Source organism: Paenibacillus sp. FSL H7-0690, from assembly GCF_037980415.1.
Classification (GTDB): Bacteria; Bacillota; Bacilli; order Paenibacillales; family Paenibacillaceae; genus Paenibacillus_AQ; species Paenibacillus_AQ odorifer.
Window position 1 is genome coordinate 2,191,516 of the sequence record NZ_CP150281.1, and the last position, 57,671, is coordinate 2,249,186.

The 57,671-nt window shown below is 36.4% G+C and carries 46 protein-coding genes, 1 tRNA gene and 1 pseudogene (2 of these 48 only partly in view); 42 read left to right on the top strand and 6 right to left on the bottom strand.

Annotation, left to right across the window (positions count from 1 at the left end; all coding sequences use genetic code 11):
- The 14 genes and pseudogenes from MHI32_RS09490 to MHI32_RS09555 form a co-directional block, all read left to right on the top strand.
- Positions 1 to 22: the 3' end of a site-specific integrase gene (locus MHI32_RS09490; protein WP_340012214.1), read on the top strand. Its footprint begins 1,151 nt before the window's first position; only the last 22 of its 1,173 coding nucleotides appear in the window; the start codon falls outside the window, past its left edge; the stop codon is at positions 20 to 22.
- A 323-nt stretch (positions 23 to 345) separates the two neighbouring features.
- A complete protein-coding gene (locus MHI32_RS09495) occupies positions 346 to 636 on the top strand; it encodes a hypothetical protein (protein WP_340012215.1) in 291 nt (96 codons plus the stop codon).
- 469 nt (positions 637 to 1,105) lie between these two features.
- Complete coding sequence (locus MHI32_RS09500) at positions 1,106 to 1,534, top strand: restriction endonuclease (RefSeq protein ID WP_340012216.1); 429 nt, start codon at positions 1,106 to 1,108, stop codon at positions 1,532 to 1,534.
- Positions 1,535 to 2,564: 1,030 nt separating this feature from the next.
- Positions 2,565 to 3,089, top strand: coding sequence for a hypothetical protein (locus MHI32_RS09505; protein WP_340012217.1), 525 nt, complete (start codon positions 2,565 to 2,567; stop codon positions 3,087 to 3,089).
- 28 nt (positions 3,090 to 3,117) lie between these two features.
- Positions 3,118 to 4,917, top strand: coding sequence for an ABC transporter ATP-binding protein (locus tag MHI32_RS09510; RefSeq protein WP_340012218.1), 1,800 nt, complete (start codon positions 3,118 to 3,120; stop codon positions 4,915 to 4,917).
- 497 nt (positions 4,918 to 5,414) lie between these two features.
- Entirely contained in the window at positions 5,415 to 5,933 is a 519-nt protein-coding gene (locus MHI32_RS09515; protein WP_340012219.1) for a hypothetical protein, read from the top strand.
- Positions 5,934 to 6,448: 515 nt separating this feature from the next.
- Entirely contained in the window at positions 6,449 to 6,823 is a 375-nt protein-coding gene (locus tag MHI32_RS09520; protein WP_340012220.1) for a hypothetical protein, read from the top strand.
- A gap of 41 nt (positions 6,824 to 6,864) precedes the next feature.
- Positions 6,865 to 7,296 (top strand): hypothetical protein, encoded by a 432-nt coding sequence (locus MHI32_RS09525; RefSeq protein ID WP_340012221.1) that lies wholly within the window; start codon positions 6,865 to 6,867, stop codon positions 7,294 to 7,296.
- Between the two features lie 19 nt (positions 7,297 to 7,315).
- On the top strand, positions 7,316 to 8,485 hold the full coding sequence (locus tag MHI32_RS09530; protein ID WP_340012222.1) for a cysteine desulfurase family protein: 1,170 nt from the start codon (positions 7,316 to 7,318) through the stop codon (positions 8,483 to 8,485).
- Between the two features lie 210 nt (positions 8,486 to 8,695).
- Positions 8,696 to 9,400 carry an ABC transporter ATP-binding protein gene (locus MHI32_RS09535; protein WP_340012223.1) on the top strand — a complete coding sequence of 235 codons (705 nt, stop codon included), beginning with the start codon at positions 8,696 to 8,698 and terminating at the stop codon, positions 9,398 to 9,400.
- Positions 9,394 to 13,464 (top strand): FtsX-like permease family protein, encoded by a 4,071-nt coding sequence (locus MHI32_RS09540; protein WP_340012224.1) that lies wholly within the window; start codon positions 9,394 to 9,396, stop codon positions 13,462 to 13,464. Before MHI32_RS09535 ends, MHI32_RS09540 begins: the two co-directional genes overlap by 7 nt.
- A gap of 557 nt (positions 13,465 to 14,021) precedes the next feature.
- Positions 14,022 to 14,126 (top strand): annotated as a pseudogene (locus MHI32_RS09545) (IS200/IS605 family transposase); the annotation flags it as partial.
- Positions 14,127 to 15,199: 1,073 nt separating this feature from the next.
- The gene (sigK, locus tag MHI32_RS09550) at positions 15,200 to 15,841 is read left to right on the top strand and encodes an RNA polymerase sporulation sigma factor SigK (protein WP_340012708.1); all 642 of its coding nucleotides are present in this window, start codon (positions 15,200 to 15,202) and stop codon (positions 15,839 to 15,841) included.
- 1,221 nt (positions 15,842 to 17,062) lie between these two features.
- Complete coding sequence (locus tag MHI32_RS09555) at positions 17,063 to 17,422, top strand: hypothetical protein (RefSeq protein WP_340012225.1); 360 nt, start codon at positions 17,063 to 17,065, stop codon at positions 17,420 to 17,422.
- Positions 17,423 to 19,065: 1,643 nt separating this feature from the next.
- Here the strand turns inward: MHI32_RS09555 and MHI32_RS09560 are convergent.
- From MHI32_RS09560 to MHI32_RS09570, 3 genes are read right to left on the bottom strand one after another with little or no spacing between them, the layout of a single operon-like run.
- The gene (locus MHI32_RS09560) at positions 19,066 to 20,079 is read right to left on the bottom strand and encodes a site-specific integrase (RefSeq protein ID WP_340012226.1); all 1,014 of its coding nucleotides are present in this window, start codon (positions 20,077 to 20,079) and stop codon (positions 19,066 to 19,068) included.
- On the bottom strand, positions 20,063 to 21,178 hold the full coding sequence (locus tag MHI32_RS09565; RefSeq protein WP_340012228.1) for a tyrosine-type recombinase/integrase: 1,116 nt from the start codon (positions 21,176 to 21,178) through the stop codon (positions 20,063 to 20,065). The genes MHI32_RS09560 and MHI32_RS09565 overlap by 17 nt, the downstream gene beginning before the upstream one ends.
- A 5-nt stretch (positions 21,179 to 21,183) precedes the next feature.
- Complete coding sequence (locus tag MHI32_RS09570; RefSeq protein ID WP_340012229.1) at positions 21,184 to 22,470, bottom strand: site-specific integrase; 1,287 nt, start codon at positions 22,468 to 22,470, stop codon at positions 21,184 to 21,186.
- 650 nt (positions 22,471 to 23,120) lie between these two features.
- Between MHI32_RS09570 and MHI32_RS09575 the strand changes: the two genes are divergently transcribed.
- The 13 genes from MHI32_RS09575 (at position 23,121) to MHI32_RS09635 (ending at position 37,274) form a co-directional block, all read left to right on the top strand.
- Positions 23,121 to 23,981, top strand: a complete 861-nt coding sequence (locus MHI32_RS09575; protein WP_340012231.1) for a hypothetical protein — start codon at positions 23,121 to 23,123, stop codon at positions 23,979 to 23,981.
- A 109-nt stretch (positions 23,982 to 24,090) separates the two neighbouring features.
- Entirely contained in the window at positions 24,091 to 24,375 is a 285-nt protein-coding gene (locus MHI32_RS09580; protein WP_340012233.1) for a helix-turn-helix domain-containing protein, read from the top strand.
- A gap of 105 nt (positions 24,376 to 24,480) precedes the next feature.
- The gene (locus MHI32_RS09585; RefSeq protein WP_340012234.1) at positions 24,481 to 25,008 is read left to right on the top strand and encodes a hypothetical protein; all 528 of its coding nucleotides are present in this window, start codon (positions 24,481 to 24,483) and stop codon (positions 25,006 to 25,008) included.
- A 288-nt stretch (positions 25,009 to 25,296) separates the two neighbouring features.
- On the top strand, positions 25,297 to 25,548 hold the full coding sequence (locus MHI32_RS09590) for a hypothetical protein (protein WP_340012235.1): 252 nt from the start codon (positions 25,297 to 25,299) through the stop codon (positions 25,546 to 25,548).
- A gap of 904 nt (positions 25,549 to 26,452) precedes the next feature.
- Positions 26,453 to 26,917 carry a hypothetical protein gene (locus MHI32_RS09595; RefSeq protein WP_340012236.1) on the top strand — a complete coding sequence of 155 codons (465 nt, stop codon included), beginning with the start codon at positions 26,453 to 26,455 and terminating at the stop codon, positions 26,915 to 26,917.
- Between the two features lie 306 nt (positions 26,918 to 27,223).
- Positions 27,224 to 28,360, top strand: coding sequence for a hypothetical protein (locus MHI32_RS09600; protein WP_340012237.1), 1,137 nt, complete (start codon positions 27,224 to 27,226; stop codon positions 28,358 to 28,360).
- Between the two features lie 234 nt (positions 28,361 to 28,594).
- On the top strand, positions 28,595 to 29,413 hold the full coding sequence (locus tag MHI32_RS09605; RefSeq protein WP_340012238.1) for a hypothetical protein: 819 nt from the start codon (positions 28,595 to 28,597) through the stop codon (positions 29,411 to 29,413).
- Positions 29,414 to 29,681: 268 nt separating this feature from the next.
- Complete coding sequence (locus MHI32_RS09610; RefSeq protein ID WP_340012239.1) at positions 29,682 to 29,966, top strand: BsuBI/PstI family type II restriction endonuclease; 285 nt, start codon at positions 29,682 to 29,684, stop codon at positions 29,964 to 29,966.
- A gap of 660 nt (positions 29,967 to 30,626) precedes the next feature.
- On the top strand, positions 30,627 to 32,141 hold the full coding sequence (locus MHI32_RS09615) for a DUF3800 domain-containing protein (protein ID WP_340012240.1): 1,515 nt from the start codon (positions 30,627 to 30,629) through the stop codon (positions 32,139 to 32,141).
- Between the two features lie 353 nt (positions 32,142 to 32,494).
- Complete coding sequence (locus tag MHI32_RS09620) at positions 32,495 to 33,784, top strand: ABC-three component system protein (RefSeq protein ID WP_340012241.1); 1,290 nt, start codon at positions 32,495 to 32,497, stop codon at positions 33,782 to 33,784.
- Positions 33,778 to 34,254 (top strand): hypothetical protein, encoded by a 477-nt coding sequence (locus MHI32_RS09625; protein ID WP_340012242.1) that lies wholly within the window; start codon positions 33,778 to 33,780, stop codon positions 34,252 to 34,254. Before MHI32_RS09620 ends, MHI32_RS09625 begins: the two co-directional genes overlap by 7 nt.
- A complete protein-coding gene (locus tag MHI32_RS09630; RefSeq protein WP_340012243.1) occupies positions 34,251 to 36,185 on the top strand; it encodes an AAA family ATPase in 1,935 nt (644 codons plus the stop codon). The genes MHI32_RS09625 and MHI32_RS09630 overlap by 4 nt, the downstream gene beginning before the upstream one ends.
- Before the next feature lie 1,016 nt (positions 36,186 to 37,201).
- Positions 37,202 to 37,274: transfer RNA gene (locus MHI32_RS09635), tRNA-Lys, on the top strand.
- Positions 37,275 to 37,628: 354 nt separating this feature from the next.
- Here the strand turns inward: MHI32_RS09635 and MHI32_RS09640 are convergent.
- A complete protein-coding gene (locus tag MHI32_RS09640) occupies positions 37,629 to 38,087 on the bottom strand; it encodes a MarR family transcriptional regulator (protein ID WP_076184289.1) in 459 nt (152 codons plus the stop codon).
- 168 nt (positions 38,088 to 38,255) lie between these two features.
- Between MHI32_RS09640 and MHI32_RS09645 the strand changes: the two genes are divergently transcribed.
- Positions 38,256 to 39,131: an SDR family NAD(P)-dependent oxidoreductase gene (locus tag MHI32_RS09645; RefSeq protein ID WP_340012244.1), complete on the top strand. Its 876-nt coding sequence runs from the start codon at positions 38,256 to 38,258 to the stop codon at positions 39,129 to 39,131.
- A 333-nt stretch (positions 39,132 to 39,464) separates the two neighbouring features.
- On the opposite strand, the gene MHI32_RS09650 is transcribed toward MHI32_RS09645, so the two are convergent.
- Positions 39,465 to 40,037 (bottom strand): TetR/AcrR family transcriptional regulator, encoded by a 573-nt coding sequence (locus MHI32_RS09650; protein WP_339190370.1) that lies wholly within the window; start codon positions 40,035 to 40,037, stop codon positions 39,465 to 39,467.
- A gap of 191 nt (positions 40,038 to 40,228) precedes the next feature.
- Here MHI32_RS09650 and MHI32_RS09655 point away from each other — a divergent pair, with 191 nt between their 5' ends.
- Positions 40,229 to 41,434 (top strand): MFS transporter, encoded by a 1,206-nt coding sequence (locus MHI32_RS09655; RefSeq protein ID WP_076184292.1) that lies wholly within the window; start codon positions 40,229 to 40,231, stop codon positions 41,432 to 41,434.
- Positions 41,435 to 41,535: 101 nt separating this feature from the next.
- Here MHI32_RS09655 and MHI32_RS09660 read toward each other — a convergent pair whose 3' ends face one another.
- The gene (locus MHI32_RS09660) at positions 41,536 to 41,901 is read right to left on the bottom strand and encodes a VOC family protein (RefSeq protein ID WP_051491055.1); all 366 of its coding nucleotides are present in this window, start codon (positions 41,899 to 41,901) and stop codon (positions 41,536 to 41,538) included.
- Between the two features lie 209 nt (positions 41,902 to 42,110).
- Between MHI32_RS09660 and MHI32_RS09665 the strand changes: the two genes are divergently transcribed.
- The 13 genes from MHI32_RS09665 to MHI32_RS09725 all read left to right on the top strand — a co-directional run.
- Positions 42,111 to 42,893: a helix-turn-helix transcriptional regulator gene (locus MHI32_RS09665; RefSeq protein WP_339190373.1), complete on the top strand. Its 783-nt coding sequence runs from the start codon at positions 42,111 to 42,113 to the stop codon at positions 42,891 to 42,893.
- A gap of 209 nt (positions 42,894 to 43,102) precedes the next feature.
- The gene (locus MHI32_RS09670; RefSeq protein ID WP_339190374.1) at positions 43,103 to 44,884 is read left to right on the top strand and encodes a histidine kinase; all 1,782 of its coding nucleotides are present in this window, start codon (positions 43,103 to 43,105) and stop codon (positions 44,882 to 44,884) included.
- 5 nt (positions 44,885 to 44,889) lie between these two features.
- On the top strand, positions 44,890 to 46,086 hold the full coding sequence (locus tag MHI32_RS09675) for a helix-turn-helix domain-containing protein (protein ID WP_340012245.1): 1,197 nt from the start codon (positions 44,890 to 44,892) through the stop codon (positions 46,084 to 46,086).
- 29 nt (positions 46,087 to 46,115) lie between these two features.
- Positions 46,116 to 47,393: an ABC transporter substrate-binding protein gene (locus MHI32_RS09680; protein WP_340012246.1), complete on the top strand. Its 1,278-nt coding sequence runs from the start codon at positions 46,116 to 46,118 to the stop codon at positions 47,391 to 47,393.
- Positions 47,394 to 47,531: 138 nt separating this feature from the next.
- Positions 47,532 to 49,016, top strand: coding sequence for a glycoside hydrolase family 68 protein (locus MHI32_RS09685; RefSeq protein WP_076191429.1), 1,485 nt, complete (start codon positions 47,532 to 47,534; stop codon positions 49,014 to 49,016).
- A gap of 103 nt (positions 49,017 to 49,119) precedes the next feature.
- Positions 49,120 to 50,661, top strand: a complete 1,542-nt coding sequence (locus MHI32_RS09690; RefSeq protein WP_340012710.1) for a glycoside hydrolase family 32 protein — start codon at positions 49,120 to 49,122, stop codon at positions 50,659 to 50,661.
- Positions 50,662 to 50,868: 207 nt separating this feature from the next.
- Positions 50,869 to 52,950 carry a prolyl oligopeptidase family serine peptidase gene (locus tag MHI32_RS09695; RefSeq protein ID WP_340012247.1) on the top strand — a complete coding sequence of 694 codons (2,082 nt, stop codon included), beginning with the start codon at positions 50,869 to 50,871 and terminating at the stop codon, positions 52,948 to 52,950.
- Positions 52,951 to 53,016: 66 nt separating this feature from the next.
- The gene (locus tag MHI32_RS09700) at positions 53,017 to 53,595 is read left to right on the top strand and encodes a TetR/AcrR family transcriptional regulator (protein ID WP_076124944.1); all 579 of its coding nucleotides are present in this window, start codon (positions 53,017 to 53,019) and stop codon (positions 53,593 to 53,595) included.
- Positions 53,596 to 53,684: 89 nt separating this feature from the next.
- Positions 53,685 to 54,146 carry an FMN-binding protein gene (locus MHI32_RS09705; RefSeq protein WP_076184299.1) on the top strand — a complete coding sequence of 154 codons (462 nt, stop codon included), beginning with the start codon at positions 53,685 to 53,687 and terminating at the stop codon, positions 54,144 to 54,146.
- A 21-nt stretch (positions 54,147 to 54,167) separates the two neighbouring features.
- Entirely contained in the window at positions 54,168 to 54,689 is a 522-nt protein-coding gene (locus MHI32_RS09710; RefSeq protein WP_076184300.1) for a hypothetical protein, read from the top strand.
- 143 nt (positions 54,690 to 54,832) lie between these two features.
- Positions 54,833 to 55,477 (top strand): hypothetical protein, encoded by a 645-nt coding sequence (locus MHI32_RS09715; RefSeq protein ID WP_076107537.1) that lies wholly within the window; start codon positions 54,833 to 54,835, stop codon positions 55,475 to 55,477.
- A gap of 507 nt (positions 55,478 to 55,984) precedes the next feature.
- Positions 55,985 to 56,683, top strand: a complete 699-nt coding sequence (locus tag MHI32_RS09720; RefSeq protein WP_340012248.1) for a hypothetical protein — start codon at positions 55,985 to 55,987, stop codon at positions 56,681 to 56,683.
- 177 nt (positions 56,684 to 56,860) lie between these two features.
- Positions 56,861 to 57,671: the 5' portion of an RICIN domain-containing protein gene (locus tag MHI32_RS09725; RefSeq protein WP_036679228.1), read on the top strand. Its footprint extends 428 nt past the window's final position; 811 of the gene's 1,239 nt are visible here — the first part of the coding sequence; it begins with the start codon at positions 56,861 to 56,863; its stop codon lies beyond the right edge, outside the window.

Consider the following 57,671-nt stretch of genomic DNA (forward strand, 5'->3'; position numbering starts at 1 on the left):
GACAAGAAGAACGGTAGAATAGTAAAGTTAATTCCATAAAAATTGACAAAGGAACTCATTAGTTTTAAAAGAGACAAAGAATATGTGGATACTAATCTGATCCTTTTAAGAAGTAATAACTCGTAAATAAATGTGAGAATCAAGGCAAGATTTAATATATGTTTTGTATGTAGGAATAAGCTTCTAGATAGGTAGTCTAAAATGATCGTTAGCAAAAAAAGGAGGAGTTATTATTGTCGCTAGACTTATATCTACAAGATTCAAAATGTTGTAAAAATAACACGGAAATAATGAAAACATTTTTTTAAGTCACAAGCTAATACATGGGATCTTGGAGGAGGATGTATGAACAATCCAACAAGTAGACATATGATGGATAAATCCTACATTAAAGACGTAATTCGTGAACTTAAACTTCGGGGATATGAGGAGGATGAGGCTACGGAAATTCTAATCAAATACTATAGACCATTAAAGAGGAGTTTGGGTTTTGGGCCCAATGCTTACAATTTTGCTAAAGAAATCGATTTAATTCATAAAGCTGTTATCAAGAAATTCGATCCTTCTGAACCTGGTCAGATCTTTATAGGTCATTTGAAAAATCGAATAAAATCAAATCTGAAAGGTAAGCCTTGAATTGAGGGATAGAATGCAGATAACAATTCCCTTAGGGGCCCCAAGATGATACATAGATTTTGTGAAAGTATCGTGTTAAGTATTGAATACTCTGGTGTGGGGATATTAATAAATTGTATGATTTTACACATTTGCGATCGGTAGAAAGATATAATGCCTATTGTTTTTGGAAATGATAGTATTATTAAAAGAGGATTTACAAGGACTTTTGGTTGAGCGATTTGGAAGTAATTTAAGGAATAGGATCGCTCATGGGTTAATGGGTTATGAAAGCTTCTTCTCAAGCGAATTGATATATTTATGGTGGCTGAATCTACATATATGCCGTGTTTATTAATTGCATTATCTAAGAGCTATAGAATAATAATTTAACTCTGCGACTTTTTGAAAGCAATATACATCTTACGGTATCTTGTTTTTAAAACAATAGAAAATTTCAAAATTCTTTAAAAGGAAAGGATCAGAACATATGAGTTTTAATAATTCTTTTCCACCAGAAAGAATGTATCCTAATGCAGAACTTTCTCCAGAGGAATATGAGTTATTCGTATTAAACTACTTCAGAAAAACATATCCTTTTGCTGAAATTGCTCATAGAAAAGATATTGTAGGGTTCGATGGAGTATATAATATAGATTTGACAATACGATTTGAAGAATTAGGTGTTCACTTCTTAGTACTCGTAGAATGTAAACATCACAAAAGCCCAGTAAAAAGAGATTATGTTCAAGTGCTAAAAGATAGGATTAGATCTAGTGGAGCTCATAAAGGAATATTAGTATCTTCAAGTTCTTTTCAATGTGGGGCAACCACGTATGCAAAGGCACATAATATTGCACTCATAAGGGTAATCAATGATGAATTTAGATATGAAATAAGAAGTAATCGGGTGCCTTAAATATGATTTGGGTTGAGGCAATCAATGATACTAGCCTTACTAGTAACTTCATTGAAGATTTCAATGAAGTTTTAGGTATCTCAGAGAAATGATTAATACTAGTTTTCATTGCATTTAACATTCTTGGCATTCACTGCTTGGTCTGGTCAGACCGGTATACCGCAGCGACGCATTACCATACGTATAGCCGCTGAGGTCGCCGGCTTCGCCTAAAATGCCAGCAACAGATCGCAAGTATTGGCGTAGCCGGTGGGATCCGCTTTATCGTAACTACCACTTCTTTCTCGATCACCTGAAACTGCTCGGTAGCCTGATCGTACTCGGCCAGCAGTTGCTTTAGATAGAGCTTGTAGGCTTTCTCGGCATGCCTCGCGCCGACTGATTTAGCTGCTGGAGCCAGCAACTCGCTAGCCCTACGTTCGCCACTGTGTCGTTTTATGACCGTTTTCCAGCCGACGATTACCTGTCGAACGGTGAGTTTTTGAAGATCGGCAGGCGTTGGAAAGAGACGTAGTGTAGCGAGCGACCCGGAGCCAATAATGCTCTAAAAGATAACTTAGTGGGTACAACTCCTTAATGAATAAAATAATTAAAACGATTACGTAACTACAGAGAGTTAATTCTATATTTTTTCTCGATTGATATCCATTCGCATTTATTTCCACTAGATTTTTCTTACTTATTTTTCTTACTTATTTTTCGGATAGACTCGATCCCAGCAAGGATAAATTGAGGTTCCACCTACTCCCCAGCTTATCTCATGAGAACTCCTACTAATTTCATTTTTATGATTTTCATCTTTATAATTACAGGGCAGCTATTCTAGTTTCCAGCGCAAAACACTCCAACCTTATTTCTCTATTTGTCAGACAGTGATTAATTATTACAATATAAAGCATAATTTATTGTTAATTACAAAAAACGACAAAAAATAGATCGAAAGATGCATATATTTATATGGAAAATCCTGATAATATCTATTTAAACAATAAATTGTGAAAATATGTTTTTTATGGGAGGGGGATTTTCATTGTATGATTATATTCCAAATATAATAATAATTGCATTATTTATATTTGCATTATTTATTGCTATTTTAGTAAGCATAAATTTTGCATTTTTAATGCCAGTATTTAAACATGTGGATACTCTAAGGAAGAAAAACAAATCGAATAAAGTTGGGGAAAATATATATTCGTTATTTAATATCCCAATTATTTCATTTCAGTCTTCATTTATTCTTATCATCTCTCATGCAACTTGTTCTATTTGCTATGAAACTCTAGATAAAATATTAGAAGAAAATATACATAAAAAAATTCCTGTTTTAAGTCTATTGGGAAGTGATGATGAACGAAATTCAATATCTGATTTTCATTTAAAATTTGATAAAAAAATTTTAATAATAGATATTGAACAGGATAAGTTAAGTATGAATGGATTTCCAATAGCTCCATATTACTTACTTGTAGATAGAAATGGTGAAATTATCAAAAACAGTGCCGTCTTTGAAATGATAGAAAATAAGTGGGAAGAAGTCGAGCGAATAGCGTAATTAAATCCGATGACATTAGGGGACTAAAATGAGCTACAAATTGCTAATTTGGAGTACTAAATATGTATGGAAAGAACGAAAAAGTCTTATTATATCATCTTTGTTTTGTAGCATAATATTAGGAATAGCACCTTATTTTTCGTTAATGATCACTAAAAATTTCCTGAACGAAGTATCTAACTTTATCAAAACTAGCTCCAATTCTTCACTTTATTATAATATTATAATCCTTTTGGCTGCTCAATTTATCCTACAAATAACTGTTACTGGCATTAGTTATTGTGAACAGTATTTCGAAAAAAAAAATTTGTTGATACTTGAACACACTCTTGTAATCGAAATGGTCAATAAGCTTAGTAAGATCCCATTGTTACTTTTTGATGATCCAGAATTTCATAATCATTTAAGTAGAATTAATAGTAATATATCTGAGCGGTTTTGGTCTCCTATTAGAAATATGAAAGATTTAATAAGAATTTTGATAAGTGTAGGATCATACGCGTTTATACTCTGGTCAATAAATTGGGAATTGATGATAATTTGTGCTTTAGTCACAGTTCCTTTGTTCTACATATACTCAGTTCTTGGTAAGAATAAATTCAAATTAAGCGTTGAAAATTCTCCTCTTGTCAAAGAGATGAGTTATTTATATTCAATTCTTAATGATAGAAACCATGCGAAAGAAATAAGGGCTTATTCTTTATATTTCTATTTTACAAATAAATGGAGCGAAAAGTATAAAGAGCAAACAAACAAAATAATTTCTTTGGAAAAGAAACAATATTTTATAAAAATCGGAACAGAATCAATTAATTCAATTTTTTATATATTCATTTCTGTTTTTATACTATTTTTAATAAAAAAAGCTGTATCTGTACAGATAGGTGATTTTGTTGTAGTGAATCAAGCCTTGATAAATACACAAGGTGCTCTTAATAGATTATCAATGTGCTACTCAGATATAAAAATTAATTTGTTATATTTGAAAGATCTTCATAATTTTTTAGAGTTGGAAGAAAAATCACAAGAAGAAAATATTAATTTCCCTAGTGGTAATAGCTCATCATTTTTGAATCTTCACAATGTTACGTTTAAGTACCCGAATCAGACTCATCCTGCAATAGTTGACATTAATATTTCAATTGAAAAAGGAGAGAAAATAGCAATTATAGGTAATAACGGATCTGGTAAAACAACGTTAATAAAATGTCTAGTAGGTCTATTTAGTGAGTATCAAGGAGAAATAGAAATCTCGGGTGAAAATATAAAAAATATCAAAGATGAGGAACTTAGAGAAAAGTTTGCTATTATATTTCAAGATTTTCTTAAATACCCTTATAGCATCAAGGATAATATCTCTTTTGGGAATGTTAATAATGACTTGGATAACCTAGACGCTATAGTTTTAGCAAGTGAAAAAACGGGAATCCATGATACTGTCATGGAATTACCTGAGAAATACAATACGTATCTTGGTAATTTTATAAAACCTGGTATCGATTTTTCAGGAGGTCAGTGGCAAAAATTGGCACTATCAAGAGCGATATATAGAAATTCAGATATATTAGTACTTGACGAACCAACTGCTTCTCTAGATTCTCAATCAGAAATACAAATATTCAAAGAATTACTAAGTACCGCACATGAAAAAACTGTTATTTTTATATCCCATAGAATATCATCTGCAAAATATGCTGATAAAATTATTATGATGAATCAGGGGAGAATTACTGAACAAGGATCTCATGACCAGTTAATCGCTGAGGGCGGGGAATACTATAAAATATACTCTACCAAAATAGAAAATAGGACAACTGTGAGTAGTTAAAAAGGGAGTTGACAAATGATTATTATAATATTGTTCAAAAATATTATTAGTTTGTGTTTATTATTATCTACCATAGGAAAAAGAAATACTAATGAATACTCAATCAAAAATTCTAAATTTATTATTATTTCTAGATATTCTAAATTTACTGACATTTGGGCAAAAGTATTTCTTAGTATTGCTTTATTACTTGATTATTATAAAGTAGCGTTACTATGTTTGATTATATTATTATTCATAGAAATATTTAATGTTTTTATTTTGAAAAGAGAGTATCAGGCACTTAATTTATGTGTTTTTTTTAGTACATACAGCATAATAGCTATATTTGGTTATACTAACCAATATGATTTCAGTTTTTACAATGAATATCATTTTATTACATTTTATGTAAGTGTTTGTCTATGTCTCGTCTATTTTATATACAAGAATATTATATTAATAAATAGAGTAATAAATAATGTTTATAAGCCTAATATAAATAAGGAGAGATAATAATGTGGAATTTACTGGGAGTATCTAATATATTACTTTGGATATTGATGCTAATTCAACTTATATTTTTATATCTTTTGACAAAAACATTTGCTTCTTATACCAAGAATTTTCATAAAAATGGAGTTGCACAAATTATTAGTATAGATGATCAACTACCTATATTTAAAGCTAAGGACCAAAGGGGGGGGGTAATTTCTTCTGATAAATTTCTTGGCAATATAACAAAATTGATATTTTTAAGTGATCACTGTGGATCGTGTTTTCAAGTACTAGATAAGTTAGAGGAGCAAACATTAATTAATAACTATCTAGTTATAAAAAGTGATAAGTCTAAAGATTCATCGCTTGATATAGATGATAGAAAGTACAAGTTCTCAATTGTAAGATCAACAAAAATAATGAATATTTTTGGAATAGAGAAAGTACCTACATTGTTATCATTTAATCAAAAAGGAACTGTAGAAGATATAACTGAATTGAAAGATCTTAATAATTTAGTTTCTATGTTAGAAAGTTAAATTGAAAAATTTTATGTAAAAAAAGATTATCTTATTTTTTATGAGAGGAGGTGAGAAAAAATGGAGTTTATTTCGAAAATGTTGGGATTTGAACCTAAAGTAGTGATCTGTTCATGTCAAGTGGATGGTCCGACGGTATGCCGTTCAAAAACTTTTTACCAATGTAGTAATACACCAGGCCTTTATAATTTTAAAGAAAAATTATTGCTTGATTGTACAACTAGAGAAGAATGTGGTTATACATCACTATTCGTATGTTGTTAGTTTTAAATTAATTTAACCATTGACTTGTGAGCTGCGGCTATACATAAGATTATAATTGCAGCAGCTCATAAGTCAAATTTATTCCCCTAGCATAAATATTAAATATCCTTGAAGAGAGTTGATTTATTATATCCAACTTACATTATTTTTTATTTATATTTTGTGGTGCGAGTTTTATTGTTATATTTTTATTTCTTAGGAAAAAGAAAGATTCTAATAATTTTTTTTCGATAGATACTCATGGTCTAGCTGTGGGTGATTTTTTTCCTATTAATGAAAAAAAAATATCTTTTATCGAAAAAGAAGATGGTTCTTTAGCATTGTTCTTGTCTATTACATGTCAATCTTGCATTGAAATTCTTGGACAAATAAAGGACATAAAAGATGATTGGAAACAAGTGAGTCTTATTATATATCTATTTGGGAATGAGAAAGAAATAGAAAGTTTGAAAAAAAAAATGGATGCAGAAATACTTGTGATTTTATATAAAAAAGAGGACATGAGGTTTTTGAATACTGAGTTTTTTCCTTTTGTCTATTATATCTCAAAAGAAAGAGAAATATTATCAAAAGGAACTATTAATTCTAAAGAAGATATACATAAAATCATTAGCAAAGCATCGTAAATAAATATTAGAAAGAACTTTATTGAATGCGAGGTTGGATTATGAATATGGAGAATGGTCCTAATATCGGGGGAAAGATTATTGATAAAAGTTATTTTGATCAGAATGGGAATGAAATTATTATAAAGAATAATACGATATTATTTTTTATATCAATATATTGCGTACGGTGCATACAAATAATGCCTTTTATAAAGAAAATATCCAATTCGAAAAAAGTAGATTTTGTGTTATTTTCTAATGGAAGTCATGAAGATCATAAAGAAATGATAAGTCGATTTAAATGGAAATTTCCGATAATAGCGATTGATGATGAACACTTGGAACGTGATTTTTTTATAAAGACACACCCATTTTTTTTAATAGTAGACAATTTTCAAACTGTATATAAAAAAGGAACTATAAATAACCTTGAAGAATTAAAAAGTATTTTCCATCAAAAAAAGGGCATCGAAATGCAATTGTCCAAATAGCGAAATTATAGGAGGAAAAATGGATAAAATATATTTTGATTATTGTGCGTCGACACCTTTACATCCTGAAGTATGTGAAACATTTTGTCATTTTACTAAAAACGTGTATGCCAATCCATCATCGGTTCATAAAATGGGCTTTGAGGCAAGCGAGTTAGTGGAAGAATCTAAAAAAAAAATAGCCAAAAACCTAAGAGTAAAACCAAATGAAATAGTTTTTACATCTGGAGCCACTGAGAGTAATAATTTAGCGATTTTAGGTGTTGTCCGTGCAAATAAGAAAAATAGTAAAGTAGTTCCGCATATCATTTTATCAGCTATAGAGCATTCATCTGTATTTAACTGTTGTAAAGAACTAGAGAAAGAAAACGTAGAAATAACAGTAATACCCGTTGATATTAATGGTATTGTATCAGTTGAAAAGATAAAAGAATCAATAAAAGATAATACTATTTTAGTGAGTGTTATGCATGTTAATAATGAAACAGGTGCTATTCAGCCTATTGAAGAAATAGGAAAAATAATCAAATCACGAGATCATATATATTTTCATGTCGATGGAGTACAAGCTTTAGGTAAGATAAACATTGAATTGGATAACATAGATTTATTTACCATATCAGGGCATAAAATTGGGGCTCCTAAAGGAATTGGTGCATTAATAATTAAAGATAAAACTGTAATCTCACCTATAATATATGGAGGCAATCAAGAATATGGAATTAGATCAGGTACACTAAATGTACCAGGAATAGTTAGTTTAACACATGCTATTGAGATAGCTACTTCAGAACAACAATTGAGAGTTAAGTATCTAAATGAATTACACAATTATATATATTCTAGACTTTTAGCAATACCGCAACTTACAGTTAATAGCCCCGACAGTTATTGTGCACCTCATATATTAAACTTCTCACATAAAGGCGTTCCTTCTGCTATATTAATAAATATGCTCTCTCAAAAAGGAATTGTAGTATCCTCTCAATCAGCATGCTCTTCTCAATCAAATAAAATAAGCCGTGTACTAATGGCAATGACTAATGATCAAGATATATCTTCAAGCAGTGTTAGATTGAGTTTTCATGAATTAACTAAGATTAATGATCTAAATATATTGATAGAAGCAATTTATGAGATGGTGAATCAGATAAGATTAAAAGGAAAGTTTTCTTTTGCTAGTGTTTAACTTGAACTAAGCTCACGAATGTTTAAATACAAATTGGCTATTCGAATGTGTGTAATAACTATCTAGTAAATACTTTTTTGCGCTGATATATCTTAAACTGTTTGAATTGTTCCTATTTTAAAGAAAATTAGAATAGAAGGATGAATAGAATTCATCTAAGAAACCTGCTTTATATAGAATAAGATCAAAATATAGGAGGAGATATATATTTTGACAAACGCTATTTTAATGACTGACATAAATAAGTCATACATGGGAGGCAATGTAGAGACTCGTGCTCTTCTGGATATTAATTTGGAATTTCAACAGGACGAATTTACTGCAATTGTAGGTTCTTCAGGATCGGGAAAATCGACGTTGTTAAGTTTATTAGGAACACTTGATAAGCCAACTTCAGGCCGAATTGAAATTAGTGGTGTAGATGTCTCAAGATTAAAGGGGAATCGGTTGGCAGATTTTCGTTTTGAAACGATTGGGTTTGTATTTCAGCATTTCCATCTTCTCCCTACGCTAACTTGTATTGAAAATGTAATGTCTCCTTTCTACGGAAGAAGAACGATTGTTAATTATAGAGAGAAAGCTGAAGCGTTGTTATCGCACTTGGGTCTTGTAGACAAAGCAAATTCATTACCCTCACAGTTATCGGGCGGCGAACAACAGAGGGTAGCTATTGCCCGAGCTTTGGTGAACGAACCTAAATGGTTGTTGGCTGATGAGCCCACAGGGAATCTAGATTCTCGTAATGCGGAGGTGTTCTACGAATTACTATATCAATTAAAGAAAGAGCTCGGATGTGGTATTATTGTGGTCACGCATGACCAACAGTTGGCCGAGAAAGCTACGCGTATTATTGAAATCAAAGATGGACGAGTGCTACAGGAGAGGGCGCATTCTGCAAGTGAAGCTCTATGCTAAGTTTACTCGGTTCATTCTGGTGGCGCAATAAGGAACGTTTTATTATACTTCTTATTGGTGTCTTTATTGTTAGTTCAGGGCTTAGTTTACTGTCCGGATTAACAGAATCGAATAAAGGCACAGTCATGGAGACCTTGCAGAACAAGTGGCAGGTCTCATACCATATCCTCGTTCGGCCTCAGGGAACAATCTTGACTGATGAGCAGAATAGCTTGATGGAGCCTAATCTCCCAGGAGGAATATCAGGTGGAATTACAGTGGAACAATTACAGAAAATTAAGGAATTACCTGAGGTCGATGTAGCGGCTCCCTTGGCGGTGGTTGGGTATAGTGGCTTTGGATTTGCATTTAATGAGCAGGCTAAATTAAAAGAATATGGTGTTTACAGATTTAAATTACGTACAACTTCAAATAATGGAGTACAATCGCAAACAACTGACAATTTTAATTTTTACATAACTTATGGACCTTGGCAAACCCAAGAAGCGTATTCTGATTATGGAATTAATTATTCCCAAACAGTAGATACAATAGAACAGGGATTAGAATATAGTGGACTTCTAGTAGGAGTTGATCCTGTAGAAGAACAGAAATTAGTAGGATTAAGCCAGGCTGTGTTGCCTCTCCCGAATGGGGAGAATCGGTACTTCAATACAAAGGATATTACTCGAGTAGAACAAATGGATCATAAATATAAGCTGGTTGATTTGCCGATACTTGTAAGTAGTAACGTCTTGCCTGCTGATAATATCTATTCTTTTCAATATGATCGTCTGGATCTTCCTTTTGCAACTGCAGAACAAGCTATAGCTTCTATGGAAAAGGTTAAAGCCAATGGAGCTGAACAATATCTGGATAAGGTTTCTATCGGTTCTAGCCAAACATACAATTATACATCGGAACAGGTACTTCCGGATTTAATTGAAAGTATTTCCAATAATAGCATGCCAGTTCAAGGAATTCGTGAATTTTTAAGATCTACGCCTCTGACTTTTAAGCCAGTAACTAGTCCTTATACGAATAGATGGCCCAATGCCTATCAATTACAAACATTTGACTCTGCGGATGATTCAAGAGTCGGCTCGTACCCGGAATTTTACCGGGTCATGGAGAAGCTTAGTGATTCGGATAATCCGGATGAGGTGGGTGAATTTTTTCTGCGGCCCAAATATATCGGAATGTACGATCCTGCCAAGCTTCAGGTAGCCAAAGACGCCGACAATATTTTTCCGATGGATACTTATAGCACTCCTGCAGCCAAATATGTACTAGATAAGGAAGGGCATCCTGTTAATCCTCAGGTTGCTATTTCGTCAATCCATAATCCATTGGGATTTATGACAAGTCCGCCCACCATGCTGACAACTTTGGATGCAGCTATTCATATTATGGGAAATAAAGCAATATCAGTGATTCGTGTCAAAGTGGATGGGGTGAGTGAAGTAACAGAGATGAACCGTCAGAAGCTGGAACGAGTTGCGGAGACAATCCGTGAACAAACGGGGCTTCTGGCCGATGTAACCTTTGCTTCTTCCCCGCAGTCGGTTTTAATTCAGATTCCGCCAAGCGGTACACAGACTGCCTTAGGTTGGATTGAGCAAAAATGGATTAAGCTTGGTGCCACCTTTACGCTGGTAAACGAGGTTAAGGTTGGATTCTCAGGCATGCTTATACTTGTGATGCTTGTTGCCGTGGTGTATGTCGTTGCTACAAATCTTGTTTCTTTTCTTGTTCGGAAAAAGCAGTTTGCCATACTTCTCTCTACTGGCTGGCGTTATTCACAAATAAACAAGTTAATCTTGACCGAAGCTGGCCTCATAGGGCTATTTGTCGCACTAGTTATCTGGTCCATTGAAACCTACTTTATATTCAGTGGTGAGCAGCAAATATCTCTGAATCAGTTCCTTTTTATGGGTTGCTGCGGATTTTTGATCTACATGCTTGGGGCTATTGCACCTATGATTATGGTGAAAAGAATCTCACCCATGGAGGCGCTACGAGCAGGGGAAACTACAGCCGAAGTTAGGCGCATCACACCGGTCAGCAATCTGTTTCAGCTAGCTCTGGCTCATTTTAATGGGAAAATGAAACGAAATTTATTATCCATACTCTCGATGACAATTCCTGCAACGTTAATGATGTTTTTTTTATTTGTCACCTTTCGCTTACAAGGAACCTTCTATACATCATGGTTAGGTCAGTATGCTGCAGCTGAGATTGGTCCTATGCACTATCTAGCGGTAGGTATATGCCTGATGATATCAATACTTACTGTTTGTGAGATTATGTGGCAGAATGTATCAGAGCGCAGTGAGGAGATTTCCCTATTAAAAGCAATTGGGTGGAGAAAAGGCTCTATCCGTAGACTTATTCTGTGGGAAGGGGCTATAGCAGGCATTCTATCAGGTGTGCTCTCTCTTATTCTGGGTAGTGTGTTTATAACCCTTTTATATCGAGAATACCCAGGCTCGGAACTGTGGGTGGTAGTTCCGGTTTCTTTCATTCCACTATTAGCAGGGCTGGCAGGTTCCATCGTTCCAGCAGAGTTGGCAGTTGCCATGGGACTGAAGAGGGGATTGGCCGGAAAAGCTTCAGTATCAGCGCGTAAAGGTAATCTTCTTAAGATAGTCCTGGCAACAATGTTGATTCTTATGCTGATAGTTTCTGTGGCATCGATTCGGAGGATTATGATTCAGGATAAGGTTTCAAACCATATAACTGCGGTGCCTGCATTAGTAGATTCAAATACTATCATACCCGTTGCTGGTTCAGATAACATTGACGATTTATCAGAATATACTCCAGATTCTATACAGAACGGAAATAAAGCTGCTTATAAGCTAAATTTGCAGATGGATGAACAAGGGCAGTTTACAGTTAAAGCGGAGATTAAGGTCACCAATACTTCATCTGATCAGTGGGACCAACTTATATTTTACATGATCCCGAATGTTTTTACTCAAAAAGACCGGCGTGATCAGTCCGAAGTTTATCGGGAGGATGCCCGGTTTGACTTAAAAAAAGTACTGATCAATGGACAAAGTGCATCCTATACACTGAATTGGGATACGTTAGCTATTCCACTGGTACAAGGCTTAGCCCCATTAGCTCAAACCGAGGTGGTTGTTATGTATACCTTCACATTACCGAAGAATGGAATTCGCCTTTCAAGAACAGCGCAGAGCTATGATCTTGCTCAGTGGTATCCGATGCTAGCGACATATACCATCGGCTGGAATAAAGAACCTTATACTTTAGCGATAGAATCTTTTTATACGGATTTTAGTGACTTTACACTCCAGTTTAAGCTGCCGGAAAGCTACAGGGTAATCAGCTCCGCTGATAATGATCCCAGTGAAGAAGTTTTCAACGGACAGTTAAAGGCTAGTAATATTAAGGAAATGATGGTCAGCTTTACTAAAGAATTAACGCCCATACGGAGAACTGTCGATAATGTAGAGATTAATTTATGGTCGGTAGAAGAAGACAAAAAACAGATGGAAAGTTACTTGGATATTGCTGCGGAAGTGCTCCACTACTTCATTCAGAAGATCGGACCCTACCCACACAAGCAATTAGATGTTATTCTAGGAGATCGTTTATCCATGGAATATCCGGGTATTGTTACGGTCTATTCAAAAGGAGAGGATACCAAGCATTCTTTAGTTCATGAGATTGCCCATCAATGGTTCTATGGAGTTGTAAGCAACGATCCCTATAATGACGGTTGGCTAGATGAAGGCATGACAGAGTTAGCTACCTCGCTGTTTCTTAACGATTTTTCTTTTTCAGAAAAATTATATAACTCAGCTAGACAGTTCTCTAATTTACCTCTTTCAGAGTATCGTGCAGGACAAATCGCATCTTCAATTTATGCTCAGCCTGTTATAAAATTTAGGGGGTTATTTGAGAGTCGTGGGGAGGATGGTTGGGGTTTCCTGCGGGTTTATTTTAAAAAATTTCAGTACAAGCAGGTAGATACGAAGAGCTTTGTGCAATTTGTAAAGAAATATTATAAGATGTCAGATGATTCATTTTTTGACGAGTGGATTTATTTGAAATGATTCACAATTATTATTTCAAGAAAATTATTTGATGTACCCAAGTGATTCCTATGGATACCTGATATTATCGAGAACACTTGTTATAATTGTTTAACCGTACTGGATACAGTGAAGAAAATGCTCTATCCAATTCAAAGTAATTAAGGCATCACACATGTGGACATGTTACAGAGATGTACCTGTTCAATAAGAACACTCTCTCAAGAGAGTCAGAGGGTTGATAAGGTCTATTGGAATTTCTTGTATTTTATTTTTTATTGGGGCAAACTAAATTTCAAAAACAAGAATCGATTTAAAATGAACTGAGAGCCTATTTTTAACCTCCTGAAAAACAGGGGGTTTTTGGCATATTTAATCTCCCAAGAGAGTTTCTTATTGGCATATGCACAATTAATGAAGCGCTTAAGTCTAAGTGAGGATGACGTAATACTTGAGATCAGTTTCATAGATTTAATAGCTAAGGATTTAATTCCCCGCAGCTTGAGCTTGCTGTGTGCTAACTAAGTGCTTGAGTTATGATGAGCATAAAACAGAGGTGTAGAAGGGAAAACTGTGATTTGAGTGAGTTTATCCATAAATTATATAACGTATCGTTGCTGATGTATCATTTTGTATATCCAGCAAAGTACAGGAAATCTCTATTCAATCCAGAAGTGCAGAGGTTTCGGAGTGGGGATCATGTCAAAACATTCAAAAACTGCAACTTGATCTCAGTCACTGTTTTTATCCTGAGTTCTCCAGTGATAGATAGACGGGCCAACAAGTTATTAGTGCCCGTGGTTATCGTCTTCTCACTCATTTCTATGATCATCTTTATTCGTTCAATCATCTTTTCCAGACAAGGCAAGGAACCCAGTTTGAATAACCAACTTTTCTAGCGTGGGTTGGAAGTTCTTTTAACCCCCGTTTATGCCACGGGGCCCAAGGGGAAATCCTTGTCCTGGCTCCCACTAGACTTGGAGGTTTACCCGTTTAACAATAGTCGTACCCAGAAAAAAAAGGCGTATCTCTGACCTATAAGAAAGTGGAGGGCTATGCTCCTTTTTTACCTATCTGGGCCAGAAAAGCCATGGAGTCAATGTCAATCTGCACGAAGGCAGTAGACATGTGCAAAAAGAAGCGGCCGTTTTTCTGTCCCACAGTTTGGTGTATTCTCGCCACATCACCGACTTACCTTTGCTCGAGCGCGCCTTGTAAACAGCTCTGTTTCACTATGCGATCGACCGATCAAGCTCACTTTTTAGCTCTCATCAGCGCATGGAAATTCGAGTTAATCTGTAAGTTTTTTCACGGATTCAGACATTTACAAGTACTTAGCATTTATAGGAAAAACACAAGGTATTCAAGGCCTATCAGAGCCGAAGCAATTATTACAAACAGTAACTATTCAAGTTTGCACAAAATAATGTTCAACGAATTCCCCTAATAAATCAGTTGCTAAAAACCTATGAAAATTAACAAGAATTTTTTGTGAAAAGCTGCGCAGGTCGATATTCTCAAGGGGAATATATGAAGATGTGGAATCGGGAATATAACGGATGAGATACATTTTCGTGTAGGAAAGCTTCTGAAGAAGCAAAAGAAAACCTACCTCAGCCTGGGTGTTAATCCACCATCCTCGTTATGAGTTCCCGGTAATCCAAAGATTGGCGGAATACGTGAGACACAGGAAACGCTTAATTTCTGCGTAGAACACAATATTGCATCTGAGATCGAGGCTATTTCTGCTGACCGGATTGATGAAGCCTGGGAGCGTGTGCTTGCTTCAGATGTCCGTTACTGGTTTGTCATCGACATCAACACGATGGGGGACGAATATAAGACGTTCTCTCTGTTGACATCGTATCGTGTCCATAACCTCAAAAAATTCGATAATACCGGCAAAGACATGGAGGGCTTAATCTCCATCGGAACAATTGGCTTGATTAAAGCGATTGAAAGCTACCGTCTGATCAAAGGCACAAAACTAGCCACTTTTGCTGCTCGTTGTATTGAAAACGAAACCCTGATGCATTTAAGATCATTGAAAAAGACCCGAAAGGATGTTTCATTGCATGATCCGATAGTGACTGATAAAGAGGGGAACGAAATTACACTCATCGATATCCTTGGCTCCGAGGCTGATGATGTCATTAAAGAGGTCGATCTTAAGATTGAGAAAAGCAAGATTGACCGCAACCTTGATATTCTGGATGACCGGGAGAAAGAGGTCGTGGTTGGGCGGTTTGGATTAGACACGGGTAGTGAGGAACGAACGCAGCGGGAGATTGCCAAGGAGCTTGGTATCAGTCGCAGCTATATGTCACGGATTGAAAAGCGAGCGCTCATGAAGCTCTATCATGAGTTTATAAGGCGAAGCGTTAAGATCAAGAGATAATTAGATTGTAAGTAGAGATATACAACAGAGCATTTGTAAAGCGACTTGCCAACAGGGAAGTTACTTTTTTGTTATGGCTTTAGCCAGTTGAGTGTGTGAAACGCGCGAAACAAAAAACACTCGCTATGCGGGTGGAGGGATCGAGGGTTTGACCACTAAGACCATTCCGATAAAATTGAGATGTTCAGGCTCAACGAATTTTTGTTCTAAATCAGTTAATAAAAATTCATGTGAGAAGTAGAAGACTAAAGATTAGGTGCTGTTCAGAAGAATACTTTAAATGACGTTTTACATTTCTACTAATGTATTTATTATAGGAAATATACTTCAAAGAGATTTTTATGGAAGCGCAGCGAGCAACTGTTTCTACGGCACATACTGAAGGCCATGGCATCAGGTTAAATGCTATACCTTACCCGTGGTCAATTACGTAGAAGGTCCTACAATTTTCATACTTAATCAAGAAGAAAAATGGTGTTTACTATTAGACCATTATAGGGGAGAAAAATATACACCCTATGTAACAACAGATATTGAGAATGGAAGTTATATAACGGCAGTGCAAAAATTCCAGACGCCTTACCCTTTCAGGCATGGTTCGGTTTTACCTATTACACAGGAAGAATATGAGCGTCTTATTGAGGCATTTGGAGTTTCTGAAAATAAAAATAACTAAAAGTGGCAGATGAATGAATATGACTAGTAAGGCGTTTAAGGGAAGCGTATACTTTAATCAATAATAAATGACTTGTTGATTGGGTTTGAGGAGCTAGAGATATATTTGCATCCAAATGATGCGAAAAAATAAGAGAAACTATTTATGAATTAGCCAGTGCTCCTAGTAAGTTGGTAAGATGAAATTAGGTTCCTTCATACTCTGTACTTTTGAGGAAAATAGGAGAGAGGGGGGCGATAGCCCCTCTTTTTTACCGTTCTGGTAAGGTAAAACTGATAGGCATATTTTCAGGGGGAAGAATATGATTTTAGGAACGATTATTGTAATTAGATATTAAATTAGAACAATCTAAAGACTAATAAAAATAACGATTCTTGTGAAGATAATAACAACTCCATCATAGAATTGCTACTTGGAAAGCAAATTAAAATAACTCTACGCAATATTTTTACCTAGTTTTATGCTTGATTCGATCCAGAATAGGACAACCTAAAGATGACGTTATTTAATATAACTATAATACGTGGTAAAAGAGGTGTGATAACATGAACCTGAATTTTTTCGATCACCGTGAAACGATTGCTAAAAACTTGGTAACTTTTATTCGGAAGAAAGGTTATTCGAAATTATCTTTATCGAAATTATCTGACATCTCCCGACCTACCATTGATCAGATCATGAAAGGTAGAGGACTTGAATCTGAGCAATATAATAAACAAATTGAAAAAATCAATAAAACATTTGATTTGCCAGATAACTATTTCATAAACCCTCTCATTTCTACATCTCCAACAACGTATACTTGCCCAAATGATTGCGTGGGTTCAGAAAGATATTCACAAATTAAAGAATTATTGGATAGTTTGGATAATATACTTGACATTTATTCTCTGTACTTAAAGTAAAAAATGATCTAAAGAGTACGAATCACAAGCGAGAATAGAACTCCATGTCCAGGTTGATAGCCAAGTTGAGGAGCTTGTAGGTTGAATTTCCTTTACCGAATGAGAGTTGGGGCGATGAGACTCAGAAGCTCGCAAGGGGGATAACACTTCAATTATTAATAACGAACAATTCAAGATTGTACTCACATTTCATTTAGGTCGCAGCTAATCAATTGAATAATAAGAATAAACATATTGGGTTTAGTTATTGGAGGTAAGATTATTAGTTTTCATTCATTTAAGCACTATAAATGATCCTGTTTTAACGATTTTTAACACTTCGATTTTAACGGGTATTATTTATCAGATGATAAGTTGGATGTCAAATATTTAATCCGGAGGTTTCATGAACACTAAATTTTATGTCGTTGTGAAAGGAAGAAAATTAGGAATTTCTAATAAATGGGAAGGTGGCGCAAAACGTACGTAGAAGAATGTAAAGGGGCAGTATATATATCATTCTCAATAATTAAATTAGCCGAAATATGGTGGATGCAAGTGTATAAGGGAACAAATAACCCGGTTTTTTATTTGAATAGTACAGAGTATGCTGTTCAAACTCTGTTTTCCACAATAAAAGTGGAACAACCAGGGCCATACTTTACTTATCTCATTATCGATCCTAGGACAGATACACCATTTTATGTAGGACAAACTCTTAATATAGAACACAGGAAAAGCAGCCATTTAAGAGAGAAACGAATAAGTATAGAGCCTATAAAAAAATGATCGCAAGCATTCAGTTGGACGGTTTTGAACCAGAGTATCAGATCGTTGATATCCAACCAACTTATATAGACTCACCTCTTTCAGAAACAGAATGGGTCAAAAAGCTTGCATATCAAGGCATACATGTCTTAAATGGCTGGAAGGAACATAAGGAATGGATAGACTCGATTTTAAATAATCATATACAAAGTGTCGATAAAACTTGAAATAAATTCAGTTAAAACAAACACCGACCTTGTTTTGAAATTGTAATAAACTTATAATGCAACTCCAGTCTGGGATTTTAAATGCCACCCTTCTTTAAGCGCATTTACGGCAAACGGATGTCTAAATGAATGAACTGTGAATTAGTTCTTTACACCTACCACATCAAAGATTTGGTTCATCATATATTGGATATTTATAGGGTGTTGATTTAACCCCTCAGGAATATCTCTTGTTCCAATTAATTGAGATAGCACATCAATCCTTAGGAAATCTAAGCACGATTGATCTTATATCAGTGGGACTCAAAGAAAGTGGGACTCAAAGAAAAGTTGCACGATATGTACAAGGAAATATACGAAAATGAATAAGGATTACAGTAGTTACAGAATTATCAATTATGAAATATAGAATGATTGATTAGTATCTATGGTGTTACTTATTTAGATATCATCCAAGAGAGTGCCCTTAGTTGGGTGTTCTCTTTTTTATATAGAAATTTTCCCAAAATCCGGGTGCCCTGAACCCTAGAGCAACCGGATTTTTGCGTGAAAGACTGCTGATGCAGATTCGCAAGGCATCTGACGGTTTCTCTTGGCTTTGACGAACCAGACAATCTTTTTGTTTAAATGCCTAGATACGGACGTGTTCCGAAACTTTTGTATTAAAAACTAAACGAAGCCAGTATTTTTTTCAATATCATTCATCTCTAAATCGACCTTTCTAAAAGAGGAGTAAAGGTCTTGATTGGATTGAATTATCAATCCGTTGTTCCGAACATAGTTTTGTTTGATGTATCCCTGAGTTGTATCTCCCCTTATATGACTTAGAAGTTGTTGGATTATGCCGATATCAACTTTTTCATCATAAAGTAGCGTAGCAAAAGTTCTTCTTGTATTATATAACTCATGATTTCTAATTTTGGCTTTAGCACAATAGAAATAAAATAACGTTTTGATTTGTTTATATGTAAAAAATGGCTTTTCTTTAGAGAATTGAAAAACAAAACTTTTGTTGGAGAAAGCGTTTTGATTACAATATAACTTTATTGCAGCCCCCATTCCTGCCATCATGGGAATAATTAACTGTCTCTTGGATTTGGAGTTAATAAGTTTAAAAGTATTAAACTCAAAATCAAAATGTTCAACTTTCAAATTTAATACTTCTGTAATTCTTCTCCCAGTGGAAAATAACAAGCTGAATAATATAAGATCTCGATTCAAATTGTCAACATCACTATGGTTTACTATAGCATTAAATAGTTTTATAACCTCATGTCTTGTTAAGCAATAGGTAGGTCTTGGATGAGGTTTTAAGCATTTAAAATCAAAAGATAAATCACTCATAGGAGTACTGAAATTATAATTTCGTTTTAGAAAGCTAAAGAAACTTACTAGTACATTCCTTGTTTGAATTATTGTACAGTAACTATATTTTTTATTCAGAAGGTCCTGAAAATACTCATCTATAATCTTACTGTTGATTGGTCGGATAGCGATTATTACATCCCTAGTATCTTTAATAGAAATGATCTTATTAAGATCAATTTCCTCAGAAGATTTATTTATTCGATCTGATAAATACACTACAAACATAGTAGTAAGTTTTTTGTATCGTGATAGAGTGTTTGCTACATACTTACGGTTTACGTAAAAGTCTTCTAGGTCCTTATTGATTAATCTCACTTTGCGTAACTCCTAACGAACGAAATAGTAAATTTGGAAATGGAAAGGGGAATTTTTCAGTGAGTACAACTCCTAAGTCTTGAGGGAGCAATTGCATGTAAATGTAAGTAGTTCTTGGATCGTTATGCCCTAGTATTTGACTTAGGTATTCGGTGGTCATTCCCTTTTTCATGCATCTTACCGCAAAAGTATGACGAAGACTGTGAGGTGTATATTTCTCTTCAATACCTAGACGGAGACGTAATCTCTTCATCATCTTTTCAACTGCGTTTTTTGTAATTGGTTTCTTTCTTTTTTCATTTAGTTCGGTATCGGTGGCAAAAATGAATCCATCCGGATTGGTTTTTAAATCTTTAACATTAGTAAGATTCAAGAAATCTAAAAAAATATCTTCTACCTCTTTATACAAGGTAACATAGCGTTCTTTATTTCCTTTTCCTTTTTCAACATAGATTAATTTACTTTCTAAATGAATATCTTTTATTCTTAATGCTAAAAGCTCGCTAATTCGTAGTCCAGTACCTACTAAGACACTTAATATTGCATGGTTTCGGTAGCCATTAATCATTTGAACAGATCCTCTTAGTAAGGCTTCTACTTGATCATATGGTATGTATCGCGGGAGTAAATCAATGGCCGCTACTTCAAAACGAGTGCGGAAATCATGATAAATCCATTTTTCTAACAAACAAAATTCAATGAAATCTCTTAATATACCTGTATAGGTATTAGTACTATTTAGAGATGGCTTAGTACCTCTAAACTTAGTAGTTAATATGAAATCATTTAAGTGAATTTCATTTATTTGACCAATCTGAACTGCAGAGTTTGCATTTTCCATGAATAAACAGAAGTTATCAAGGAAACTTTTGTATGTTTTATAAGTCTCCTCAGAACGCTTTTTAATTTTAACTTTAATTTTTAAGTTTATTAAATATTGATTTATAGCTTCTCTTAAAGTAATATCGGAAGTTTGAAAAACTAAAGATTGATCTGATCCATTATTGTTTTTAATAAATTCCATGAATATTTCATAGGGTATGTTTAGTTCCTTACTTATTTCATAATAGTCATAATTCGATTTGTGCTCTATGGCCATAGTATTTACTCCTTTGTGTGGGGGTTAAATTGGAGCGTATTATCTAACAAGAGTTGAAGATCTCTATAGAAATAATGCATCGTAGAACGCCATTGGTTATGACCTGCAGCTTTTGATACGATATCCAAAGGGTGTTTCCTCTCATTTAATGCATTTGTAATAAAGGTATGGCGTAAAGATTTTGCTGAGAATTCAATTCTACCGAAAGCCAATTCATTGTAATATTTAATCTTTCTTGTAATATTAGTTGTGTTTAAAGGATTTCCATATTTATTACAAAATATTGTTTCATTAGGAAGACTACATTTCCTTTGATTTTTGATATAATTGTGTAAGTGATTTTTAATATATGAGTCGATTTTAAGAACTCTTTTAACGGATTTTAAGCATGAAAATGAAATTTGAGATTCAGTAAAATTGAAATCTGAGATTTTGAGATTACAAATTTCAATGGGTCTACAACCTGTTTCAACTAGTAAAAGGAATATGCATAAATCTGAAACTGAAGCATTAACTTCCTTAATGGTTTTATAATATTGAAGCAGAGTATCCTTAGACACAAATTTATTGTCTCGAGACTCAGTACCAAATAAAAACTCTGGTACTTTATATGGAAAGTGAATAATATTGTGGTTCCTTAAAAAAATCAGAAAGTTTTTGATTTGATCTAAACGTATTCTAGCAGTTTGTTTTGTGATTTCTTCACGCACTACACGATCTGTAAAATGTTTTTCATATAATTTCACATGGTCTAGAGTGAGTTTTTCAAGGTTATCTGTTGGTATGGGACTATTTCTTAAAAAATGTTTTATAGAAGATATTTTATCGGATACATTCGTATAGTTTCTTTCAATAAAAGAATGAATATATTTTCTAAAGTAATTGCATCCAAGGTCATCAAATATTGGCTGACTTAACTGTAACAATGAGAACTTTGGTCGAACATCCATTGACTTTACTTCATTTAAGTATTCGACAAAGTAAACTAGGCTAGTTAAAAGGATATTTCTTTGCTGTAGTAACTGAGGATTATCTTGAATCAGTCGATCTAGATGTTCTTTATAAGCAGGGATTGCCTCATCTAAAGTATTTTTAGACAGTGAATTTTTCTTTAGTCTGGTTGAAATGAATATGAGAAAAAGCTCTATATTATGTATATGTATGTCAGGAACTAGATTCTTTATATATAAGTAATGATTAAAGGTGTTGGCGCTGATTTGTGCTGATTGTTGATTACTATTTATTACATTACCCAAAGGGTTCAGAGTATTTAATTGAGCTATAGCTTTCAATAATATCAGTCCTTTTATTTTTTATTTAGTTTCTCTTCTTTGATTAAAAAAAATTGTATTATTCACCATGAAAGAGTGTTATATTAATTCTATTGAACCAATTGTGAAGTACTATGTCTCCTGACATGCGTCTAAGGAGAGTTAAAGTAATTAATAGCGACCTTAGAATGGATTGTATAAGGATGAGTAGGTGCATGTCTACTTTTCGAATTGAGCATGTTTTGTTCTGTATTTTATTGGGCCTGCATCTTTAGTTTGCTCACTTTTATCCAATTTATACCAGTGAGGGCACATTAAATGCGATTAATGGTAATCTTCTTTTAGTTAATGAAAGCGATAATGCGTTAAAGTGATAAAGGAGTATTTTTGGTTATTACCACAGATATTCCTTTTTGTTTTAAGAAATTCAATACTGCTTTACCCTACACTGAATAAGAAAGGAGGATGGTACGATGCGCATTCTCCAGTTTCATTCAAACAATAAACTGCAATCAACTCTTAATTTGGACTTAGCATGTTTTAAAGTTATCGTACTGACCTTTTATATAATTAGGGTAGCCTTTGAGTAGCTTATTAACCTTATGGACTTATATAAGTCCAATATAGAAAACGGGATAATGTTGGTTTATGATTCATTTGGTGATTGAATGATGGATAAACCAAAGAATGCAGGCCACAGAAATAATGCTGAAGAATATGTGGGTTATATTAGAGAAGTTATCACTGGAAAAATGACTGTTGAGGTGTACTTCAATAAGAAAAGGGATGGGGCGGGTAGATATAGTAAACCGTGGCCCGAACTGGACTGGGTAAGACGATACGAGATGGACTTATATTGTAAATTTCTATTGAAATTGGATCTTAATCATCGTCGCATTGTTCTCAGCAGGTATGAAATCCTGGGATATACAGTGAGGGAACTTTCCAATTACTTTCGTATACATAGGGACCAAATGAGAAAGTTTATAGGGATTTTTGTGGCAAATGAAAAGAAAAAGGAAAAAAGAGAAGCGTTAATAAGGGATGTGATTCCTGTTCCTGGAGAATTCGAAATAGATGCGAGAATTATTGCTCTATTAGCCGTTATGATGAGAGTTCCAGTAAGTTGGTTAGAGCAAGAGAATCCAAGTCAAGAATGGACAATAAGCCATTATACAGTAACCGAATATCAAATTGTTAATAAAGATGAGCTTTTGAATAAACTTCAGAATATTAATTCCTGCGTATACCACGATGTACTTCCAATAATATTAATTTTCGATGGTGTTGAGTTGCATCTTCGTTTAGAGTCAAAAAATGGTGATTTCATATTAGAATATGTAGATGAATGTCAAAGATTTGGCGTTTTTCGGGAACTGATTAAATTTCTGGGAGATAGAGTTAAAAAAACAGGATATGTTAAAACTGTTATCTTAACTCATTTAAATTTAGCAATAATTGGAGGAAACCAATTAAAAATAATGCCGCCAGAGTTTATGGAAGTAAACTTTAATCCACTAGCAAAGAGTTGAATTACTATCACTACTTAGTTATTTGAAGAAGGAAGAGGACTTCAATAAGTCCAAAGGAGTAACATCGTATAAATTGTCAAGCCTCCTTTAATAAGGAGGCTGATTTTTTGTGGAGAATAAACCATTAAGTATAAAGCAGCAAGAGTTGTTACAAATTCTTCAGGTGTGGATGAGTGAACTCGATATTAATGAATTAAATGAAATGGAACCTGTAAACCTAGATAATCCTGTTAAGGAGGTTTTATCGGTTCGGGAAGTTGCGTGTTTTCTGGGGGTGTCAATGGATACCGTATATGCCATGGTTAAAGAAAAGCAAATTCCTTATTTTAGAGTTCGTAGAAGAATATTGTTTGATAGAATTTTAATCAATGAATGGTGCAGATGCAAAGGTTAATTTTGTTTGCACGAATTTACAGAAGTTTATTAAAGTCACAAATATTCTGAATAAACTAGTAAAATTTCGCCTATATTAATAGAGTGCTAAATAGGAGGGATATCTTTGGATGAGGTGAATTTAAAAGAAAGATGGAGTAAAGAACAAGATGAATTTTTGCTTAACATAGTAATTAATAATTTACAACAAGGACGAAATAGAAAAAAGGCCTTTCTTGAATATTCACAAAAAACAGGTCGAACTATTGCGGCCGTTTCAGTACGCTTTTATAGTTTTACTCGTGTTAAGTATGAATCTGAACTAAAAGCTTTTAATTTAGGTTCCTACGCTGGAAAAGGAGATGATACATTCTTAATCCAAGAAGGGATATCTGTAAATAAGCTGAACAATGAGATGGATTGGAAGAAAACTTTTTCTTTTCTGAACGATCAAGAAATATTGATATATGATTTGAAAAAGGAAAATGCTAAATTGCAAGCGATGCATGAAACCATGTCTCAAGAAAATGCAACACTTAAAACGAATATGAAATTTATGATGAAGGATTTCAACCCCCTAGAAGTTAATAGTGGTAAGATTTCTTCTGCGATGGAAATTCTAGAAGAAGCCCAAAGGCTTGGTTTAGTTGATTGACTTTATTCAAAAAATTAGATAGTAAGTATATTTAATGACGAGGACTAAAATCCTTGTCTTTTTTATATCTTGGTTTTAATAAGACTTTACGAATTAGAACTTTGAAACATGAAATATAACTTCATAGAACAGTAATACTTTATAAGATTTAATTGTAGTCGTTAGAAAGGTTATATAAGTCTATCTTTTTGGCAATAATAGAATAAAAGATATATCACTTGAAAAATGAAATATTACTAAGATGATAATTACAGATATATCTAATTCTATTAATCAAAGAGGTGCACTATGAGTTACAATGATGTTTATGAATTACATCTACAAGTGCTTAAGATATACGAAAAACAAACAAAATATCCATTGCCAGAACAAAATAAAATAAACTATTTTAAGAGACAAATGAACTTTTTTGCTGAGGATATTGTTCAACGAATATTTGTTTTAAATCAAATACTAAAAATTTATGAGTCACATAGATTGACTTTAGTTAAGAGTTGTTCTGATCAATATTTCTCTAAAATCAATACTCAAAACGATTAAGAAAATATATACTAACCTATTGAATTGAATGTTTTGTTTTGACCAAATTTTATTGGTCGATTTGTTTAGAGAAACGGTCAATAACAAGTATAAGAGCGTGAATTTTGGTGAATCTAAGGGTGTAACTACGAAATATCTTTGATCTATTCAACACAGCATTTTATTAGATAGATAAAAGACACAATTTTGAACTAACGCCGACTAGTCGATCATAATTGTATGTAGCATTAACTAGGGTGAAATATAGTGTTGGTATTATCTATGGTTACGCTAAGACTACCAACATAGAAGGACTACAAAAGTTTATAGTCTGACCATTACAAAATAAAGGCAGTATAGTTCTCAAATAATAAGAACTATACTGCCTTTATTTTGAAATTGCGATAAATAAGGATCGTAAACCCGAGGGAATTCTATTTTCGCAGATAATAAACCTTTGGTTTTGTAACGAATCTGAGTAGTGGCTGACAATATAAACATCTAATTGATTAAGGAAATCTTCATAATGCTATCACCTATGATGGGCTAAGTGGTTTAAATGAGTTGGTGGATAGATGGCGAGAAAAAGATCGTCGTTTATACCTTATTACTAGATTTGTCGTTAATGTAGCGGAAATCAACGTTCTGTTTCTGTTCAGTATTCTATTGTTTTTAGTCTTATCCTTGCATTTGTATTCTAGCTCTCCTTGACTGTGAATTTTTATTGCTTCATTGTATATTAGACAGTAAATCTATAGAGGAAATCTACAACTTTATTTTTACCTTCACTAATTCATGCAAGATATAACAATCATATAAAAAAGAAATGGTGCCATTTAACTCGGCACCTCTAAAGCCACTCCCAATCCAAAATTGAAACAAGTTGAGTCGTCAGACATAATAGAGTAGAATTAAAGAATTTGATATGCTTGTTAATCGTACAAAAAAGCAAGAGTCAGAGTTGTCAGACTATATATATGAAGGAATCGACTTTCTTGGATGGTCTGATGATGATAAAAATGTGCTTTTTGAAGAACGTAAAGATCGAAAGTATGCAGCCTTTACCGTAGAGCTATGTGCAATTGTCGAACAATTATTGAAGGATATTTATGAACAGATTCAGTCAAAGCCTTTTTTAAAGTACGAACTTGAAAGATCGCTATGTTCACACCTTATTATTAATCGTAAAGGTTCGAACCTTACAGCGATTAGAAACTACATCGTACATGATACATTTTCAATGAAAAGAGCCAGGAAAAATGATGGCGTAATTAGGAAATATAAAAATAATAGTGAAAAGGACATTCCTGATAAAAGTAAAAAGTTGTATTCAGAACTGCACGAGAACGTAGTTGATTACATTAATGGTATCAGCTATAAAAAAAAGTGAATAAGGTATTTGCCTGATATAAAGGTAAACGCACCTATGTAGACAGAGACAGCGCCCATGCATTGTCTCTTTTCTTTTGTCGGACAAAATTAACATATTTGAAGGTTTTAGGAAGACTTTGTAGAAATATAGAATGTGTAGATTAAATATTGAGCGGATAGTAATCATTGAAGTCATTTTTATATACAGGATATAATAACTAATAAATGAGGATCGAACATGATGCTAGGACGAATGAAGGATAGGTATGTATTTGATTTCTAGGACGTTATTTGTGCTATTCGAGAAACGGAGTGGGGGAGCAGTATGAAGTTACGAACTATATTCACAAATGAACTACCTTTTATGATTGAGCTTCCTGATGGAGAGTATGAGATTGACACTTCAGCGGGAATAGTTAAGCTAAATCTTAATTCCGATTGGTATTATGTTCATACTGCAAGGTTTGTTGAACATTCTGGAAAAGATTTGTATGCGGGAGATAAAGAAACCTTGCAGGATATCATTCAAAACAATAGGATTTCGAATTATGCATTTAGTGATTGCAAAACTTTTGTTAGTTGTACATTTGAGAAAGAGTACTCATTTAGTGAGGCGGAATTAGAAAGCATCATCGATGAGCAGTGTATTGAAAAGTTAAAGTCAATCATGCTTAGGAACAAAAATAATTACACTGATAGCGATGACTTACACACTAAAGCCAATAGTCAATTTGAAATATTGACACAAGAACAGTTGAAAGGAATTAAAGAAAGAATTTTAATAGAAGGTGTATTTGCAAATCTTCATAATGTATATGCATTCTATGATGCTTTGAATTCACTAGTAAGACATTATTCTAATTTGCGAGGACACTTCTGGGTTCATAAGCTGGATGCTAATATTTTGGAAGGAACACTAATTCAAGATTACCTTGATGAGAACTTCTATGATAGTACAACTTTTGCAGGATTAGTAACTAGTATTGTGCCGAGTAAAAAGAAATATCCTGAAATTGAGCCCGGTGATCTAGTATTGCTAAAAGAAAGATTGAAGAATAACTCGGAAATGCCTGTAGAAGATGAACTAATATTAGTGGCAAGAAGTTTATGGTATAGATTAGAATATCGATCTGCTGTAATCGAAAGTTCAGCTGCCCTAGAGATCACAGTTGAGAAAAAACTTGCAGAAAAAATGGCAGCTAGCGGAATGACTCAAACTGACATTGAAGCAGAATTAGCTAAGACAGAGACCAATTTCAGGCAGAGATGTGATGTGTTTATGAAAAGGTTTACAGGCTCTTCTTTCGTAACTGACAACTCTACATTATGGGGTTTGATAGACCAACACAGGAAAAATTATCGACATAAGATTGCCCATTCAAGTGTAGTCCCGGATAGAAACATGACAGAGGAAATAATTAATGACTTTCAAACTGCAATATCCTATATTAGGTCACTCTAGTTAATTTCTTGTGAGCGTGAGCAACTTGAAGTAAGTAAGTATCAATTGGCTAATGAATGTGATCATTTAGGAAGCCAACGGTGCATTCTGCTAAAGTGGAATGGAACATGTCAGAAGAAGATGCCGTTGATTTATTCACCTTGGGGACCTATGTTTTAAAGAGATTTGAGAGAAGTAGTTGAGTATGGTGTCGATTTAGGGTAATAAAGATATTTTAAGTTAGGGGATATTGAAATGGTCAACGAGACTGGAAAAAGACTTGTCCCAACTAAAGATGTACTGAGGGAGTTATACCTAAAATCAGGTAATCAATGTGCATTTCCAGGTTGTGTAAGACCTATGATGAATAGTGATGGAGAGTTTGTAGGACAAATCTGCCATATCGAAGCTGCTGAGCCAGGTGGAGAGAGATTTAATCCTGAACAGAGCAACGAAGAAAGACGATCATTTGAAAACTTGTTAATTCTTTGTTATGATCACCACGTTGCTACAAACAATGTTGAAAGGTACCCAGTTACTATGCTAGTACAAATGAAACGTGATCATGAATCGAAGTTTGCTGACATTATCTCGAAGTTACAAAGTTCTATAGGTGATCTAACTCTATTGCAAGAATATTCATACACAACTTATTCGAAAAAGTTAGTTGACCATTTTGGCTGGGGATATAGCTTGGAAGAAGCACTTATAACTTCAAAAGAAATTAACGAGTGGGTTGATCGATTAAGAGAACTTCCGCCAGATACACGAACCGTCTTTAACATAATGGTTAGACGTTCATCACCTTCTACTTGGGGCAATAGAGTAATACTTCATGAGATTGAGAAAGTTACTGCGGATGCAAAGGGAGTTAAAGAACATTACGATTTATTAAGTAAGTATGGGTTCATTTCGGATGTTGATAAAGATGATGAACTAAATACATATGTTGTATATATTCATAAGTTTAGAAGTGGTTGGGATTTCTGGTTGGATCTTATGGAGTTTTGTAAATCAACAGGTTTAGCCTTAGAAGAGTTTATTGTTCAGCTAAACTTTTCAAGATTAGAGTAAGTGGTGATTCCAGTTTCTTGAAAAGCAAGTAATATAAGAACCTATTTCGAATAGTACGACTCTTTATCGGGTTGTCTACATGGAAAAGGTTCTTTTTATTATTATCTTTTTGAGTTTGCCGCGGCTTATGTATTTCAGCCTAACACTCTCTAGGAGAGCAATCCGGAATTTTAGCAGGTAGTTGGAACTCTTATTTACAGCATATGGGGAAGAAATAACAAGCATAGCGAGTTAATAAAAGCTATCATCGAGGATTTCGCCGCGTGTTATGTGCCCGGGGGTTCTTATTTACGCGGGCGAAACAGGCTGCAAATATTTCGATGAGAATTTGTTAAGTAACCTTGGAGTTAGTGTTGACTCACATGGAAAGATGCCTGAAGTTGTGATTTATTATCCTGAGAAAGCCTGGTTGTTGTTGATCGAGTCAGTGACAAGTCATGGACCCGTTGACAGTAAACGTCATGATGAGTTAGCAAAGTTGTTCAGGAATTCTACAGCAGGAATTGTTTGCGTTACTGCTTTTCCAAATCGTTCTGTAATGGCGCGTTATTAAAGAGTCATAGCTTGGTAGACCTAAGTTTGGATTGCCGATGCCCCATCATATCTTATACATTTCAATGGTACTCGGTTTTTAGGACCATATTAAGTTAGTAGAAATAAATAGCCTTATCCTTTCGAATATTATCGGATGGTTAGGCTATGTTTATTATCTCTTGGCGTTAAACGGGTTCAGGCATCCCAGTTAATTGTTGCTATATGTGATGACTCTCCTTACTCCACACATATGGAGTGTTTAATATTGATGGTATGAAAATGAATTAATGAGACGTGACAGATTTGCTTAAGAAAGTATATGGAGTGTGTTTCACTATTAGTTTGGAACGGTAATACGAGTAAGAAGTTAATGTGCGAGCCTCTCTTCATTGAGAGGGTCTTTTTTTTGTCTTCATTTAGGGAGCGGGTGTTTGCCATAGGAAACTCGGGAATGATTTACAACTAAATGATTGTCTATTTATCAATATCAGGCAGTACACATTTACTCAGCTACTAGGAGCAAACATACTCATCGAAATGAAATGAATTACCAATGTATGGTGTAATATATTTAGGTTAATGTTCCGATAATGATTGGGGAGAAGAGTTCTTCACATAAAGACGATGCTTCAGATCGATCGACTAGTCCTTAGGATTATATAGAGAGGATGTAATATTGGTGAGGTTTAAAGATATCGTTTTGCGGTTTTTTAATAGTTTTGAAAGATCAAAACAAACAAATGATCTTTCTGAAAAACAATTGGATTCATTCATACTTCGATTATTTAACGAAATAATAAAAGAGGATAAAGATAAAAGTGAAAATTTTGACGAAATTATATTTTTACAAAAATTTGATAGGGAACTAAAAGAGAAATTGAAATTAGACATAGTAGCATTATTGGGGAACAAAGTAACAGATAAAGATAATTCTTTTAAAGAAAAGCAAATAGGAGGATTATTGCTAAACGAATTTAATAGAATTAATAAAGAAATATCTGATGAAAAATTTGATAGTCTTAGAAAAAGTATTGTTGATAGTGGTAGTGATATAAATGCAAAACTCAAATTTTATTACGATGAAACAAATAACCCAAGGAGATTTTGGATAAAACAAAATAGTTTTAATTCCCCTGTGAATAAAAATTTTATATTGGGAGGATTAGTTATTGATGAAAAAAAATGTATTGGAAATCCTGAAGATTTAAAAGACAAACTAAAGTTGCAAAAAAATATTGGTGAGATAAAATCTAAACATATTTTAAAGTCAACTTTTATTGAATCTTTGAGATCAAAAAAACTAAATATACTCTTGAAATGGATTTCTGAAAATGAAATGTATATTCATTTTATAAATGTTGATAATTTACATGTTATTGTTAATGACATTTTGAAGATAATAATTGATAAAAATATAGATAGTGAGAATATTAGAGGCTCAGAACTTATGCACGGACACACCCTTTATAAACTCATGTCTAGCAACATAGATAAAGTTTGCGAAATACTAACAAAGTATGATTATCCTAAAATTCATACGGAATCTATAACAGATTTTTGTGGAGAATGGGTTACCTTTTTAAAACCCTTAAAATCTAACCTCCCTCCTCCAAGTGATGAATTTGAAGAATTTGGAAGAGTGATCCATTATGATGAATTGTGGAAATTGTTTGATAAGGTGAAAGATGGTAATAAATTTGCTGGGTTAGGTAAGGATGAATATATTGTTACTGATTATTCGAACTTTTACCTGATTAAACCTGATATATTTATAAATTCATTTCATTTATTTGATGAAGAATTAGAGATAGAGAAAATAATTAATACAACTTCAGATATTAATTTCAAGGAAAGTAGAAATTTTGCATTCAAAGATTCTACTGAAGATAGATTCATACAAATTAGCGATGTTGTAGTGGGGTTATTAGGAAGATTTTTTTCATATATCGAAGAACTAAATGGTGAATTGGAAAACGGAAAAATTGTTCAAGAATTAATTCATTCGATATCAAAATTCGATAGTATTCAAAAGGATAATTTTTTGTTACTGATTAATATATTGAAAAAATCTCACGATAAGAATAAATTGTTTTTTTATAGCGAAAACACATTTGTACAAAAGAGCAATTTGGATTTTATTCTTAGGATTACTGATGTATCAGATGCAATGGTCACGTTTAAAGCTAGGGTGTGAGGTGCCCAAGTGTACCGTGAATGCAATGGTGGTTGGGCACCAATTGAAGAATATTTATATACGTCCGTTGCACGCAACCAACACATGTGGAGTGTCAATATACCGTGTTGACAAATAATAGGCAATACCTAAACTAAATAAAAGATAATGATATTAAAAGGCAGTATTCTTGAAGCAGGACAGAATACTGCCTTTTAGTTATAAATAGGATGAACCTTACCACAAATAGAGCGAAATATTTATTATATTGAATTAGGAAATGAACGAAGCTCAACTCAACTATGAAACATTCACATAATTTGGTACTATTAAACAATGAAAGAGAGCTATCCCATTTGAAAGAGGAGACATATATGAGTGTGCATTTAGATGATTTATGTAAAGATTATAATGAAGAGAAAGTTGTTCCTTTTATCGGTGCGGGGTTATCTATACCTTTTAATGTGCCAGATTGGGGTAGTTTAATAAGGGGAATAGCTGAGAAATACGCCGTAGGTGATACGTCTTTTGTAAAGTTAGCTGTAGAACAGGATTTACAGAGATACGATTACTGGCAGGCAATTGATGCTTTGAAAAAATATACAACAGTCCAAGAAGAAGATATTCAAGAACATATAGCAGTAACTGTACAGAGAAAAATTAATAAAGTGGAAAATGATTTGCTTCATAACTATATGGATCTGAAACAAATGGACTTTAAGCTTTTCTTAACTACAAATTATGAAAATATATTACACAACTATTTGCAATGCGAATTAACTCCAATTTTATTAAAAGAAATACAATTTAATACTCAAAATTTGTTTGATCAAAAAAGAGTGTGCCAACTACATGGCACAACTTCTAACTATGGAACAATAGTTATCAGTAAAGAAAGCTACAGAAATCTTTATGACGATAAGAAATATGAGAATATTTTAAAATTAGTTACAGGTACCAAAAAACTACTTTTTATGGGTTTTTCATTTGATGACCAGTTTATTAGAACACTTATAAAAGAACATAAAGAGTTCTTTATGACAAAGCATTACATAATATTATCCGACCCAACCCCAGAAAAAGTTAGAGAACTTAGGGAGGAGTTTGGGTTGATTGCTATACCTTATAGCACAAAAGAATCTTCACATGCAGATGGTATAAGAGCAATTCTACAGGCAATGAGTGGTTCAAGTTCAATGGTAAACATTCAAGCGAAAGATACGAGTACACTTATTCCCACAATTGTAGTAGGTGCGGGTATTGACGATCTTCAAAAAGATATGGCTAATAATCTCTTTTATAAAAAGCTAAAGATAGAACAGATTGATCAATCTTTAATCGAACTCAGTTCTGCATTTTATGTTGCTTCTGAAGAATATATTCGAGAATTAAAGAGAGCAGCCATACCGTTAAACATAATAGATATGATGCTGAGAAAGGTTTTTACTAAGTATAAAGAAAGATACGCGGATACTTATAAGCGGTATGGAAATAGTGAGGAGTTTTTATCAATTGTACATTCTAGTTTAAAAAATTTAGACGATGGGAGACTTAAACAATTATTAAAGGATAATTCAGCAGATGAAGATGAAATTAGAGGGTTAATTCATCTTTTGGCAGAAGATGAGCAGTTGGAAGTATGGTGGGGGGACAATAGATGCTAAGTGATAGAGATGAATATTTATCTGTTCCGATATCCATTGAATTATTATTCGAGAACGAAAAGTTAGAATTAATGAAAGTTCTTTGCTTAATTTATTCTATTTCATTAAAGAGCAAGCGATATGTATCGATCTCAGAGATTGTATTTTATTTTACACTTGTAAATTTTAATTTTATTAAAATTTTTGAAGATATAAATACAACCACATCACCAAATTTATTTTTTCGATTTCAATCAAGGATAAGTAACATAATAATTCATATGAATAATTTAGATTTTATTGATTTAAAGGCTAAATTATCTACAAAAACAGATGATATTAAGATTAGGATATCAAATACTGGAAAAGAGTTCTACATAGAACACAACTCAGTGTTTTTTGAGGAATTACAAGAAAAGTATATATCAACTTTTGAAAAGGTGAATTACACCTTTTCAAATTTGAAAATATTAAAGGAGGGGAAATCTTGAGTCGGATAATTTTGAAAAAGTTAATTATACAGGGTATTTCGTATAGAAGGACAATTGAATTTAATGATGGTCTCACAATTATTAGTGGTGAAAAAACTTCGGGAAAATCATTAATATTGAGTTTAATTGACTATTGTCTTGGTAAAGGTAGCAAAATTGATTTAACTGTCCAGAAAGAGTTAGATGCTTATTGTGATCAGGTCTATCTTGAGACACTAATTAATAACGACATAATTACGTTTAATAGGGCTTTAAAAAAGAATTTTGATAAAATAAAATTATATTTTTGCCCATTTGTGAAAATAGATGAATTCACTCCAAAAATAGTATATATAAAAGAAGCAATGAATATAATTATGGAAAAGTTAAGTGTTAATGAGTACAAATTAATCAGACATAAGCAACATAGTACAGAGAAAGAGATCGATGTGGTCTCGTTCAGAGATATATTTAGATATGTGTACATACACCAACATGATTTAGGGACTGATAACTTTCTTGAAAATAACAGTACTTTCAAAGCGAATAAAAATCCACATGCATTTAAAATGATGTTTAACTTAATAGAGGTGGATAAAGACACTTTAAATGAAAAACTCGTAGAGATCCAAAACAAAATTTCAGAAGAAAAAAGAGAAATTGTGGGTTTAAAATCATATTTAAGGGACAGAGATGCAGAAGATCCGCTTAAGCTACAACTCAAAATAGAGAAGGTCGAAAAAGAAATAGAAAATAGAAAAATAGAAAAAGGAGACGTAGTACAAAATAGCAGGTCTAATGAGAATAAAGAAAACCAGTTATATATTAAGCTCAAAAGAGATATAGAGAATATTTCTAATGAGGTGTTTAATTTTCGGAAAGAAGAAAAATTATTAAACTTATCGGTCTCTTCTAAAATGTTGTTGTTAGAAGAATATGACGTGGAACTTGTAGAAATAGAAGAAACATTAAATATAAATTACAAGTTAGTTATTGCTGATCAAATAATTGAGTGTCCTTTGTGTAATTCACAAATAAAGCATAATCATACTAGTGGAGTCCTTAATAGTGGTGAAACAGAAAAAATTTTACAAAAGATTAGGAAGGAGATTGAAAGCAAAAAAACTTTAGTATCAGGTTTAATAGAGACTGAAAATAAGAAAGTAGAAGAACTAAATAATGAGATATCAAATCTAAATCAAAAACGCGAAATTTTTGATGAAGCGATTAAGGTTTTCAGCAAGAAAACAGAAGTTCCGTTCCTTTCCCAAATAGAAACTTTAAATAGTATGATTAACAGACTAACAAGAGATCAAGAAATCCTTAAAGAAAGTATGAGGATTTACCATAAAATCGAGGAAAAAGAAGCTTCTATTATTTCTCTAGGGATTAAAGAAGAGAAATTGAAATTGAAACTAGCAGCTTTACAGGTTAAAGGTGCGGAAAAGGAAAAGATTATTAATTTCCTTGATCTTGAGTATCGTCAATTCATGATTAGATTGAAATATGAATTTCTTGAAGATACCTACATTAATAGAGAAAATTTCATTCCATATTATAATGGAGCTAGCGTTTATGCACATGAAAGTGGAGGATTGCTAGAAAGTATGCAGCTATCTTACTTAGGTGCTATTCTCAATAGCAAGGAAGCTGGTTACGCTGTAGGACACCCAGGATTCTTGATGCTAGACTCAATTAGCAAGTATGTGGGTACTTTGAAGAAAGAAAATCAGGATTTAAATAATACTGAAGCTTCAGTAAAAAATCAAGTTAGAGATCCTGAAGTTTATGAAGAGTTTTATAAAATTTTAGTTGAATTAGGTGATCATCATCAAATAATTCTCGTTGAAAATACACCTCCAACCCAATTTGATAAGTTATACACTAAATATACTTTTTACAATGGCGAACATGGTCTAATAGATGAAGAAGCAAATGAAATAAAGGAATAGTGCTAATATATAATGGACCTTTTTAGATAAAAGCGATTGAAACATTTCATTAGCTTTTACTATCTATAAATTTAGGTAAGTAGAATTATCGCTGATTAGATGGTAGGGGAACCGTATCACAAGTGATGGTAAATCAGAAAGTAGAATTAATGGTGGAATCTAAGTGGATAGATAAGCTGTTAGAGCTGTAATACTCGATTTTGAATCCCTATGAATGAGTGTGGCTAACAAATAATGAGCTAGCTCCTTTATTCTTTCAAATGATCGAATAAAGGAGCTATATCTGTATAACAATAACAAATACACTAATTACTATATAATGTAAAACGGTGTAACGCATCTTCATTGGCTTGTAACACTATATGGATAACTCTAAGTTACTTGTGATTCAAAGATAATTTAGTGAATATGGACCTAATAATAAATATTATATTGGAGACCTGTACATAGAAAAATTGGAGACGTCATTGATAAATAAAAAATAGTCAATCAGCATTTACTCTCTTAGCTAAGCTTTAGCCTGCCCTTTTTGCCTATCTGTTTCCCTCACCTGCTACCCTGAGTCTTTCACTGCTTTTATCCCCCATGAAAAGTTGTAATGTTACTGCATCGGCTTGTAACGCTTTTGCCATAACGACGATTCGTTTTTGGATAATCAGAGCGAGATTTGATGTTATAGTAAGGGGGATTTGTGGACAATTATAAAAAGCGAACTGAACATTGATCAATCATCAAAACGAACAATAATCAGCGTTCCTCTCCCCTATTTGTCAATATTTGTCAGTCGACACATATGGAGTGCGGAAACATGTTACATCTTTTAATGGGGACGAACTGGGGACAAACACCGTCACCAAGTATCATAAAAGAACTGTTTATATCCTCAGATAGGCGGGGGAAATGCTTATATAATAAGGATTATTCCTGCATTAGCATTCTAAAACCTAGACCATCTCTATCGCTGGCAGCGATGAGGTCAGGGGTTCGATCCCCCTTGGCTCCACCAAACATCATATGGACTCTTAGCTCAGTTGGTAGAGCAGTAGACTCTTAATCTATTTGTCCAGGGTTCGAGCCCCTGAGAGTCCATCCTAAAGAAACGGCAGAAATGCCGTTTTTTTGCTGTTTGGGGAAGAGTGACTTTTTATTTGGTTTTGATCGTGGTATAGTTTGGGTAGATAAAACGTACAATGCAAAGAGAGTCGTGCGGAAACACGACTCCCAGTGCAATAGCCGCTTTTAAGGGCGGCGGCTTCGGAAGTTTAGTCAGGAAATAGACCGCATTCCTTTGCGAGAGGGCGGTCTATTTCTTTTTGAGGTAGTTGAGCAGTGCAATAATGAACATGCCGAACATGAACATCAATGACAATTGCTGACTCCAATTACAGACAATCCATATCTAAAGAAACAGCAAGATGCTGTTTCTTTTTTTGTTCCCATTTATTAATTATCATTAAATCCATTAAACTCCTGAAGCATTTGGATAAAGGTTTCAAGCTGTTGATTATCCCATTGGGCTATGCGCTCATAAAATATGAACTCCTTATCCTGTAACGCGTCAAAGGTTTTTTGTCGTCCAAGATCAGTGAGAGTAAGAAGGATCGCTCGACGATCATTAGGAGAGTCTTCTCTTCTAACATAACCTAAATTCTCGAGTTGCTTGATGAGACGGCTGACTGAACTACGATCCATAGCCGTTGATTCTGCCAACACAGAGGCGCTTGTTGGTCCATAAGAGTACAGCCAACGGACTATATGGAAAGCAGCAGGCTGTATAGATGAATCGAAAGCGGCAGCAGTTCTGACATTTAGGGCATGCGAAGCACTAATGAGGGCACTAATTTGTCCACCTAGCTTCAGTTCTAATTGCCCTCTCAACGTGTCTTTACGTTCGGCATTCATTGTTTTGACCACCTAACCTTGTATTTTAAAGTTGTCATACATCTATTTAGTTGACATATGTCAATCATCAACATATAGTTGATATATATCAATTATATGATTTGGACAATACGCTGTCAAAATGAAATTGCCCCTGATGAATTCCTGATATAAAGGAGAATGTAGAGGATGACAAAGCCGATTATTGTAATTACTGGAGCTACAAGCGGTTTGGGACAACTCGTTGCACTTGAAATGGCTAAGCGAGGTGCCCATCTTGTTCTGACTGCAAGGACTAAAACGCGTTCGGAAGCAACTGGAAAAATGATAAAGGAGAGCGTACCAGCAGCCGAAATTAGTTTTTTTTACGGAGACCTATCCTCAATGAGGGATGTCACTAGGTTAGGACAAGAAATATCTAATGTTTTTCCGAAGATAGACGTGTTAATAAATAACGCAGGGCTTCATGGATTTGAACAGCGGATAACTGCCGATGGATTCTCAGAAATGATGGCTGTGAACTATTTTGCACCATGGTTATTGACACATACCTTAGAACGTTCTTTGAGAGCAGCAGGAAGTGCAAAAATCATAAATGTTGCTTCAGAAGCTTCACGCCGTCATGGAGTACTAAAGTTGCCAGGAGATTTGCTCAATACAGCTTCTTTTACTTCCAGAGGATCTTCTGAGATTTATGGGAAAACCAAACTGTTAAATATTATGTTTACCAGTGAGCTTGCACGCCGCTGGGCAGGAACGGGAATCAGTGTTCATGCATTGAATCCGGGTTTTAACGTTACAGGTCTCGGGCGTGAACTTTGGTTTTCTTCGATGCTTAAGCACTTATTGAATTTCTTTCGTATTGGCGATCCTCGTAAAGGAGCGGAGATCATTATTCGTTTAATGACCGATCCTAAGTATCAAGAGAGCAGTGGGGGATATTTTAACGTTGGGACAGGCAATCCCATTGTACCCGTACAACCGGGAGGAGATAAGGTAATGGAAAATAAATTATGGAACGATACGCGAGACATTTTGCAGCAGAAAGGTTTATTTGGAAACTGATTTAATTAGTGAAACTAACCTCATGTCCGTTCGAATCACACATTCATGATCCTGCGGACTGTATAGCTCTTATTTTCTTTATTTAATGAAATTAGTCGAGTGATCGGACCGTATCGCACTTATTCCCTCATCAGTAGCAGTATTTTGCTTTTAAAAGACTAGATAAGTGCGTAGGAGTCCGATAGCTTGGGAAAACGCCTCATAATGAGAAAATAAGAGCACCTCGGTCCGTTGTATCTCAACCTTCCGCCAGTCCGACATTTTATAGTACTACGATCAGAAATAGACCGATCCCTTGTGAGAGAGGGCGGTCTATTTTACCGTTCCCATTAGTTACCGTATTCCTTCAAAAGCGTACCTCACCAACTGCTGCACATAAGCATCGTCTATGGGTTGGCCGGTCACCAGCAAGCGGTAGAATATCGGCCCGTAAATAAGATCGGTAACAACTTCAATATCGAGATTATCCTTCAATTCCCCGCGCTGAACACCTCGTTCCATAAGCAGCCGTGCCTCAAGCCGACGAGGCTGGAAATATCGGGTCCGATAAGCTTCCGCCAAGCCTGAATCCATCTGTCCTTCGCCAATGATCTCCGTAATGATTTTACCCTCTCGACTAATCAGGAACTGGGATAAGTTCGTTGCATGCATGAGAATATCATCGAATACTGAACCTGTGTCAGGTACGGGCAGTCTGTCCGCAGCCGAGGATAGGAATCCATCCATCACCACGGCAGCCTTGTTAGGCCACCATTTATATATCGTAGCTTTGCTGACCTTGGCACGATCCGCTATTTTTTCTACCGTAACTGCTCCAAAACCATTTTCCAATAACAAATCATAGGAAGCGGAAAGAATAGACTTCTCCGTCTCAACATTACGCGGACGTCCTCGTTTACTCTCCATCTGAAATCACCCTTTCGTTAATCTGTCTCCAATCAAAATATAAACTATACGTTCAGTATACTAAAAAATCCGGAAAAATAAATCACCATCGCCTATTTACAAAACGATACGTTCAGTATATTATTTAAACATTAATTAGTGAACTGAACGTATAGTATTTAAATTATTATGATCATCTGAGGAGGATTCACATGCAAAAAGAACAAGCGGCGAAAGAGAACCACATATCAAGTTGGATGATGTTTATGTTAGCAGCGGCATGCGGGCTTATCGTGGCCAATCTTTATTATGCTCAAACCCTTGTCGGACCTATCAGTGTCTCGACAGGACTTTCTTCTACAGCCGCAGGCTTGATCGTCACTTTAACTCAAATCGGTTATGTTGTAGGTTTGTTATTTATCGTGCCTCTGAGTGACATTGTTGAGAATCGGCGTCTCACGATAATCACGTTAATGGTTGCAGTGGGTGCATTGCTGGTTGCAGCTTTCGCAGCTAATGCGCCTTTGTTCCTGACAGCATCTTTGTTTATAGGAACCGGTTCTGTGGTAGCTCAAATCCTGGTGCCTTATGCCACCTATTTAGCGTCTGAAGAGCAGCGTGGGCGTGTGGTTGGTAATGTTATGAGTGGACTTTTACTTGGTATTATGTTTGCCCGGCCCGTGGCAAGCTTTATCACCAGCATCTGGGGATGGCAAGCCGTTTTTATTTTTTCAGCGGTCGTCATCACGTTGTTAGCCATTCTGCTGTCGCGATTTCTTCCTGAACGTAAACCTGCACCTTCGGTAAGCTATAGTAAATTAATTGTCTCTTTAGGCACCCTTTTAAAACAAACGCCTATATTGCGCCGACGTGCCTTATATCAAGCTTGTTTATTTGGAGCTTTTAGTCTCTTTTGGACGGTGGTTCCGTTGCGGTTGGCGGATGATTTTGGAATGTCGCAGCAAGGTATCGCATGGTTTGCTTTAGTAGGTGTTGGTGGGGCTGTTGCCGCGCCGATTGCTGGAAGACTGGCAGATAAAGGTTGGAGCAAATGGTTAACCGGGCTGGCCATGATCATTGCCACCTTGTCTTTTTTACTAATTCATCTTTTCCATAGCCACTCAACTTTTGCTCTCATCCTGCTCTTTATTTCCGCGATTACATTGGATATGGCCGTATCCGGAAATCTTGTACTCGGACAGCGTGTGATTTATTCATTGGGAAGTGAAGCGAGGGGACGTCTTAATGGGATCTTTATGGCGATTTTCTTCGTGGGTGGAGCCGTTGGATCATCTTTGGGTGGTTGGGCTTATGCCTATGGGGGATGGACCTTCGCCTCACTCATCGGAGTGATCCTGCCGCTATTGGCTTTGGTTTACTTTTTCACTGAAAAAAGATCAACTAAAGCTGTTGAATAAATCCTTGCTTTAAGAGTGGGGGTTAGGCTTACGGCAGAATAGACCGCTACCTTTGGTTAGGGCGGTCTATTTCTTTTTGAGGTAATAACGCTTGATAAACGTTAGTTATGCTCCGCTAACTGCACCTCAAACCCGTCCGGGTCCAGGATATAAAAGAACCGCAGGTGGGGATTGGGTGCGATTGGTCCGCGCGCTACTGGGATACCTTGGCTTTTTAAACTCTCCATCGCTTCATCAAGTGACTCCACTTCGAAACCCACAGAAACGCCACATTCCGGCTTCAAAGCCGGGTCACTTCCCTGAATAAGCTCGATCTTGGGTTGCCCCTCCAGACCTAACATGACGATCTGTTTTCCACTGCTCTCAAATCTACGCTCAATGGGTAGCCCCAGTATCCGGTTATAAAAATGAAGGGAAGCCTCCAGATCGCGGACCCGAAGCGTAATCCAATTCATACTCAATTTCATGGTTTGATAGTCTCCTCTGATGAATATTCTATATCGTATATTATACGCTATCATCTTGCCCGGAAACAGGGAGAATGGGAAATCAAGAACGTTTAATGAGGATAAAAGCCCGCAAAATCAGCTGTGCAACCAGTGGTTGACAGTATGTAAGGGGAGATAGGTAGTCAATTACAGAACGTTATAATATGATGAGCATGAGGTGATGGCGAATGGACTTTGCAAATAAATTGCAAAGCTATAGGAAACAGAGAGGAATGTCCCAGGAGAACTTGGCGGAGGTGATTGGTGTTTCGCGGCAAGCCGTGTCTAAGTGGGAATCAGGTCAATCCTATCCCGAAATGGATAAGATGATTAGTTTAAGTGAATTATTTCACGTAAGTTTGGATCATCTGGTGAAGGATGCTTCAAGCGATACCAAAGCAGAGCATGTCGCAAGCCCCGTATATGTAGATCTGAATTCCTTGTTTCATTATGAGTACAAAAGTAAGAGAACATGCTTTGGAATTCCTCTGGTTCATATCCATATCGGACGGGGGCTATACGTTGCCAAAGGGGTTATTGCCATAGGTAATGTTGCGATTGGTGCGGTATCCATTGGTATTGTTGCTTTGGGCGGATTATGTTTAGGTGCGCTTGCTCTAGGACTCATCAGTTTTGCAGGTCTGGCTCTAGGGCTTTTGTTAGCCGTTGGGGGCATTGCGGCGGGTACAATGGCCGTTGGTGGAATAGCATTGGGAATATTTGCTGTTGGAGGTTTAGCTGTAGGTATGTTCTCCTTGGGTGGTCTCTCTATCGCTTCCCATATTGCAATGGGTGGGTATGCAAGCGGGCATATAGCTATAGGGGATACCGTAAAAGGTGCTTATACCTTTATTACTCAAGATAATAATTTCAACGACATCAAGGGGGAGGAGGTAAGAAAGTTAATTCAGCAAGAATATCCACATCTTTGGAAACCCATTGTGCAGGTAATTATTTCAATTTTCAAATAGCTGATTAATTTGCGGAAATTTCTTTACGGTTGTTTCATATGGATATAATTTGGGTAATAAACGATTGGCGTTTGTCATATATTGATCCGGCAAAAATACTTGTTGCTCAGCAACAAGTATTTTGATTTTGTGTTGGATATTTGTGAAAATATAAAACCTGATATTAGATTTTTTGCTGAAAACCGAAATTTTTACAGAGGAGTATTTATTTGAAAAGCATTCATAAGCGCTTATTATTCTTGCTGCTTGTGTTTATAATTCTACCGTATTTTTTATCCGTGTTGTTGATCTATCGGCAGACGAAAGAGAATGTGGAACGACATGAACTTGAGAACAGCCAAGAGCAAATTCAGCAGGCGTCAGCCGATCTAGAGCAATATTTTGATGAAATCATTAATCTTCCATATATTTTATACCGAAATCCAGACTTATTCAGGGTGTTTGAAGAAGGGTTAGAAGAAGATTTTTATTACAAGCAGCTTGAAATTAATAAGGGTATGACTAACTTCTATCTCATGAGGAGTGAAATTCGTCAGGTCCGTCTATTCATAAACGAAGGGAAAAGCTCATTTACAGTTTATAATGCCATGTTAAGTTCCCGTAAAAGGAATCCGGATTTATTACAGCAAGCTTCCATTCAGAAGCTGATGAGCTCTAATAGCAATGATCTTATTGAAGCTCCGCATCCGATTGAGAACTATAACGATACCTCCATTATGCCTCCTTCGGATAAAACGATGGTCTTGACGGTTCATCACAAAATTGTGGATGTCCTAACACAGGAATTTCTGGGCGTCATCACTATAGATATTGATTTGGACAAGATTGCTCATATCGCTAATCATTTTCTACAGAAAAATAAAGAGAGCGTATGGCTTTCCGATGCGGAGAATCATGTCATTTACGCAAGTGATGAAACATGGATAGGCAAAACCGTTCCCGATGAACTGCAAAGGAAAATAAGTCCGGCACAGGCAGCTGCTAATTCTCCAGAAGGAGATATTGTGTTTACTAGAACATTGCAGGAACCGATAAAAGAGTGGCATTTTGCTAAGGTAACCCCGAGCTCTTTTTTATTTGAAGATGTAAGGAAAACTGCCTATACAAACATCATTGTAGGTGTGGTTGTAGGTGGACTGGGCTTGATAATGATAACAATCATTTCTTATGGATTTACACGGCCGATAAAACTGCTTAGTCAAAAAGTCCAGCGTATCGAGGGGAGGAATATGAATGCCCCATTCGACGATATGCGGGAGGACGAAATCGGTATTCTAGAAAGACACATCAAGGAGATGATGAATCGGATCAACCGTCACATTGACCGGGAGTATAAGCTTGAGATAGAGAACAGGAAAAATCAGCATAGGGCGCTAAAGTCGCAGATCAATCCGCACTTTTTATTTAATTCTTTACAATCCATTGCTGCTGTTGCCCTACTCTCTGAATCTCCAAAAGTATATCAACTGATTACCTCTTTATCCAAAATGATGCGGTACTCAATTCGTGTGGATCAGAAGGCGACGGTTCAAAGCGAAGTGGATTATGTACAGGCTTATTTGAATCTTCAAGCGGAACGTTTTCAGACTGATTTTAGCTATTCCATTGATGTACCTAAAGATATTCTTGATATTCCGGTTCCTAGTATGATCTTGCAGCCGCTCGTTGAGAACTTTTTTAAGCACTGTTATGACGAGGGCTATGAACAAGCTTACATCCATATTTATGGTGAAATACAAGGTGATTATTTGAATCTAGTCGTAGAAAATAACGGAAACAGCGTGACGGATGATGAACTTGAGGCATTAAAAAATAATCTCTACACACCGGTTAACGAAGGCATTCCTTCTTTTGCGCATATCGGGTTAAAAAACATTCATGATCGCTTGGTTCTTCATTTCGATCAGACAGCGGGAATCAAACTAGATTCGATGCAGGGACAAGGGTTCACTGTACGGCTAGTAATTCCACTCTACCTAAAGGAGAAGTAACGTTTATGAAAGCTCTTATTGTAGATGATGAGTCTAATGTTAGAAAAATCATCCGTTTTTTGGGACGGTGGGAACAATACGGGATTACCGAAGTGCTGGAAGCCAGAAATGGTCTCGAGGCTAAGGCGTTGATTGAGCAGAAATCTCCAGAAATCATAATGACAGATGTCAAAATGCCCAAAAATAGCGGGATGGAGTTAATCGAGTGGTTGGCTGCTAAAGACTATCCGGGGAAAGTGATTATGATTTCAGGGTTTGACGATTATTGTTTCATGCGTAAAGCGTTTAAGCTGGGATGCTTTGATTATTTGATGAAGCCAATTGAAGAGAAAATGCTGAATGAAACTTTAGAAGGGGCGTTGAGAGCCTGGGAACAAGAAGAGGGAGAACGTCGCAATATGGAGTCCGGATTTTATGAAGAGGTAAAAATGTTTCGCTTAAACAGGGAGATTACTGCTGCTTGTAACGGTGAAGCTTTTGATGCAGGCGAAATTGCCTCGGCTCTCCCACAGGCAGAAGTATACGACTTCACCATGATGTATTTTTACCAATCTCATTATTCGGAGCCATACATTCAGCTTTTGACCGAAGAACTGGCTACACGGGAGTGGGGAAATGCATTTACGCTTCAAAATGATCCTAATGTCTGTGTGATTCTGTCCCTTCATGGACAGTTTTTCCCGATAGAGGAATGGATTACCCAGCATTTTGATATACCTGTTCGTTTGGTTAGTGGTCCCTCCATCCAATCGCTCGCAGAGATATCGTTATCTTTTCAATCTGTACAAAGGTCTATGGCTGAACAAAATTATAGAGCAATCCATCGTTTGGCGGATTTAGATGATGTTAGGCGTATGAATGATATTGTCGCATTTGTTGATGAGCATTATATGGAAGAGCTAAGTTTGGACAAATTATCCACCCGTTTTTTTCTGAGCCGAGAACATATCTCGCGGAGATTTAAGCAAGAAGTAGGGATGACTCTTACTAATTACGTCATTCATTTACGAATAAATCAAGCGAAACAGTGGTTACTAGAATCGGATGAAAAGATGTACTCGATTGCCTTAAAGCTAGGGTATCAAGATGAGATTTATTTCTCTAAGCTGTTCAAAAAAAACGTCGGTATGACGCCTGCTGAATATCGTAATTCACAGGGAGCAAGAGAAATAGACGCGGAAGTCAGGATAGCCAATACATAAGTTCATTGTTGAATGCATCTGGGGGAATTATGAAAATAAAAAGGGTTCAAATGATTATCGTGGGGTTGATTACGCTAACGCTTTCTTCATGGGGTGCGAATACACTTCCACTGAAGGAAGCGGATTTGAAGGTAGCGGATAAGACAGTCACTTTGGAGGTACTGAATCCTAAAGTGGAAATTTCTATAGAATTCGAGCAGATGGTTAAGGAATATGAAAAGGAAAACCCGAATATTAACGTGGAAATTCTAACCTTTGGCGGAGGAGCTAACTACCTTGATGAGCTAAAGGCGAGGTTTGCGGCCAATGTTGGTCCGGATATTTTTCCAAATGGCGGTTATGAAGAAGCGAAGGCATGGAGTAGATATCTTGAGGATTTATCAGATCAACCTTGGGTGGAACAGGCTTACGACGAGGCGCTAGAACCGATGAAGATGGACGGGAAAATATACGGGATGCCGATCAATTTTGAAGGCTACGGTTTTATTTATAATAAGGATTTATTCGCAAAGGCTGGGATTACTCCTCTCCCAACAACGTTTACGGAATTAAAAGAGGCGGCGAAAAAGCTGAAGGCTATAGGTGTGACTCCTTTTTCTGTTGGGTATTCCGATCATTGGTTCTTTGTCCTCCTGTTGAATATTGCTATTGCACAACAGGAGGACCCGGATGCTTTTATTCAAGGGTTAAACAACGGAACACAATCTTTTCGAGAGAATAAGGAAGTTAAAGATGTCATTCGGATGCTGGATTTGACCGTACAATATGGTAACGAAAATTTTTTGACAACAGATTATAATTCGGAAGTTGAGTTATTTGCAACAGGGAGAACGGCGATTCTTAAACAAGGGAATTGGGTTCAGTCTAAAATTGATCAAATATCGCCGAATATGAATATCGGTTTTTTACCCATGCCTATTAATGATGGTTCCGAAAACAATGCGTTGCCAGTAGGGGTATCTAATAATTGGGCTGTTAATAAAGAATCTTCGCCAGAAAAGAAGAAGGAAGCCAAAAAGTTTTTGAATTGGATGGTTTCCTCGGAAACAGGGAAAAAGTTCATGAAGGATCGCTTTCATTTTATTTCAGCTTTTAAAAATATAGAGACGGACCGTTCGGGAGCGCTTGTAAAAGATCTTATGCGATACGTCGATGAACAGAAAACTTTATCTTGGAATTGGTTTAAATTCCCTCCCAGAGTAAGAGAGGAGTTTGGCTATCTTATGCAAGCTTATGTAGGAGAGCAAATTAATCGGGATCAATTGCTTCAAGAGCTTCAAAAATCGTGGGATACCCATGTGAAGTAATAAAACCAAATCAATATAACCCTGTAAATGCATCAATTTACGACATACTCATAACGTCTACTCTTCATTAGAATTTAAAAGGGGAACAGCACAAAGGAAGATCGAAACCCAAATTTAAAGTATAAGAGGAGTTAGATGATGAATTTCAAGAAAATGATTAAACAAACAACAATCCTAACCTTTACAGCTGCTTTAATGTTAGGTGGAGCTACTCAAACCTTTGCGAAAGGAAATAACAAGCCGAACAAGCCGGAGTACAATGACTATGGTTTCTCTCATATCACTCGCGCTGACATGTTGAAATTACCCAAACAACAAAATAGTAAACAATTCCAAGTCCCAAAATTTGATGCTTCAACGATTGAGAACATTCCTGCAGCCATTAAGTTCGATGAGAATGGAAACAAAATTGAAATGGATGTTTGGGATACTTGGCCGCTGCAAAATGCAGATGGAACTGTAGCCAGTTATAAGGGGTATCAAATTGTTTTTGGTCTGGCGGGCGACCCTAATAATGGATCAGACACATTTATTTATTTGTTCTATAAGAAAGAAGGAGACAACTCTATCAGCAGCTGGAAGAATGCCGGCAGAGTGTTTAAGGATAGTGACAAACTTGTTCCTGATGATTATGTTTTAAACAATCAAGCCGAAGAATGGTCCGGTTCAGCAACCATGACATCTGATGGCAAAGTTCGCTTGTTTTACACTAATCGTCATCCTTGGGATCCAGATCGCGGATTTTACGGGAAACAAACTTTAACTACAGCTCAAATTAATGTCTCTGCCCCGGATGGGGATACCCTTAAGATTGATGGCGTAGAAGATATGAAATCCATCTATGACGGTAATCAAGGTGAAATTTATCAAAGTGTTGATATCACCGGTTTTAGCAAAGGCGATTACGACGATAATCATACCTTAAGAGATCCTCACTATGTGGAGGATAAAGGCCACAAGTATCTTGTGTTTGAAGCAAATACAGGGACAACTACGGGTTACCAGGGTGAAGAATCTCTCTTTAACAAAGCTTATTATGGTAATAGCAATGCCTTCTTCCAAGCGGAGAAAAAGAAATTACTAAGCAGTGCTGACAAAACATCTGCGGAAACTGCGAATGGTGCGCTCGGTATCATTGAATTAAATAATGATTATACATTCAAAAAAGAAATGAAGCCGCTACTTGCCTCCAACACCGTGACAGATGAAATTGAACGTGCGAACATATTTAAATTGAATGGCAAGTGGTATCTGTTCACAAGCTCAAGAGGTTCTAAAATGTTCATTGATGGCATTGATGATGAAGACATCTATATGCTCGGGTACGTATCTAATTCTTTAACCGGACCGTATAAACCATTAAATGGTACAGGACTTGTCCTCCATCAAGATCTTAATCCTTATGATATTACCTGGACTTATGCTCACTTTGCGATTCCGCAAGCGAAAGGGAATAATGTAGTCATCACAAGTTACATGACGAATAGAGGTTACTTTGGGGATCATCATTCCACTTTTGCCCCAAGCTTTGTGCTGAATATTAAAGGCTCCAAGACTTCAGTTGTACCGAACAGCATTTTGGAACAAGGGCAATTGACGCTTAAAGGTAACAAACCGTATTAATCATTTACAAAGTAAATGCCAATGTAGTTGGCGTTTACTTTTCTTTTTATAAGCTGAGATTAGCAATGTGAAAAAAGCGAGGTATATTTTGAATAAGAAAAAAATGATAGGAATCACTATATTAATCCTTTGTTTAATTTGTTTTGTGACGATAGTATTAGTAACTTATGACGCTGGAGAGAAGAAGAAGCCGGGGACCGACGTTCCTGATCATAAACCTACCACTCGGGCTAGCTATCATTTCACTGTACCTGAGCATTGGAAAAACGATCCGCAGAAGCCCATTTATTTTGATGGTAAATATCATTATTATTATCTCTATAATGCTGATTACCCGGATGGAAATGGTACAGAATGGAGACATGCCACATCAACGGATTTGGTGAGCTGGGCAGATGAAGGCGTTGCGATTCCAAAATATACAACACCCAATGGTGATCCCTGGTCAGGATCTGTTGTTGTTGACGATAGCAATACAGCAGGTTTTGGCGAAGGGGCTATTGTGGCGATTTTAACACAGCCCTCTGCAGAGGGGGGGAAGCAAGAACAATATTTATGGTTCAGTACGGATCGTGGGCTGACGTTTAAATCTTATAGTGATGATCCTATTTTGCCAAATCCGGGCACAGAAGATTTCAGAGACCCGAAGGTAATATGGGATCAACATTCTCATAAATGGGTGATGACGCTAGCCGAAGGTACGAAAGTGGGCTTTTACGAGTCTGACAATTTAAAAGATTGGCACTACACAAGCGGCTTCGAAACAGAAAATATCGGAATTGTAGAGTGTCCTGACTTCTATATGATGCGGGCGAATGATGGCACTTATAAATGGGTTCTTGGGGTCAGTGCAAATGGTAAGTCGATAGGTAAACCTAACACGTATGCCTACTGGACTGGAGATTTTAATGAGAATGAATTTATCGCGGATCATCATGAACCACAGTGGCTAGATTATGGATTTGATTGGTATGGTGCTGTAACTTTTGAAGAAGGAAAGGACAAGGATCAATACAATCATCGATATGCTTTGGCCTGGATGAATAATTGGGATTACCCTCATGTTACCCCCAATCTTAACGAAGGTTTTAACGGAATGGATTCAATCGTGCGTCAAATAAAATTAAAACGAGATGAAGAGCAGTCGTATCAGTTAGTATCACAGCCCATCGAAGCATTAGATCAAATGGTAACTTCAACGGATTCCTTGCAACAAATAAAAGTGAACGGCTCGTCAACACTTGATATCACAGGCGAAAATTACCAGCTCGATGCAGATCTATCTTGGTCAGAGAGTACCAATGTAGGCTTAAGACTTCGTGAATCCGCAGATAAGACGTGCCACGTGGACGTAGGAGTGTTTGTTGAAGGACAATATTCTTATGTTAATAGAGCCTTCACTGGACAACCTGATGAGAGTGACAGATATCTTGAAAGCAAGGCCCCCTTTGATGTGAACAAGAAAAAAGTGCATCTGAAGATCCTTGTGGATAGAACAAGTATTGAAGTTTTTATAGATGATGGTGAAATTGTATTTTCTAATGAAATCTTCCCGGAAATAAATGATCAAGGCATTACCTTGTTTTCTGAAGGTGGCACCGCGATTTTTAATAATGTTGTAATTAAGCATTTTGGCAAAGATTAGAATGAATAGACAGAATTTTTCTAATTCTTGCGCAATAAGAGGGCACTCCAACCTATGGATGTCCTCTTTTTTTATTATAAGTACGTAATATTAAACCTAATTCACGAAGGAATACATAATTGTTAAACGCTATCTTGAATTCTAGAATGATGTTATTGGCATCACGTTACTTTTTTGGTTTCAAAATCATTCTGGGAGGTTGTCCTAATGAAGCGAAGGCCTATTTATGTTGTTCTTATTCTGTTTATTGTATTAGGTTCATGGTTGCTGCTGAATCACCGGGAAAATAAAAGCGCCTCTGAGAAGCAAGTGCAGGAAGTGCTGCCTACGAGTACTGTTGATACTAACACAACAATGGCTAACGTTACTGTAAATAACAGAGAAACTCCGGTGCAGTACTTGGATCCCGCATATAAAGTTACAGTGAAACACGATATTTTGTATGCAAGCAAGAAAAACGAGACGGATGCTGAAGTACCGCTGAAGCTCGATTTGTACCAGCCCATTGGAGATGAAACCAAGCAGAGGCCAGTATTTATTTTTATTCATGGCGGAGGTTATACCGGAGGGGATAAGTCTGATGCAGCAGATTTTTCCGAAGGCCTGGCGAAACGGGGGTATGCTGTTCTCACTATTGATTATAGGCTAAAAAAAGATCCGTTTTTCAATTTTACTCGCACACTTAATGATGCTAATGAGGATATAAATGATGTGATCAAATGGATTAATCAGCATGCGGAGACTTATGGATTGAACAAGGAACGTATAGTTATTGGCGGAGATTCAGCAGGAGGTCATCTGGCCATGAACTTTGTGAATCTATCCTTAGCAATAGATCCCTCCCTAGTTAAGTCTGTATTTTCCATTATAGATATTTATGGTGGTGAACTGACAAGAAGTGCTGACAGCAAGCTGCCGCCTGTCCTAATTATTCATGGAACGATAGATAAAATGGTGCCGTACCAGCAAAGTGTTGACCTAGCCGCTCAATTGAAAGAGAAAGGTATTTATCATAATCTGCTCACGATGGAGGGAGTCGGACATGATTATAAAAATGAAAAATACATCGATGAAATTATGGAGACGACAGCACATTTTCTGTGGAATGTCATGAACAGTTCGGACCTTGCGAGTCTTCCGGAAAATTCGGGGATCACGGTTGCTTCTGGTTCTGCTTTTGATATTAAGCTGCCTGAAGCTTATCGCAGCGCATCGAAGGAGCCGGTTAATATCGATTTGCCAGAGGGATGGCTGCTTAGTGGAGAAGACGAAGGTTCGCTGCGGATACAGGTTCCGGAAAGCTTGGTGCGCGGAAACGATTCGCTGTTCGTCTCTCGGGGTGCAGATCCTACAGTGGCATCAAGCTTCACTATGAATATCAACGTAATCGATCCGCTGGCAGTGTATTACGAGACTTTTTATGAGGAGTCTACTAAGGAGATAAAAACCTACATGGATGTTACTAATCAGTCTACAAGCAATTTCAGCGGTTCAGTGGAAGCTGATTATGAGACGGGACGATCTACCCGAGGCACTTATGCTTCGACTGTGGAAAATCTGGAGCCGGGTAAGAGCGTTCGTCTTGAGATTCCTGAGCTGGCAAGAGGCCAGCGGTCGCTTAAAGTTTTTAATGATATAGGTACCTTATTGCAATCGACAGTTGATTCTTTTAACGTGCTTCTGTTGCCGAAACTCAGTCCGCCTGTCCAAATCGATGGCAACTTGTCGGACTGGGGGAATCAAGCTCCCTTTGATGTGAAGGATGTCAAAATCATGGGCTGGCAAGGAGAGCAGGATCTCAGCGCCAAGGGTTCCTTAGCATGGGATGCCGACAATCTTTACCTTGGGGTAGAAGTTATCGATGATTATCATGCACAGTCAGCATCAGGAGATGCCATCTGGAGTGGGGACAGCATCCAGATTGGAATTGGCATTGCCAACGGGGATGGAACGGTGCCTTCTGAGTACCATGAACTCGGTGTGGCTCGCGGAGATACGGGCGAATTACTCAAATGGTGCTGGTTGGCACCCAAGGGGGTTAATTTGGGTGATGCTATAGAATTACAGTATGCGGTGGAACGTAAAGATTCAAAAACCAGCTATGAACTAGCCATTCCCTGGCGTGAACTGAAATCCGACGATGTACAGGTGAAGCCAGGAATGAAGCTGAAATTTTCGTTATTGGTCAATGACAATGATGGTGAGGGGCGCAAGGGCTGGGTGGAATATAACAGCGGCATTGGTTCGGTTAAGGATATTGATGCTTTTGGTGATATATTTTTGCATTGACATATTCTGCTGTTAACACTATGATATGAATGAAAAAATAATTATTCATTCACGGAGAGACGAAAAGTGGAAGACAAAAAAACAAAGATATACGAATGTGCGAAAGAGCTATTTAGCAATAAAGGCTTTAAAGACACGAATGTTTCTGGCATTACCACAATGGCTGGAATAGCTGTAGGAAGTTTTTACAACTATTATCCCTCTAAGGAAAAGCTTTTTATGGATATTTTTTTAGAGGAAAACGAAAAGCTCAAAAAAAGCTGTATGCAATCGCTGGATATGAGCCAAAGCCCATTAGCACTAATACGGCAGATGATGGTGCTTAATTTGGAAGGTATGATAGCCAACCCCATTCTTAAGGAATGGTATAACAAAAGTGTTTTCGCAAAAATCGAACAGTTGTACCGGGAAGAAACCAACATTCAGGTAAACGACTTCTTGTATGATAGCTTCCATGAAATCATTAAGCAGTGGCAAGCCGATGGTAAAATGCGCAGCGATATGGATAGTAAAATGATTATGATGATCTTCGGCGCAATGATTAATGTGGAAACCCACAAGGAAGAAATCGGGCTGGAGTATTTTCCACAACTTTTGGACAATATGCTGGAACTAATTATGAAGGGTTTGACAGACTGCCCCTAATACACTTATGGTGCAGTTTTTTTTTAGTGAAATGAATGAATTATTAAATATTCATTCAAAGTTTAAATCAAAAGGAAGGAGGCAAGCAGGTGAGTAAGAGAAGAGGAAAAAAGCGAAAATTCAATGAATGGATTATTGTTCTCAGCATTCTATGCGGGATTACAGTCATAGGTTGGATAGGTGGTATTCTCTTATCTGCTCCGGGAAGGCATGAAGTTCAGCAGCTTACTATCAACGCCATAGATATACAGAAACTGCGGGAGGGCAGCTATGTGGGGGAATACATTGGCATCAAAGATCATTCCAGAGATACCAAGGTGAAGGCCACAATATCTGCTGGACGGCTGTCAGATATCAAAATACTCAAAGGTGCCTTGGACAAAACAGGGAACCCTGCTGAACTGAAGGGTGGGCTAAGCATTGGTGATTTGTTTGGTCATGTGATTGAATCGCAGTCTCTTCAGGTGGACGTTATCAGCGGGGCAACGCTTACCTCTAAAACACATCTTAAGGCACTCGAAAATGCCCTACTGCAGGCGGAGACGAAATAATTCATTTTAAGGAGAATTTATATGAACATTGCAGTCATTTCGTATTCATTCACAGGTAATAATGAAGCATTAGCAAGGAGTGTGGCGAAAGCGTTGTCGGCTGAATATATACGAATCTCGGAAGCTAAACCCCGAACACTCGGTAGGATTACCTTTGATATGATTTTTGACAGGATACCGTTGGTTCAACCGAAGCCTGAGCAAATAGGAAAATATGATATTATCCTATTTTTTGGACCGGTTTGGATGGGGAAAGTGGCCACACCGCTCCGTGCCTATTTAGAGTACTTGAAGAAAAATCCGCAAAAGTATGGTTACCTTTCAATCAATGGTGGAGCTGACGGTCCAAATCCGAAGGTGCCAGGGGAGCTTAGAAAAAGAACTGGAGCAGACCCTGTTGTATTCATCGAGCAGCATATCGCAGATCTGATATCAGCAGATCACAAACCTGCACGTAAAGATACCTCAGCTTATAAGTTAAATGAGGGCGATATTAATCAATTAACTGGAAAAATAGTGAAGAAAGTAAGGGATATGACCTAGCTTTTAAGCTCCAGCGAGACGAACAGAGAAACGGTAAAGCTGCCGTTTTTTTGTTTTCTCTGCAATCTGGTAGAAATTGTTCTATTATAAAGTGTTCCTTCAATTCGCTAGATGGTATGATAGGTATGGGAGGGAATTATAAAATGAACAATGAGACGACTAATGAAAATGAAATAACAAATGAGAATGAGGAAGTAAATGATAATACAGAAATGTCTGAAGAGGATATGGCGCAGCTGCTAAAGGCTGTTCACCATAACGGCCTTGTAGCATTGAGAGTACACTTTAAAGATGTTGAAGGACAAGTATTGAACATGGAAGCCTACGGCCCTGTTTTTGTTTTTCACGTGAAAACTGAATTAGATCAGGTATATTCCTGCGGATTTTTTCTGCGCGAGTTAATTGCAAGATTCCAGTCGGGTAAGGATCCGGCAGCATGGATGGCCTCATTCTTCGTTGAGCTGATGAAAATTGAGGGAGGCAAAACACTTCCAAAACCACCAGCAAGTGAAGAAGAAGCAAAAGGGATCATTGACAATGTGTTAGTTCCGCTTTGTATTGAGGAAATTACCCAAGAATTTGCTCCAGAAAAAGTGCATGTCGGGCTGGCATGGAACGAGAAATTGGGACCAGTCTTCGAGGCTGGATTTCCAGCGATCACCGATGGGAATAACGTATGCGCATTCCCGCTTCATCTGTTGCTGACTCATTTGCAATTGAACCGGGATCCATCCGAACTGCTTGTTCAAGGCATGTATAACATCCGCAAAGAACATGGATTGGAGTAAAACAGGCTCTGAGCCCTGACCATCCATAACCCAAAGAAACGGCAGAAATGCCGTTTCTTTTTCTTTTGACATTCAAAGAGTAGATCCTTGCTTGATGAATTCATTCATATCTACTTTGAGCTGATAGCTTTAAGCTGATAACCTGCTGCTTGAAGGTTTCGTTCACATCATCTACGGACTGTATAGCGCTTATCTTTGCTTTTTAGCTCCATTTACCGAACTCGCGGACCGTATAGCCCTTATTGTCTGTTTATTGCCTATAAAAGTAGGAGGATTAGCCAAATAGTTGCATCTCAGTCCGTTAACAGAAGAATTCTCTTGAAAATGAACCAATAACGTCTCCTCGGTCCGATAGGCCTTGGTGTTGCTGGATTATATAAAGAAACTGTCAATACTTTTCAGATAGTTTAGGATAAAATTTCATTTACGGAATACGTTTGCGGACCAAGCTATATGTACAGCACCACTATACTTTTTTAGAAAAATAAACGAAGGCGTGGTAACAAGATGAAATATCTAGTTTCAATACTACTAATTGCTGCAGTGATAGCATCTGGTTGTTCCAATTCCACTCCAATCCCTCATCCAACTTCTAATCAGGAAACTTCTCCTTCTCCTGATCCTTCAGATAACCGCAGAGAAGATACTGTGTTCCTCAACAAAAATATAGGTTGGAAAACAGTCTATCCTTTTCAAGGAATGTCACGTGAAGATATGGAGCTTTATACAACTAGTGATGGGGGAGAGACTTGGAAGGAGATTGGGGATAGCTTACAAGCAGGAAGTACTCTTCCTAGCGGGGTGAAATCGGGACTTACTTTTGTTAACGAAAAAGAAGGCTGGATTACAACGAATGCTCCATGGCAGGGAAAGGTTGGTTTATATAAAACAATGGATGGTGGAGTTACCTGGAGTGAACAGACAGTCACAGTGCCGGATGAGTTAGTAAACTCGCAAATCTATGCTTATCCTCCCCTCTTTCTTACGAAGGATCAAGGAATCTTAATTACTCGGCCCGCTGAAAATGAACATACATTGTTATATATAACGATAGACGGGGGACAACATTGGAAATCATTCCTTGACGATCAAGAGGACCAGTATGTTGGTATCGCATGGACGCTCTCAGAGAGTATGGCGACGGTAAAAGACGCAGAGAAAACCTGGACATTAAGCATGCAGAACTATGGAAAATGGTCCCTTTAATCGAAATGTTGGCATATTGCGTTTAGAAAAGACGTACACATCAAATGAAGCGAGGCGTTAACCTGACTCTGGCTGTTATAGCTGTTTATGGGATAACGTTTTGTTTTATCCATTATTCGAAACCGGTTTCAAATGTGCGAGCGCGCCGCGCAATGAAATCAGTAGGAGGAAAAGACGATGTTACGAAAAGGAAAAATGTTAAGTCTATTTCTGCTGTTCACCCTCTTAATTGCTTGGGTACCTACAGGGAGTTCAAGCGCGGCATCAAGCTGGAATTTGGCATGGAGCGATGAATTTGATGGAAATTCTCTGAACACTAATAATTGGTCGGCGGAAATAGGTACGGGTAGCGGGGGTTGGGGAAACAATGAGCTTCAGTATTATACCAGTCGTCCGCAGAACCTGCAGGTAACGGGTGGGAATTTAGTGATTACTGCACAAAAGGAGTCGTATGGGGGGATGAATTATACCTCTGCACGGATCAAAACACAGGGACTCAAAAGCTTCACCTACGGAAAAATCGAAGCTAGAATCAAATTGCCTTCAGGACAGGGACTCTGGCCAGCATTTTGGATGCTTGGGGCGAATATTGATTCAGTGGGTTGGCCGAAATCTGGGGAAACGGACATTATGGAGCGTGTGAACAATAATGCTTTTGTTAACGGGACGGTACATTGGGATGCCAATGGGCATGCCGAGTACGGTCAGGTGTCTGGTAACCTCGATTTCTCACAGTACCATGTGTACAGCGTGGAATGGGATGCGAATTATATAAGATGGTTTGTAGACGGCAACCCATTTAATGCTTTTTATATTGAGAACGGAACCGGAAATACGGAGGAGTTCCAGAAACCTTTCTTCATCCTGCTAAACCTTGCCGTGGGTGGAAATTGGCCGGGAAGTCCAAATGCTTCAACTGCTTTCCCAGCTCAAATGCTGGTTGATTACGTACGTGTGTATCAGGCTGCGCCTACCTCAAGCATTGTTA

Coding starts and splice junctions, on each gene's coding strand:
- MHI32_RS09530 (WP_340012222.1), top strand. CDS start 7,316: ATGGATAAAATATATTTTGATTATTGTGCGTCGACACCTTTACATCCT.
- MHI32_RS09515 (WP_340012219.1), top strand. CDS start 5,415: ATGTGGAATTTACTGGGAGTATCTAATATATTACTTTGGATATTGATG.
- MHI32_RS09565 (WP_340012228.1), bottom strand. CDS start 21,178: ATGGCCATAGAGCACAAATCGAATTATGACTATTATGAAATAAGTAAG.
- MHI32_RS09510 (WP_340012218.1), top strand. CDS start 3,118: ATGAGCTACAAATTGCTAATTTGGAGTACTAAATATGTATGGAAAGAA.
- MHI32_RS09695 (WP_340012247.1), top strand. CDS start 50,869: ATGAAGCGAAGGCCTATTTATGTTGTTCTTATTCTGTTTATTGTATTA.
- MHI32_RS09590 (WP_340012235.1), top strand. CDS start 25,297: ATGAGTTACAATGATGTTTATGAATTACATCTACAAGTGCTTAAGATA.
- MHI32_RS09715 (WP_076107537.1), top strand. CDS start 54,833: ATGAACAATGAGACGACTAATGAAAATGAAATAACAAATGAGAATGAG.
- MHI32_RS09610 (WP_340012239.1), top strand. CDS start 29,682: ATGTGCCCGGGGGTTCTTATTTACGCGGGCGAAACAGGCTGCAAATAT.
- MHI32_RS09655 (WP_076184292.1), top strand. CDS start 40,229: ATGCAAAAAGAACAAGCGGCGAAAGAGAACCACATATCAAGTTGGATG.
- MHI32_RS09680 (WP_340012246.1), top strand. CDS start 46,116: ATGAAAATAAAAAGGGTTCAAATGATTATCGTGGGGTTGATTACGCTA.
- MHI32_RS09620 (WP_340012241.1), top strand. CDS start 32,495: ATGAGTGTGCATTTAGATGATTTATGTAAAGATTATAATGAAGAGAAA.
- MHI32_RS09710 (WP_076184300.1), top strand. CDS start 54,168: ATGAACATTGCAGTCATTTCGTATTCATTCACAGGTAATAATGAAGCA.
- MHI32_RS09645 (WP_340012244.1), top strand. CDS start 38,256: ATGACAAAGCCGATTATTGTAATTACTGGAGCTACAAGCGGTTTGGGA.
- MHI32_RS09605 (WP_340012238.1), top strand. CDS start 28,595: ATGGTCAACGAGACTGGAAAAAGACTTGTCCCAACTAAAGATGTACTG.
- MHI32_RS09495 (WP_340012215.1), top strand. CDS start 346: ATGAACAATCCAACAAGTAGACATATGATGGATAAATCCTACATTAAA.
- MHI32_RS09600 (WP_340012237.1), top strand. CDS start 27,224: ATGAAGTTACGAACTATATTCACAAATGAACTACCTTTTATGATTGAG.
- MHI32_RS09500 (WP_340012216.1), top strand. CDS start 1,106: ATGAGTTTTAATAATTCTTTTCCACCAGAAAGAATGTATCCTAATGCA.
- MHI32_RS09540 (WP_340012224.1), top strand. CDS start 9,394: ATGCTAAGTTTACTCGGTTCATTCTGGTGGCGCAATAAGGAACGTTTT.
- MHI32_RS09675 (WP_340012245.1), top strand. CDS start 44,890: ATGAAAGCTCTTATTGTAGATGATGAGTCTAATGTTAGAAAAATCATC.
- MHI32_RS09720 (WP_340012248.1), top strand. CDS start 55,985: ATGAAATATCTAGTTTCAATACTACTAATTGCTGCAGTGATAGCATCT.
- MHI32_RS09660 (WP_051491055.1), bottom strand. CDS start 41,901: ATGAAATTGAGTATGAATTGGATTACGCTTCGGGTCCGCGATCTGGAG.
- MHI32_RS09690 (WP_340012710.1), top strand. CDS start 49,120: ATGATAGGAATCACTATATTAATCCTTTGTTTAATTTGTTTTGTGACG.
- MHI32_RS09525 (WP_340012221.1), top strand. CDS start 6,865: ATGAATATGGAGAATGGTCCTAATATCGGGGGAAAGATTATTGATAAA.
- MHI32_RS09640 (WP_076184289.1), bottom strand. CDS start 38,087: ATGAATGCCGAACGTAAAGACACGTTGAGAGGGCAATTAGAACTGAAG.
- MHI32_RS09555 (WP_340012225.1), top strand. CDS start 17,063: ATGAACCTGAATTTTTTCGATCACCGTGAAACGATTGCTAAAAACTTG.
- MHI32_RS09650 (WP_339190370.1), bottom strand. CDS start 40,037: ATGGAGAGTAAACGAGGACGTCCGCGTAATGTTGAGACGGAGAAGTCT.
- MHI32_RS09685 (WP_076191429.1), top strand. CDS start 47,532: ATGAATTTCAAGAAAATGATTAAACAAACAACAATCCTAACCTTTACA.
- MHI32_RS09575 (WP_340012231.1), top strand. CDS start 23,121: ATGGATAAACCAAAGAATGCAGGCCACAGAAATAATGCTGAAGAATAT.
- MHI32_RS09665 (WP_339190373.1), top strand. CDS start 42,111: ATGGACTTTGCAAATAAATTGCAAAGCTATAGGAAACAGAGAGGAATG.
- MHI32_RS09595 (WP_340012236.1), top strand. CDS start 26,453: ATGCTTGTTAATCGTACAAAAAAGCAAGAGTCAGAGTTGTCAGACTAT.
- MHI32_RS09625 (WP_340012242.1), top strand. CDS start 33,778: ATGCTAAGTGATAGAGATGAATATTTATCTGTTCCGATATCCATTGAA.